The organism is Streptomyces sp. NPDC033136 (assembly GCF_055578235.1).
In genome coordinates, this window is sequence record NZ_JBVIPD010000009.1 from 185,637 (window position 1) to 243,307 (window position 57,671).

Consider the following 57,671-nt stretch of genomic DNA (forward strand, 5'->3'; position numbering starts at 1 on the left):
GGTCAACACGCTCAAGTTCAACGCCTACGAGAAGATCGAGACGGACCTGGCCGACAAGGCCGTGAGTGAAGCGTCCGACATCGCCGACGACGCCCAGCGCGACGCCTACATCACCGGTGCCGCCGTCGTCGTCGCCCTGCTTCTGGCCTTCATCCTGGCCGGTGCGGTCGCCCGCCAGATGAGCCGCTCGATGCGCCAGCTGCGCAACGCCGCCTTCGGCATCGCCGAGCAGCGCCTGCCGATGCTGGTCGACCAGCTCTCGCGCACCGACCCCGGACGCGTCGACACCCGCGTACAGGCGATCCCGATCACCACCACGGACGAGATCGGCGAGGTCGCCCGCGCCTTCGACCAGGTCCACCGCGAGGCCGTCCGGCTCGCCGCGGAGCAGGCCCTGCTGCGGGGCAACATCAACGCGATCTTCACCAACCTGTCACGTCGCAACCAGTCGCTGATCGAGGGCCAGCTGACCCTGATCACCGACCTGGAGAACAACGAGGCCGACCCGGACCAGCTGGAGAACCTCTTCCGCCTGGACCACCTGGCGACCCGTATGCGCCGCAACGGCGAGAACCTCCTCGTCCTCGCCGGCGAGGAGCCCGGCCGCCGCTGGGACCAGCCGGTCCCGCTGGTCGACGTGCTGCGCGCCGCCTCCTCCGAGGTGGAGCAGTACGAGCGCATCGAGCTGTCCGGCGTCCCGGAGGCCGAGATCCACGGCCGGGCCGTGACCGACCTCGTGCACCTGCTCGCCGAGCTGCTGGAGAACGCCACCACGTTCTCCTCCCCGCAGACCAAGGTCCGTGTGACCGCGACCCGTCTCCCCGACGGCCGCGTGATGATCGAGATCCACGACAAGGGCATCGGCCTGACCGCCGAGGACTTCGCGGACATCAACCACAAGCTGGCCAACCCGCCGACCGTGGACGCCGCGATCTCGCAGCGCATGGGCCTGTTCGTGGTCGGCCGGCTGTCCGACCGGCACGGCATCCGCGTCCAGCTGCGCCCTTCGGGCGAGCAGGCCGGTACGACCTCGCTGGTCATGCTGCCCGACGCGATCACCCACGGCGGTGGCGGCGAGCAGCACGTGGACCGTGACGAGTTCACCGTCTCGCAGATCATCCCCGAGCAGAACTTCGGTGGCGGCGGCGAGAACTTCGGCCAGCCCATGCGCACGGCGGCGGAACTCGGCTTCGACGACAGCCGCTACCCCGACGTCCCCGACGACATACGCGAGCTGGACCCCGTCGGCCGCTCCCTGATGCGCGAGGAGCGCCGGGCGGCCCTGGAGTCCCAGTCGCCCGAGCAGCCCGCCCTTCCCGGGCGGAGCAACCAGGAGCCCAACGGGGCGTCCGGGTACCAGGACGAGTACCACGGGCAGCAGGGCTACGACACCGGCCAGGCCTACGACACGGGCCGGACCGGCTACCCGGAGCAGCAGCCGTCCTCGTACGACCAGCAGGCGCCGTACGAGGACCAGCAGGCCTCGTACGAGGACCAGCAGGCCTCGTACCAGGAGCAGCAGGCCTCGTACGAGGACCAGCAGGCGTCGTACCAGGAGCAGCAGGCCTCGTACGAGGACCAGCAGGCCTCGTACCAGGAGCAGCGGCAGACGGCGTACGACGAGCCGCAGCGGTCCGCGTACGACGAGCAGTACTACGCGCCGAACGGCGGTCTGCCGCAGAACGACACCTTCTCGCCCAACGGGGGCTACCCGGAGCCCTCCTATGCGGAGCCGGCTCAGGAGGAGCCCTCGCCGGGCGCGGGCGGGCAGGGCGGCTTCGCCGCTTTCGAGCAGCGGCGCCACCAGGATGACTGGCCTCAGCAGGACGGTTACCAGAACGGCTACCCGAGCCAGTACCCTTCTCAGGCTGCGGAAACGGAATCTGCGCAGGCCGCTGACGCGGATGAGCAGGACCGCGTAGGCTTCGACCGTCCGGGTCCGGCCGCCTCCGCCGCCCACGCGCTGACCGACTCCGGGCTTCCCCGCCGTGGATCCACCGCGAGCGGCGCGAACGGCACAGGGGGCGCACGGCACGGGAGCCAGGAGCCGCCGGCTTCCACCTCGGAGAGCAATGGCGACGGCGACTGGCGCTCGGCCAACGACGAGCGGTGGCAGCAGGCCTCGCAGCTGCGGAAGCCCAAGGCGGGCGGGGTCACCTCCTCCGGCCTGCCGAGGCGGGTACCCAAGGCCAACCTGATCGAGGGTGCCGCCGAGAGCACCCACCAGGGAGGCCCACAGGTCTCCCGCGCCCCGGAGGACGTCCGGGGCAGGCTGAGCAACCTGCGTCGCGGCGTCCAGCGCGGACGCAACGCAGGCAGTGAAACGAACGGCCAGGGCTTCGGTCCTGACAGCACCTACAACCAGGAGCGTTAGTGTGAGCCCGATGAGCCAGGCGGCACAGAACCTGAACTGGTTGATCACCAACTTCGTGGACAACACCCCGGGGGTGTCCCACACGGTGGTGGTCTCCGCCGACGGACTCCTTCTGGCGATGTCCGAAGGCTTTCCCCGCGACCGCGCCGACCAACTCGCGGCCGTCGCCTCCGGTCTGACGTCTCTGACGGCAGGCGCCTCCCGGATCTTCGAGGGCGGCAGCGTGAACCAGACGGTCGTGGAGATGGAGCGGGGATTCCTGTTCATCATGTCCATCTCCGACGGCTCCTCGCTCGCGGTTCTGGCGCATCCGGAGGCGGACATCGGTCTCGTCGGGTACGAGATGGCGCTCCTGGTCGACCGAGCCGGTACGGTCCTGACACCGGACCTTCGTGCGGAGCTCCAGGGAAGCCTGCTCAACTAACGGACGGACGGTGCGGTTTGACGTCCCGGGGCCGTAAGGTCTTGGGACGCGGCTCCACAGCGATGGGTGCCCGGCACAGTCGGAGGAGGAGAAAGTGGCAACACCCCCAGGCGGTTCGCCTTCGGGCAACTGGTCGTACGGCCCTGCCCAGGGCCAGGGTGACGGCGGTCAGAACCCGAACCGTTACAACTTCCCCTCCACGCCCAGCCACCGGCAGCCGTACGCGCCGCAGGGCCCCGGCCCTTCGCCGTACGACCAGCCGCCGGCCCCGCGTATCCAGCCCGTGCAGCCGCAGCGCCGCACCCCCGAGCCGTCGCCCGCCGGGGCGTCGCACAATCCGTTGGTGCGTCCGTACGCCATGACCGGCGGCCGGACGCGCCCGCGCTACCAGCTCGCCATCGAGGCGCTGGTGCACACCACTGCGCAGCCGCACCAGATGCAGGGCCAGTTGCCCGAGCATCAGCGGATCTGCAACCTCTGCCGGGAGATCAAGTCGGTCGCCGAGATCTCGGCGCTCCTCACGATCCCTCTCGGCGTGGCCAGGATCCTCGTCGCCGACTTGGCGGAGGCGGGACTGGTCGCCATCCATCAGCCCGGCGGCGACGAGAGCGCCGGCGGCCAGCCAGACGTGACACTGCTCGAAAGGGTGCTCAGTGGACTTCGCAAGCTCTAGCGGAGGGCCTTCCCGCTCCACCACGTCCGCGAAGATCGTGGTGGCTGGCGGCTTCGGCGTGGGCAAGACCACGTTCGTCGGCGCCGTCTCGGAGATCAATCCGCTGCGCACGGAGGCCGTCATGACGTCTGCTTCGGCGGGCATCGACGACCTCACCCACACCGGGGACAAGACGACCACGACGGTCGCCATGGACTTCGGCCGTATCACCCTGGACCAGGACCTGATCCTGTACCTCTTCGGTACGCCGGGTCAGGACCGCTTCTGGTTCATGTGGGACGACCTGGTGCGCGGCGCCATCGGCGCGATCGTGCTGGTCGACACGAGGCGGCTCGCCGACTGCTTCCCCGCTGTCGACTACTTCGAGAACAGCGGCCTGCCGTTCGTCATCGCGCTGAACGGCTTCGACGGCCAGCAGCCGTACACGCCCGACGAGGTCCGGGAAGCACTGCAGATCGGCCCCGACACCCCGATCATCACGACCGACGCCCGCCACCGGGCCGACGCGAAGTCGGCGCTGATCACGCTGGTCGAGCATGCGCTGATGGCGCGGCTGCGTTAGTTCCCTCGCTGTGGGACAGCCCCCGGCGGCCTCTGGGCTGCCGGGGGCTGTCGCGTTGCCGGGTGCGGGTGGTGTGTGGCTTGTCACGCGGTTCCCCGCACTCCCCGGAACGAAGAAGGCCCCTCGATGAGGGGCCTTCTGTCGGGTTCCGGGGTCAGCGCCAGCTGTGCGGGGCGCGGAAGCCCGGCTCGCGCTCCAGGCGGCGCCAGCCCGCCTTGATGCGGCCGCGGTGGGCCGGGGTGGGGTCCGTGGGGCGGGCGGCGGCGCGGGCCAGGAGGAGCGCCGTGATGGCGGCGACTTCCTCGGGCTCGGCGTGGCCCTTCTCGACGCGGATGTCAGGGGTGTCCATGGGTGTCAGTCTCCGTGGCTTCGATGTCCGCCGGGTTACTGCGGCGGGTTGCCGTGTTTACGGGACGGCAGGTCGGCGTGCTTGGTCTGGAGCATCGCGAGGGACTTGATCAGCACCTCGCGGGTTTCCGCGGGGTCGATGACGTCGTCGACCAGGCCGCGTTCGGCCGCGTAGTAGGGGTGCATCAGCTCGGACTTGTACTCCTTGACCATGCGGGCCCGCATGGCCTCGGGGTCCTCGGCCTCGGCGATCTGGCGGCGGAAGATGACGTTGGCCGCCCCCTCCGCGCCCATGACGGCGATCTCGTTCGTCGGCCAGGCATAGGTGAGGTCGGCACCGATGGACTGGCTGTCCATGACGATGTACGCACCTCCGTAGGCCTTGCGCAGGATCAGCGAGATCCTCGGTACGGTCGCGTTGCAGTAGGCGTACAGGAGCTTCGCGCCGTGGCGGATGATGCCACCGTGCTCCTGGTCGACGCCCGGGAGGAAGCCGGGGACGTCCAGAAGGGTGATGATCGGGATGTTGAAGGCGTCGCACATCTGGACGAAGCGGGCCGCCTTCTCGGAGGCCTCGATGTCCAGCACGCCCGCCAGCGACTGGGGCTGGTTGGCCACGATGCCGACGACCTGGCCGTCCATCCGGCCCAGCGCGCAGATGATGTTGCGGGCCCAGCGCTCGTGGACCTCGAGGTACTCGCCGTCGTCGACGATCTCCTCGATGACCTTGGCCATGTCGTACGGCCGGTTGCCGTCCGCGGGGACCAGGTCCAGGAGGACGTCCGAACGGCGGTCGACCGCGTCCGCGGACTCCGTGCGGGGCGGGTTCTCGCGATTGTTCTGCGGCAGCAGCGACAGCAGGTAGCGGACCTCCGCGATGCAGGTCTCCTCGTCGTCGTAGGCGAAGTGCGCCACGCCCGAGGTCTCGGCGTGGACGTCCGCACCGCCCAGGCCGTTCTGGGTGATCTCCTCGCCGGTGACCGCCTTGACCACGTCCGGGCCGGTGATGAACATCTGCGAGGTCTCACGGACCATGAACACGAAGTCGGTGAGGGCGGGGCTGTAGGCCGCGCCGCCCGCGCACGGGCCGAGCATCACGCTGATCTGCGGGATGACGCCCGAGGCCCTGGTGTTGCGCTGGAAGATGCCGCCGTAGCCGGCGAGGGCCGAGACACCCTCCTGGATACGGGCGCCCGCGCCGTCGTTCAGCGAGACCAGGGGCGCTCCGGCCGCGATGGCCATGTCCATGATCTTGTGGATCTTCGTGGCGTGGGCCTCGCCCAGCGCGCCGCCGAAGACACGGAAGTCGTGGGCGTAGACGAAGACCGTGCGGCCCTCCACCGTGCCCCAGCCGGTGATCACACCGTCGGTGTACGGCTTCTTGGTCTCCAGCCCGAAGCCCGTGGCCCGGTGCCGGCGCAGCTGCTCGACCTCCCGGAAGGACTCCGGGTCGAGGAGGAGTTCGATGCGCTCACGCGCCGTCAGCTTGCCCTTGGCGTGCTGCGCCTTGGTCGCCTTCTCGCTCGGTCCGGCCACCGCCTGCGCACGGATCTCGTGCAGTTCGGCCACGCGTCCGCGCGCGTCGGTCGGCTCACCCGGCGCCTCATCCAAAACGGTCATGTAGTGACCTTACGAAGACAACCAAGGAAAGCGGGCCGTCGACTCCTCACAGTCTCCGGCGTGTTTTCCTGGTACCCCTGAACAGAACCGGGGCGGGGTGCAGCCTTTCCGACTGCTCAGAGGCCATGCGGCTTGTAGGGGTCGAACAAGGCTCAGCCGATCCTCACCTCACACCGATGGGTGAGGCAAGCCGTCCCCGGGGCGATCACGAGCCGGAGCCGAGTGCCGGTCGAGTGTGCCTCGGCCGTCTCGTCCGCGTGGACGATTCGGCCGGCCGGATGGTCCCAGACGATCTCCAGCGACCGGCCCGTGCGGGGCGGTTCGCTCACGCAGAGGGTAGCGGTACGCCCGCGCCGGACGATCAGCACGCTCGCGCCCGCGGAGGCGGTGAGCGGCCCGGCCGTGCCGGGCTGCCAGGTGTTCGCCGCCGTGAGGCCCAGGGAGGGCACCGCGACCGCCTGGCGGCGGACGTCGTTGGCGAGGACCGACAGCAGGCGTGGGTCGGCGGCGCGGCGCGCGACCGTGCGGCGGGACGCCCCGGGCAGGAGGACATAGCCGGCCCAGGGGGAGTCCGCCGCCGGGGCCATGGTGCCGCGCGTTCACGGGCGAGTGCGCCGGTCTCGGCGAGCCGGGAGGCGTAGCTCGGCGACCGGGTCGTACCCGGTGCCGAGGGCGATACCGAGCCACCGCCGGCGGAGCCCGTCGTACGGGTCGTCGGTGCCCCGTCCCGCGGGCGCCGCTCCCCCGGTCGCCGCCAGGGCCGCGGCCGCCAGCAGCAGGGCGCGGCGGTGCACGGCGGTACGGCCGGGGGCGGCACGGCACTGGGGAGTCATGCCCCTGCCCTACCACGGGGTGCCGGACACCTGAACGGCCGTTCCGGCCGGAGTGACCGGAGTGACCGGAACGGCGGAACGGAACAGCGGGCCCACTCAGCCGAAGCGGTTCAGCATGCGGCGGTACAGGGTCAGCCAGGCCGGCAGGTGTGCCTCATCGCGGTCCTCGCACACCGCCTCCCAGATGGCACTCGCCACGCAGCCGGGTGAGAGGAGGCCGGGGCGGGAGCGGTCATCGGGTCTGCCGCGGCGGGTGGAGGAGGGCCTGCCGACGGGGCCGGGGACGACGAAGGTCACGCCGACGCCGGTGCCGCGGAGTTCCTGGCGCAGGGCATCGGTGAAGGCGGCGAGGCCGGCCTTGGCGGCGGAGTACACCGCCTCCTCGCGTACGCCCACGCAGCCCGCGACCGCGCCGAGCAGCACCACCCGGCCCCGGCCGGCGGCGATCATGGTGGGCAGGACCTCGCGCACGAGGTGGAGCGTGGCGTTGAGGTTCAGGGTCACTACCCGGTCGATGTCGGTGTGCGGCATGGCGGCGAAGGGGCCCGCCCAGCCGATGCCGGCCCCGGCGACCAGGACGTCGATGCGGCCGGTCGTGTGCAGCGCGGACTGGGCCAGCAGGCGCGGACCGTCCGGGGCGGCGAGGTCGGCGGGCAGGACGACGGCCGACGTACCGGACACCTTCTGCTCCAGTCCGTGCCGGTCGCGCCCGCTGAGGAGCAGTTGCCAGCCGCCCATGGCGAAGCGCCGTGCCGTGGCCGCTCCGATGCCGGAGGAGGCCCCGGTGACCAGGGCCACACGCCGGTCCAGCCGCCGGGCCGGGCCGTACACGGCCACGCGGGCGGGGGCGGGGGACATGGAGCGGCGCGGGCCGGGGTCCGCCGGTGGGTCGTGGGCCGAGCCGGAGCCGGTGAGTGTCACGAGTCGGTCTCCCCTGCGCTGTGCGTCCGCCGTGGTCTCGTCTGTCTCCTTGCGGTCCCTTGCAACGGAACCTCGTCTTCCAGGACATCGCCACCGCACGTCGTCCCCTCGGGCCCGGCTCACCGGTGCGCCGGCCCCCGCCCCGTGGGCGAACCCCGGGCGGCGCCGTCGCGCACCGGAATCCGGCAGGACCACCCCTACGGGGCCGCCCGATACCGCCAGGCGGCGGTACGGGCTGTCCGCGGTGGATCCGATAGGCACGGGCCCGCCGCGCACGGCGGACGGCCTTCCGATGACCTCGCCGGACGCGCCGATCTGCGGTCTGCACGGCCGTGGTCATGACCGCCACCGCAGGGAAGGACCAGCTCAGAACCCTCCCCCGAAGTCCCCGCCACCGCCGAAGCCGCCACCGCCGAAGTCGCCTCCGCCGAAGCCACCGCCGAAGTCGCCGGTGTCGAAGTCCGCTCCGGAGACGTCGCCGCCCTCATAGCCTCCGAAGTCGCCGTAGCCGGAGCCGTAGTCGGCGCCGTAGGCGGGGCCGGCCATCATGCTGCCGAGCATGGTGCCCACGAGGAGGCCGGGCAGGAGGCCGCCGCCGAAGTAGCCGCCGGCCCAGGGGCCGTAGGCCGGGCCGGCCTCCCAGTACGGGCGGCGGCCGTCGGCGGTGTCGACCTCGCGGATCACCGGATCGCGGCCTTCGGCCAGGCGCGTCCGGTCGGCCGCGCAGACCGGGACCTCGCGCTCGGCACCGGCCGGGGGCGTCCAGCTCGCGTCGGCGACCGAGGGTCCGTGGCGCGGGTCGAAGAAGCAGGGCGGGCGGCGCTCCGGCAGCGCGCTGCCCTCGCGGCGGGCGGCGAGCCGGGCCAGGGAGAACCGGCCGTCCTCCACGGCCTGGGTGACGGCCCGGACGTCCTCCGGTTTCGTCGCGGCCGCCATGAGGGACTTCGCCCGCTCGTAGGCGTCCAGGGCGTGCTCGTAGTCGGTGCGCATCGCGTCGTCGGCACCGGGTTCCCCGGGGTGGAAGTCGAGGCGGTCGAGTTCCTCGCCGAAGGCGGTGATGTCCTCGTCGACCACCACCCGCAGCTTCTCCAGCGCGGCCCGCTGTTCCTCCTCGTGGCGGCGCCGGTTGCGGCGGGCCAGGGCGTAGGCGCCCCCGCCGCCGGCCGCGACCAGGACACCGATCGTGACCAGGCCGCCGACCGGCACGTCGCTGCCCGAGCCGCCGCTCCAGCTGCTCGGCGCCGAACCGCCCACGTTGCGCAGGGCGTCGTCGACGAAGTCGTTCAGCTGGGCCTTGGCGTCGCCCGCGCCCTCCACGGCCGTGACCAGGTTGGACACCGCCTGCCTGCTCATCACCGAGCTGTCGGCACGGGCGTCGAACTCGTCGCCGAGGCGGATGCCGTAAAGGCCGGTGACGCCGGTCTCGGTGCGCAGGTTCCGGAACAGGTCCTGGGTGGGGTAATCGTCCGGGAGGACCGCCACGAAGACGGGCTTGTCCGCGTCCCTGATCTTGTCGGCGAGCGCCTCCGCGTCCGAGGCGGCCAGCTGGTCCGAGGCGGCCGGATCGACGTAGACGGGACTCGCACGCAGTTCCTGGGCGACCTTCGTCAGGTCGGTGGCCGCGTGCGCGCCCGGCGCACCGGCCAGCAGCACCGCCAGTACGGCGGCGACCGGCACGATCAGCAGACGTACGACGGTACGCACCAGTGCGGCCTTCATATGTTCGAAGCTACCCGAATCGGGACAGAAACGGATATCGGGCGGAGCGGGGATTTTCCGGAGGCGGCTGCGCCTACGATGCCTCCTGACTCCTGACGTGGGCCGGCCGGGCCCGCCGGTCGCAGCAGAAGGGGCGGGAACAGGGCATGTTCGGACGACGCAGAGCCGCGGACATGACGGTGTCCGAACTCACCGAGCTGGACCGGTCGCGGACACGGGCCGATCTGCTGTGGGAGTTGTTCCGGCACGCCGAGGCGGAGGTGACGTCGGCGATCGGCTGGTATCTGGCGCGGCGCCGGGGGCCGTCGCTGTGGTCGCGTGCGCTGCGGGCGCTCGCCACACTGCTGGGGATCGTCGGCACGCTCACGCCGCTGGTGCACGCGGCCGCCCCCACGGCCGTGCAGCCCGAGTGGGGCTTCGTGTTCCTGGCCGGCGGGGCGGGCTGTGTGCTGTTCGACCGGATCTTCGGGTTCTCGGCGTCCTGGACCCGCTACATCCGTGCGGAACTGGCACTGCAGCAGCTCCTGAAGAAGGCGCAGTCCGACTGGGCGCAGGCGTTCCTGAGGACCACCGACTCTCCCAGCGACAAGGAGCAGGCCGCCCTGCTCGGCGTGATCGAGCGGCTGCGGACGGACGCCCAGCGGATCATCGAGGAGGAGGGTTCGGCGTGGGTCGGCTACCTGGCCGACGGCGTCGAGGAACTGACCCGCTCCACGTCCCAGGCCACCGGCCAGCGCCCCCACTCCGCGGGGCTCTTCCGCCTCGACCGGTCACCCGGCCGCGACCGGGGCGGGGAGGTGCCGGGACCGCGCTCCCGGGACACGGCGATGTGACCCGCGCCCCGGGAGGGCCGTCCGCTACTCGGCCGGCGTCACCCCGGCCCGCAGCAGCCCGTAGGTGTACGCGTCCTCCAGGGCCTGCCAGCTCGCCGCGATGACGTTGTCGGCGACGCCCACCGTCGACCACTCGCCCGTGCCGTCGGACGTGGAGATCAGCACACGGGTCGTCGAGTTGGTGCCGTGCTTGCCCTCCAGGATGCGGACCTTGTAGTCGACCAGGTCCAGCTTGGCGAGCTGCGGGTAGATCTTCTCCAGGCCCACGCGCAGGGCCTGGTCCAGCGCGTGGACCGGGCCGTTGCCCTCGGCCGTGGCGACGATGCGCTCGCCCTTGGCCCAGAGCTTGACCGTGGCCTCGTTGGCGTGGGACCCGTCGGGCCGGTCCTCGACGATGGCGCGCCAGGACTCGACCTCGAAGTAGCGCGGCGGCTTGCCCTGGACCTCGGTGCGCAGCAGGAGCTCGAAGCTCGCGTCGGCCGCCTCGTAGGTGTAACCCTTGAGCTCGCGCTCCTTCACGCGCTCGACCACCCGGCCGACCAGCTCCCGGTCGCCGCCGAGGTCGATGCCGAGTTCCTTGCCCTTGAGCTCGATGGAGGCGCGGCCGGCCATGTCGGAGACGAGCATCCGCATGGTGTTGCCGACCTGCTCGGGGTCGATGTGCTGGTACAGGTCCGGGTCAACCTTGATGGCCGAGGCGTGCAGGCCGGCCTTGTGGGCGAAGGCGGAGAGGCCGACGTAGGGCTGGTGGGTGGAGGGGGTGAGGTTGACGACCTCGGCGATGGCGTGCGAGATGCGGGTCATCTCGCGCAGGCGGCCGTCGGGGAGGACCTTCTTGCCGTACTTGAGCTCCAGGGCGGCGACGACCGGGAAGAGGTTGGCGTTGCCGACGCGCTCGCCGTAGCCGTTGGCCGTGCACTGCACGTGGGTGGCGCCGGCGTCGACGGCGGCCAGGGTGTTGGCGACCGCGCAGCCGGTGTCGTCCTGGGCGTGGATGCCGAGCCGGGCGCCGGTGTCGGCCAGGACCGTGGAGACGACCGCCTGGATCTGCGCCGGGAGCATGCCGCCGTTGGTATCGCACAGGACGACGACGTCCGCGCCGGCCTCGGACGCCGTACGGACGACGGCCTTGGCGTACTCCTTGTTCGCGCGGTAGCCGTCGAAGAAGTGCTCGCAGTCGACGAAGACGCGCCGGCCCTGCTCCTTCAGGAACGACACCGTGTCGCGCACCATCGCCAGGTTCTCGTCCAGGGTGGTGCGCAGGGCGAGCTCGACATGGCGGTCGTGCGACTTGGCGACCAGCGTGATCACCGGCGCGCCGGACTCCAGGAGCACCCTGACCTGCGGGTCCTCGGCGGCGGTGGTGCCGGCGCGGCGGGTGGAGCCGAATGCGACGAGCTGGGCGTGCCGGAAGCCGATCTCCTGCTGGGCGCGGGCGAAGAACTCGGTGTCCCGGGGGTTCGCGCCCGGCCAGCCGCCCTCGATGAAGCCCACGCCGAAGTCGTCCAGGTGCCGTGCGATGGCCAGCTTGTCCGCGACGGTGAGGTTGATGCCCTCTCGCTGGGCGCCGTCGCGCAGGGTGGTGTCGAAGACGTGGAAGGAATCGTCGAGCTCGCTGGTTTCGGTCATGGTCTCAAAGGCTCCTGAGGATGGGATCTCGGTCGTACCGGAATGACCGGCTCCACCGCCCTCACATACTCCCTCGCGCTCTCGCCTCCGGCTGTGGGTGGGCCAGAAATGCGAAAAACCTCTCGCGGGTGCGAGAGGTCTGCGCGCGGGTCGAGGACGACGGTGTCCGCCCGTACCTGGTCGTACGTGACGGTCACTGCGGACCGGCGCGCCTGCTGCCAATAATCATGGCGAACGAGAGCACGGGGGCAGTCTGGCACAACCCCCGCACTCCGCTCACGCGTGTCTCAGCATGCGGTCGGTCACCTCATGGGCGGACGTCGACGTGCGAGGTGCCTGTCGCGCGTGCCGCCGGGCACGAGGCCGGGCTCAGCCCAGGCGGTGCATCCAGCCGTGCTTGTCGTCGGCCGTACCCCGCTGGATGTCGAGCAGGGCCTGACGCAGCCGCAGCGTGACCTCGCCCGGCTCACCGCCGCTCTGCTTCCACTCCGCCCCGGCCCGCTTCACCGTGCCGACCGGCGTGATCACCGCGGCCGTACCGCAGGCGAACACCTCCGTGAGCGACCCGTTCTCCGAGTCCCGCTGCCACTGGTCGGCCGAGACCCGGCCCTCCTCGGCCTCGTACCCGAGGTCACGGGCGACGGCGAGCAGGGAGTCCCGCGTGACGCCCTCCAGGATCGACCCGGTCAGGGACGGTGTGACGATCTTGTCGCCGTACACGAAGTACAGGTTCATCCCGCCGAGTTCCTCGACCCACGTGTGCTCCACCGCGTCGAGGTAGCAGACCTGGTCACAGCCCTTCGTCGCGGCCTCGGCCTGCGCGAGCAGGGACGCCGCGTAGTTGCCGCCGGTCTTGGCGTCGCCCATACCGCCGGGGACGGCGCGGACGCGGTCCTCGGAGACCCAGATGGACACCGGCTTGACGCCGCCCGGGAAGTACGCCCCGGCCGGGGAGGCGATCACCAGGAACAGGTACTCGTTGGCCGGCTTCACGCCCAGGCCGACCTCGGTGGCGATCATGAACGGGCGCAGGTAGAGGGACTCCTCACCGCCGTGCGCCGGCACCCACGCCTTGTCCTGCCTCACCAGGACGTCGCACGCCTCGATGAACGTCTCGACCGGCAGCTCGGGCATCGCGAGCCGGCGGGCGGAGCGCTGGAACCGCTCGGCGTTCTTCTCGGGGCGGAAGGTGGCGACGGATCCGTCGGACTGCCGGTAGGCCTTCAGCCCCTCGAAGATCTCCTGCGCGTAGTGCAGGACCGTGGTGGCGGGGTCGAGGGGGATCGGCGCGTACGGCACGAGCTGGCCGTCGTGCCAGCCTCGGCCCTCCGTCCACTTGATCGTCACCATGTGGTCGGTGAAGTGGCGGCCGAACCCGGGGTTGGCCAGGATCGCCTCACGCTCGCTGACGGAGAGCGGGTTGGCGGAGGGCTTGAGCTCGATCGTGGGCGTCGTCATGGGTTGATGTCCTTCACCGGTTGTAGTGACGGGCCGCGCTCGGTACTGCTCTGATGGTGACCAGTGCTAGGACGTCCGAGCATTCCCTCGTTCCGCGGCCTCGCGTTCGATTATCGCCCGGAGGCGGCGGCAGAAGGAACGGGGTGAATGCGGCCCGGTGGTCGATGGTGGCACCCGGCGGGAACATGCGGAAGCCGCCGGGTGCGGTTGCGACCCGGCGGCTTGCGGAAAGCGGCGGGTCAGCCGGCTACGCGTACGGCGAGCGCGTCGCCGATCTCCGTGGTGGAGCGGGCGGGCTCGCCGGTGCGCTCCGACAGGTCGGCGGCGACCGCGTCGTCGATGCGGGCGGCCTCGGCCTCGTAGCCGAGATGGCGCAGGAGCAGGGCGACGGACAGCACGGTGGCGGTCGGGTCGGCCTTGCCCTGGCCGGCGATGTCCGGGGCCGAGCCGTGCACGGGCTCGAACATCGAGGGGAACTCCCCGGACGGGTTGATGTTCCCGCTCGCGGCCACGCCGATACCGCCGGAGACGGCCGCGGCGAGGTCGGTGACGATGTCGCCGAAGAGGTTGTCGGTGACGATGACGTCGAAGCGCTCGGGCTGGGTCACCAGGTAGATGGTGGCCGCGTCGACGTGCATGTACTCGGTGGTGACCTCGGGGAACTCCTCGGCCACCTTGTTGAAGATGTTCGTCCACAGGTGACCCGCGAAGGTCAGCACGTTGTTCTTGTGGATCAGCGCCAGCTTCTTGCGGGGGCGGGCCTGGGCGCGCGCGAAGGCGTCGCGGACCACGCGCTCGACACCGAAGGCCGTGTTCACGGAGACCTCGGTGGCGACCTCGTGCTCGGTGCCCTTGCGGATGGTGCCGCCGTTGCCGGTGTACGGGCCCTCGGTGCCCTCGCGGACCACCACGAAGTCGATTTCCGGCTCGCCGGCGAGCGGGGTGGCGACACCCGGCAGGAGCTTCGACGGGCGCAGGTTGACGTGGTGGTCGAAGGCGAAGCGGAGCTTGAGCAGGAAGCCGCGCTCCAGGACGCCGGACGGCACCGACGGGTCGCCGATCGCGCCGAGCAGGATGGCGTCGTGCCGCTTCAGGGCGTCGAGGTCGGCGTCGGTGAGGGTCTCACCGGTGGCGTGGTAGCGCCGGGCGCCGAAGTCGTACTCCTTGGTCTCCAGCTTCACATCCTGCGGAAGGACGGCGGAGAGGACCTTCAGGCCTTCGGCCACGACTTCCTGGCCGATGCCGTCACCGGGAATCACTGCGAGATTGATGCTGCGAGACATGCGGGCACCCTACTCCTCGTCCCATGGGATGACATGAGGCGTCCGTGATGCGGACACGCCGGAGGGCACCCGGTCGACGACGGCACCGGTCCGCCGGGCTCCGTTCACCCGTATGTGGTGCGGCCGTTGGCCTCCGGTGGGAAGTTCATTCGACATGGAGATCCCTCACTTCGGCATCCCGTCCGAACTCGCCCGCCGGATGAGCATGGCGGAACAGCACGAGTACCTGCGGATCCGGCTGTCACGGCGTCGCACGCTGGTGACGGCGGGCGCGGTGGCGAGCGGGCTGCTGACCGGCTGCGGCTCGGGCTCGGGGCGGGGGCAGGGTGGCGCCACGGCGACGAGGCACCCCTCGCCCAGTACGTCCAAGGCGCCCGGCTCCGTCATCACCCCCTTCGGCCGCCATCTCGCCTTCGGCGCCGACCCGAAGACTCAGATGCGGATCTCCTGGCAGGTGCCGCTCGCGGTGCGCGGGCCGTACGTCCGGGTGGGTCTGCGCCCCGACGACCTCGGCCGCAAGGTCGAGGCGGAGCTGCGCGACCTGCACACCCCGGAGCTGAAGGGCGTACGGGCGGCGGTCGAGCAGTACTACCTGCACGCGGCGCTGGACGGCCTGCGCCCGGACACGACGTACTACTACGGCGTCGGCCACGAGGGCTTCGACCCTGCGTCCCCGCGGCACCGCTCGACCATCACCTCGTCCGCACGGCACCCGCGAGCCCGCCCGGGCGGTTCGTGTTCACCGCGTTCGGCGACCAGGGCGTCGGCGAGGAGGCGGCCCTCAACGACCGTACGCTGCTGCGCCGCGAGCCCGCCTTCCATCTGCACGCCGGCGACATCTGCTACGCCGACCCGACCGGCAAGGGCAGGGAGTCGGACGTCTTCGACGCGAGTCAGTGGGACCGGTTCCTGAAGCAGACGGAGCCGGTGGCCAAGTCGGTGCCGTGGATGGTGACGACCGGCAACCACGACATGGAGGCCTGGTACTCCCCGGACGGCTACGGCGGCCAACTCGCCCGTTTCTCCCTGCCGGACAGCGGCTTCGACCCGCGGACGGCACCGGGCGTGTACGCCTTCACCTACGGCAACGTGGGTGTGGTCGCGCTGGACGCGAACGACGTGTCGTACGAGATCCCCGCCAACCTCGGCCATACGGAGGGGAAGCAGACGGCGTGGCTGGACAGGAAGCTCGGCGCGTTGCGGGCCGACACCTCGGTCGACTTCATCGTCGTCTTCTTCCACCACTGCGCGTACTCCACGTCCACGCACGCCTCCGACGGCGGGGTGCGCGCCGAGTGGCTGCCGCTGTTCGCCCGGCACGAGGTGGACCTGGTCATCAACGGGCACAACCACGTCTACGAGCGGACCGACGCCATCCGGAACAACGAGGTGGGCAGGCCGGTGCCGGTCGGCGGGACGACGGATCCGCGCCGGGACGGGATCGTGTACGTCACGGCGGGCGGCGGCGGCAAGGAGCTGTACGGCTTCCCGGACGGGGTGAAGGAGAGCTACGAGGGGAACACCGCCGACCACGAGCCGGTCACCACGTTCCGCTGGACCAGGTCCCGGGGCACGCGGGCGGAGTCGGTGCGGTGGTCGCGGGTGCGCTACCGCGGTTTCTCGTTCCTCTCGGTGGAGGCGTTGAGCGGTGCCGCGCCGAGGCTGAAGGTGTCGGCGCTGGCGTCGAGCGGTGAGCGGATCGACCACTTCGAGGTGCGGCGCGGGGCGTGAGACCCCGAGCCGCACCTCAGCGGGTGCGGCTCCCGGTCCTGCTGCGGCTCAGTGGCCGGTGGATCCGCCGTTGTCCCTGCGGTCGAGGGCGCGCTGGAGCGCGGCGGCGGCGTTCTTGCGGTCGGAATCGCTCGTACGGGAGAGGTGGCGGACTCGGCGGCGGACGGTCGTCTCGGCCATGGGACATCGGCTCCTTCGACAGCACGGAGTGCAAAGGGAGGGTTATCGAGACGCCGGAAGGGGCGGGGAGCGGTGCCGCAGGGGTTGCCTGCACGGGGCCCGGCTCACGACCGCCATTCGCTTGGTCGAGCGAGACGTTCGGCTCCTACAAAACTAAGGGAGGCCGGAGCGTCTGTCTCCACAATTACTCGGACTTCCTACTATCTGAGACGGTGGCCAGGTCACACCGCGCTGGCCTGCGGTGATACGCGGAGGGCCGGGTCGTACGACCCGGCCCTCCGGTTGCCCTGGGATCTCAGCCCATGTGCGGGTACGTGTAGTCGGTCGGCGGGACCAGCGTCTCCTTGATGGCGCGGGTCAGGGTCCAGCGCATCAGGTTCTGCGGGGCGCCGGCCTTGTCGTTGGTGCCGGAGGCACGGCCGCCGCCGAAGGGCTGCTGGCCGACTACGGCGCCGGTCGACTTGTCGTTGATGTAGAAGTTGCCGGCCGCGTAGCGGAGCTTGTCGGCCGTGTAGGCCGCCGCCGCGCGGTCGTTCGCGATGACCGAGCCGGTCAGGGCGTAGTCGGAGACGGACTCCATCTGCGTCAGCATCTCGTCGTAGCGGTCGTCCTCGTAGACGTGCACGGCGATGACCGGGCCGAAGTACTCGGTGCGGAACACCTCGTTCTCCGGGTCGGTGCACTCGATGACGGTCGGGCGGACGAACCAGCCCTCGGAGTCGTCGTAGGTGCCGCCCGCGACGATCGTGCAGGCGGGGTCCTCCTTGGCGCGGTCGATGGCGGCCTTGTTCTTGGCGAAGGCACGCTCGTCGATGACGGCGCCGATGAAGTTCGACAGGTCGGTGACGTCGCCCATCTTGATGCCGTCGACCTCGGCGGCGAGCTCCTCCTTGAAGCCGGAGTTCCAGATCGAGGCGGGGATGTACGCCCGGGACGTGGCGCTGCACTTCTGGCCCTGGTACTCGAAGGCACCCCGGGTGAACGCCGTCTTCAGGATCGCCGGGTCGGCCGACGGGTGGGCGACGAGGAAGTCCTTGCCGCCGGTCTCGCCGACCAGACGCGGGTAGGTGCGGTACTTCTCGATGTTCGCGCCGACCGTCTTCCACAGGTACTGGAAGGTGGGGGTCGAGCCGGTGAAGTGGATGCCCGCGAGGTCGCGGTGCTCCAGGGCGACCTTGGAGACCTCGATGCCGTCCCCGGTGACGAGGTTGATGACGCCCTTGGGCAGGCCGGCCTCCTCCAGCAGCCGCATGAGCAGCACGGCGGCGTGGGTCTGCGTCGGGGACGGCTTCCAGACCACGACGTTGCCCATCAGGGCCGGGGCCGTCGGCAGGTTGCCCGCGATGGCGGTGAAGTTGAAGGGCGTGATCGCGTAGACGAAGCCCTCCAGCGGGCGGTGGTCCAGACGGTTCCACACACCCGGGGAGTTGGCCGGCGGCTGCTCGGCCAGGAGGTTGCGGGCGTAGGAGACGTTGAACCGCCAGAAGTCGATCAGCTCGCAGGGCGTGTCGATCTCGGCCTGCTGGGCGGTCTTGGACTGGCCGAGCATGGTGGAGGCGGCGAGCGTCTCGCGCCAGGGGCCGGACAGCAGCTCGGCGGCGCGCAGGATGATCGCCGCACGGTCGTCGAAGGACATCGCGCGCCAGGCGGGCGCGGCGGCCAGGGCCGCGTCGATGGCGTCCTGGGCGTCCGCTTGCGTGGCGTTGCGGTAGGTGCCGAGCACGGCCCGGTGGTTGTGCGGCTGGACGACCTGGAAGGCCTCGCCGCCGCCCATCCGCTTCTCGCCACCGATGGTGCAGGGCAGGTCGACGGGGTTGTCGGCCAGCTCCTTCAGCCGGGCCTCCAGCCGGGCCCGCTCGGGCGAGCCGGGGGCGTAGCCGTGCACCGGCTCGTTGACGGGGGTGGGGACCTGGGTCACAGCGTCCATGTTTTCCGTAACTCCTTACTGAGCGGCGTTTCGGTCTCAGCCCTTGACGAGCCTCAGTTCTTGGTGAGCTCTCAAGCCCCTAAGCCCTTTGTGGGCTATCAAGCCCTTGGTGAGCTATCAGGTCTTGGTGAGCATCGAGCGGGCGAAGAAGCGCAGGTTGGCCGGCTTCTCCGCGAGACGGCGCATGAAGTAGCCGTACCAGTCGGTGCCGTACGCGGTGTACACGCGCATCCGGTGGCCCTCGGCGGCCAGCCGCAGGTGCTCATCGCTGCGGATGCCGTAGAGCATCTGGAACTCGTACTCGTCGAGCTTTCGCCCGGCCTGGTGGGCGAGTTCCTGGCTGATGGCGATCAGCCGGGGGTCGTGGGACCCGATCATCGGGTACCCCTCACCCTCCATCAACGCCCGGAGGATCCGAACGTATGCCCGGTCGACCTCGCGCTTGTGCTGGTACGCGACAGAGGCCGGCTCCTTGTAGGCGCCCTTGACCAGGCGGACCCGGCTGCCGTTCGCGGCGAGGCGGCGGGCGTCGGCCTCGGTGCGGAAGAGGTAGGCCTGGATGACGCAGCCGGTCTGCGGGAAGTCCTTCCGCAACTGCTCGTGGATGGCGAACATCGAGTCCAGGGTGGTGTGGTCCTCCGCGTCGAGGGTGACCGTGGTGCCGATCTCGGCTGCGGCCTCGACGACCGGGCGGACGTTTTTCAGGGCCAGCTCGTGGCCGTCCTCAAGCGCCTGCCCGAACATCGACAGCTTCACCGACATCTCGGCGCGGGTGCCCAGCTCCAGCGGTTTGAGGCGGTCGATCAGCTCCAGGTAGGCGTCCCGGGCGGCGGCGGCCTGCGCCGGTCCGGTGATGTCCTCGCCGACGACGTCCATCGTCAGCTCCAGCCCTCGGGCGGCGAGGTCCCGTACGACGGGGACGATGTCGTCGACGTCCTCGCCCGGGATGAAGCGGTCGACGACCTGCTTGGTCACCGGGGCCGCCGAGATCAGGCGTCGCATCCGGTCGCTGCGTGACGCGGCGAGAATCACGGGACCCAGCACGGGGCACCTCCAGAGCACAAGCAACATGAGGGCCGGACCCCTCGCGGACGACGCGTCGGGTACGGCACGGAGAACCACCGTGAAACCTAAGGATCCCTCCGATCGTCGGCCATCGACAGCTGTCACGCATCCGTGCCGCAGATCTCAGACAGATGTATGAAGGATCCTTCGGGGTGCGGGACAATGGCCGGATGACGTCGGAACACAGGGACGACTACGAGGAGCTGGTCGACGAGATCTCGGAGCTGCTCGGCGCGCCCGCGACGCTGGAGAACCGCGACTTCGAGCTGATCGCCTTCGGGGCGTACGACAGCGAGGGCGACCTCGATCCGTCGGCCCTGGACCCCGTGCGCACCCGCTCGATCCTCACCCGCCGCTCGACGGCGGCGGTCCGGGCGTGGTTCGAGGGCTTCGGCATCACGCGTGCGACGGGCCCGGTCCGGATCCCGCCGACCCCGGAGGCCGGTGTCTACCGGGGCCGGATCTGCCTCCCCGTCCGCCACCGGGGCGTGGTCCACGGCTACGTCTGGCTCCTGGACGACGATCCCGGCCCGGGCGAGGGCCGGCTCTCCGCCGCCATGCGGGTCACGGCCCGCATCGGCGCCCTGCTCGCGGACGAGGCCCAGCACGGCGCCGACCTCAGCCGTGAACTGAGGGCGGTCCTCACCGCCGAGCGCGGCTGGCAGAGCGACATGGCCATCGCCGAACTCCGCACGGCCCTCGGCCCCCGCGCCGACGGCCCGCACACCGTGGTGTGTGTCGCGCCCTGGCCGTCGGCCGACCCCGACGACGCCCCGTCGGTCCGCGGAATGCCGGGCGCGACAGCCCTGTGCACGCTGCCGTGGGGGGCCACGGACCAGTGCGTGGCCGTCCTCCTGCGCCTGCGCTCCCCGGAGGTGCTGACCCCGGCGACCACGGCGGCGGGACGGTTGCTGGAGCGGGTGCGCGGGAGGAGCGGTCAGCCTTCCACCACCGGTGCGAGCCCGTCGAAGGGTCCCACCCCACCCGGGCCGGCGCCGAAGGGTCCCGCCTCGCCCGGGCCGGTGGAGAGCGCCCCCCACAAGGCGTCCGCCGGTGTCGCCACCCCCCGCTCCGGCCTCGCCGAGCTGGGCACCTCCTGGTGGGAGGCCTCGGCGGCGGCCCGCGCGGCACTGGCGGAGCCCCGGCTGGGGCCGGTCGCCGAGTGGCGGGCGATCGGGCCGTTCCGGCTGCTGACCGCGCTGCCCCCGGAGGTCGCCCACGACCCCGTCGCTCGCACGCTCCTCACCCCCGTCCACCAGGAACTCGCCCGTACCGCCGAGGTCTACCTCGACTGCGCCGGGCAGGCCGCCCGGACCGCCGCCGAGCTGGGCATCCACCGCCAGACCCTGTACTACCGCCTCTCCCGGATCGAGAAGCTCACCGGCCTGGACCTGGACGACGGCGAGGAACGTCTGCTCCTGCACATGGCGTTGAAGGGGGCCCGGCTCGCACGGGGTCAGGCCTCCGGGCCGTCCGGGTGAGTCCGTCGCCCGAGCGGCCGGTTTCAGGACGAACCCAAGGACCTCCACGAAGTGGCGGCATACGGAGGGCGGACCGGCTCGCACCGGGCCCCGGAACAGACGGCCACCCCGCGGTACTTCACCGCTCTGTACCTGCAAGCGGCGCCGGGAGACCACGCCACCCGCCACTGCTTCGGCATCGCGGAGACGGCGCGCCCGTACGCGGCGGCCAGCACGGCCCAGGCGGGCGCCGTCACCACCGCCTGGGACGCCAAGCTCCACTACGGCACCTGGCGGCCCGCCACCGCCATCCGTGAGGCGCGGACACCGACGGCAACCCGGCGACCCGGGTGGACCGGCACTGGAGTCCGCTGCTCGTCTCCCCGGCGCACTCCGACTACCTCAGCGGCCAAGCCGCCATGGGCGGTGCGCTGATGCGCATGCTGACCGGGCTCGTCGGGACTTCCCGCGTCGACCTGCACATCCGGTCGGCCAACACGGGCAGGTCCCGTCACTACCGCTTCGCCCACGAGTACCGGGACCGTCATCTACGACCGGGACGTCACCGACGCCCGGCTCTGGGGCGGGATCCACACCCGCACGGCCGACGATGTGGGCAAGCCACCGGTCGCCAACTCGCCGCCCGGGCACTGCCGAAGGGCTTCCGCCCGGTCCCCTGACAGCCTGCCGCGGGCAGTCGGGCGAACACCGGGCGCTTCTGAAAACGATTGTCATCATGCTACGGTCGTGGCGCGTTCAACCATTGACCTGCCTTGACTGAGGTGCCCCCGTGCCCGTCCCCGTTCGTCTCGCCCCCCTCGCTGCCCTCACCGCGGCCTCCGTCCTGCTCACCGGCTGCTTCTCCGGTGGGCAGTCGGCCACGGACGACTCCGGAGCGGGGGATGAGCGCATACGCGTCGCGATGATGCAGCCACCCCGCTCGGGGCTGTCCCCGCTGTCGGACGACGCCTTCAAGCTGTCGCGCTGGTCGACGGCGGAGACTCTGGTGAAACTGGACGCGGACGGTGACGCCAAGCCGGCGCTGGCCACCGAGTGGGGCCAGTCCGGCCGGAGCTGGACCTTCACCCTGCGCGACGGCGTCACCTTCCACGACGGGACGAAGCTCACCGCCGAAGCCGTCGTCAACTCCCTCACCAAGGCCGCCGCGGCCTCCCCCAAGCCCCGCATCCTCGACGGAGTGGACCTGACCGCGAAGGCGGAGGGTGACAAGGTCACCGTCACCACCGCCACCGAGGACCCTCTGGTCCCGCAGCGGCTGAGCTCACCGCAGCTGTCGATCCTGGCCGCCAAGGCCTACCAGGGGAAGTCCGTCAATCCCGTCGGCGCGGGCACCGGTCCCTTCGAGCTGACGAAGGTCAGCGGCACCTCCTCCGCCGCACTCGACCGCTACGACGGCTACTGGGGGAAGAAGGCCAAGGCCCCCGGCATCGACGTCCGGTTCGTGCCGGACGGCACCGCCCGTGCCGCCGCCCTGCGCAGCGGCGAGGCCGACATCGTCGAGTCGGTTCCGGTGTCGCAGGCGGCGGTGCTGGACCAGGACCTGATCACCGAGGTGCCCATGCCACGCACCAACACCCTGTACCTCAACACCGAGAAGGGCCCCTTCAGGGACGCCGCGCTGCGGGCGGCGGCCCGTGAGGCGATCGACGCCGAGTCGATCGTGAAGGGTGTGTACGAGGGACGCGCCGACGTCGCCGAGGGGCTGCTCGGCCCCGCCCTGCCGTGGGCGGCCGAGCTGCGCGAGCCGGCGCAGCGCGCCAAGGCCGGCGCTCCGGCCGGCAAGACGATCACCATCGGCACCTTCACCGACCGCGCCGAGCTGCCCGAGGTGGCCGCCGCGCTGCAACAGCAGTTGCAGAAGGCCGGGTTCAAGGTGAAGCTCGACGTCCGCGAGTACGCCAACATCGAGGCCGACGCGCTGGCGGGCGAGTTCGACGCGTTCATCCTCTCCCGCGCCACCGTCCTCGACTCCGGCGACCCGGCCGCCTACCTCTACAGCGACTTCGCCTCCGACGGCTCCTTCAACATCTCCCAGCTCGCGGACCCGGCTGTGGACAAGGCCCTGAAGAAGGCCGGTGAGACCAGGGCGGGTGACGCGCGCCGCGCCGCTGTCATCGCCGCCGAGGCCGCCGTGCTCGGCACCGACGCGGCCGTGCCCATGCTGCACGAGCGCGTGATCCAGGGCGACGCCGCCGACGTGGCCGGTGCCGCCCACGACCCGCGCGAGCGGGAACTGGTCACGGCGGACACCTACGTCAAGTGAAGGCCCGTACAGGGCGGTTGCCCGGCGCCGCCGCACTGACCCGACTACTCTGCCTGATCGCCGTCCTGGCCGCTGTCGGCCTGCTGCCCTGGCTCTCCCGCAGGGACCCGGCACTGGCCGTGCTGCGGGCCCGCTCCGCCGAGCAGAACCCGACCGAGGAAGCTCTGGACTCCGTACGACGGGACCTCGGTCTGGACGCCGGTCCCCTGTCCCTGCTGGGTGACTGGGCCTCGAACCTGCTGCGCGGCGACCTCGGCACCTCCTGGGTGTCGGGCGCCGAGGTCCTGCCCTCGGTGGTCTCCGGGTTCCAGGTGTCACTGGCGCTGATGGGCGCCTCGCTCAGCGTGGCGCTGCTGCTGGCGTGCACGCTGGTCGCACCGGTGCTGGTGCGGGGCCGGGCCTCGGCCGGGGCGTGGGCCGCGATGCTGGCCGCCGTACCCGAGTTCCTGCTGGCCACGGTCGTACTGCTGGTGTTCGGGGTGTGGCTGGGATGGCTGCCGACGTCGGGCTGGGTGGGGCCGGAGAACATGGTCCTGCCCGCCGTCGCCCTCGGCGTCCCCGGGGGCGGGCTGCTCGGCCGTCTGGTCGCGGACGCGCTGCCCGCCGTGCTCGACGAGCGGTGGGTGGAGCTGTGGCGGGGTGCGGGGGTGAGCCGGCCGAGCATCTCCGCGGCCGCGCTGCGCCGCGTCCTGCCGCCGTTGGTCCCGCAGTTCGGAATGGTCGCCGTGGGGCTCACCGGGGGCGCGGTCGCCGTGGAGACGGTCTTCGCCGTGCCGGGCATCGGTCGTACCGCGCTCGGCGCGGCCAAGTCACAGGACCTGCCGCTGCTCCAGGGCTCGGTGCTCGCGCTGCTCGCGCTCGGCCTGGTCACGGGCGCGCTGGCAGCGCTCGCACGACGGCGGCTGCTGGGCCCGGCCCTGCGTGACGCCTCGTTGGCGCTGCCCCCGGCCCGGCCGGTGCGCGCACATCCCGCGATCCCGTCGACGCTGTTCGCCGTCCTCGCCGTGGCCATCGGCTGGGGTCTGCTGCGCGACCCGTACGCCGTGAACACCACGGTCCGGCTGGCCGCGCCCTCCTGGGCGCACCCGCTCGGCACCGACGGCCTCGGCCGTGACGTCCTCGCGCGCCTCGGCCACGGCGCCGCCTCCACGGTCGGCACGGCGACCGCCGTCTGCCTGCTGAGCCTGCTGGTCGCGCTCGCGCTGGGCTTCCTGCCGCGGGTCGCGGAGGGCGCCGCGGACATCGCCAACGCCCTGCCCCCGGTGATCGTCGGCATCCTCGTCGCGGCGGCCGTCGGCCCCGGCACCGGCGGCGCTGCCCTCGCGGTCGCGCTGATCTCCTGGCCGGCCCTGTCCGCGCACGCGGCGGCGCTGGTGCAGGAGGTCCGCGCGTCGGCGTTCCTGACCGCCCAACGGGCCATCGGGGCAAGCCCGTTCTGGATCCTCACCCGGCACGTCCTGCCGTCGGTGGCCGCCCCCGTCGCCCGCCATGCCCTGCTGCGCCTGCCGGGCATCGCCCTGGCCCTGGCCTCGCTGGGCTTCCTGGGCCTGGGCGCCCAGCCGCCCGCCCCCGAGTGGGGCCTGCTGCTGGAGGAGTCCCGGGCCTATGTGGAACGCGCCCCCTGGGCCGCCCTCGCCCCGGCGGTGGCACTGGCCCTGCTGGCGGGACTCGCGGTGTCGGGCGCGGCACTCACACAGGGCCGGAGGGTGCGGCGCGTCGCCCCGGCTCCGGTCCGGAAGGAGACCCCCGTTGGAGTCTGAACCACTGCTGTCGGTACGCGAGCTGCGGATCGCCTTCGACGGGATCGAGGCCGTGCGCGGCCTGTCCTTCGACGTCCGCCCGCGTGAAGTGCTGGCGATCGTGGGCGAGTCGGGAGCGGGCAAGTCCCTCACGGCCCGCGCGCTCCTCGGCATGCTGCCGCGCGGCACGACGACGAGCGGGACGATCCTGCCGGACTTCTCGGCCCACCGGGGCCGCCGCATCTCCCTCGTCCCGCAGGACGCCCTGTCGGCCCTGTCCCCCGTGCACCGGGTGGGCGACCAACTCGCCTCCGCGGTACGGTCGGTGGCCGGCGTCTCCGGCAAGGAGGCCCGGGCCCGGGCGGTCGCGGCCCTGGACCGCGTCGGCATCCCCGACGCGGCACGCAAGGCACGGGCGTATCCGCACGAGTACTCCGGCGGGATGCGGCAGCGCGCGGTGATCGCCATGGCCACCATCAACGAACCGGACGTCGTGGTCGCGGACGAACCCACCACCGCCCTCGACGAGGAGCGCCGCGACCAGGTGCTGCGGCTGCTCGCCGAGCAGCGGGAGGCGGTCGGCGCAGCGCTCGTCCTGGTCACACACGACATGGACGCCGTACACGGGCACGCCGACCGGGTGCTGGTCATGTACGCCGGGCGCGTCACCGAACTCGGCCCGGCGGACGAGGTACTGGCCCGCCCCCGGGCCCCCTACACGGCAGGCCTGCTGGCATCGCTCCCGCAGCACACGCCCCCCGGCCGTCGTCTGCCCGCCCTGCGCGGCACCCCGCCCGCCCCCGGCACGCTCCCGCCGGGCTGCGCCTTCGCCCCGCGCTGCCCGCTCGCGGCGGACACCTGCCACACGGCGGAACCGGAGGCCCGGCAGGTGGACGGACGGCTGGTGGCCTGCCACCGCTGGGAGGCACTCCCCCACCCGGCCACCGAGTTGTTCCAGGAGGAACGGCAGCCCGCATGAGTGATCTTCTGCTCGACGTCCGTGACATGGTCGTCCGCTACGGCCGCGTCACCGCCGTGGACGGCGTCTCGTTCTCCCTGGCCGCCGGCGAGACCCTCGCCCTGAACGGCCCCTCCGGCTGCGGAAAGTCCTCCACAGCCCTGGCCGTGCTCCAGCTGCGCCGCCCGGACGGGGGCGAAGTCCGCTTCGAGGGCCGGGAGCTGACCACCCTGCCGGAACGCGAGCTGCGCCCGCTGCGCCCCCGTATGCAGCCCGTCTTCCAGGACCCTTACGGCTCGCTGAGCCCCCGCCACCGCATCCGCGACGCCATCGCCGAACCCCTCAAGGTCCAGGGCCGCTGGGACCCTGCGGACGGCCCGGCCCGCGTCGCCGAACTCCTCGACCGCGTCGGCCTCGACCCCGCGTACGGCGACCGCCACCCGCACGAACTCTCCGGCGGCCAGTGCCAACGCGCCGGCATCGCCCGCGCCCTGGCCTCCGGACCCCGCCTGCTGGTCCTCGACGAGCCGGTGTCCTCCCTCGACCCGTCGGTACGGGCCGGCGTGCTGAACCTGCTCGCCGACCTCCAGGACGAGCTGGGCCTCGGCTACCTGTTCATCTGCCACGACCGGGCGGTGGTGGGGCACTTCGCGGACCGGGTCGTCGAGATGCGCGAAGGACGCGTCAGCTCTCCTTGACGCCCTCGCTCACCTGACGGAGCCCCGCCGCCAGCTGAGCGGCCTCGGGCGCGCTCTTCGGATCGAAGGTCCACTGCGCCACAAGCCCCATCATCAGGGTCAGGTAGAAGGAGCCGACGGTGTCCACCTGCTCCTCGGGGACGTCGTCCTCACTGCCGCCGTGGAACAGCGTCACGATGCCGCGCGCACCCTCCCGCTGGGCCCGCGCGAGATGCTCCCGCACCTCCGGAAGCTGGTCCCCCATGGCCACGATCTCCATACTGAGCCGCCACAGCGAGCCGGGCTCCCGCATGGTCCCGATGATGTTCGCCCACACCTCGGCGAACCGTTCGAGCGACCCCGGCTCCCCCCGCAGCTCACCGCCGCCCTCGAAGGCGCCGGACATCCCCTCCACCATCTCGACGTACGCCTGCGCGAGCAGCGCGTCCTTCGAGTTCCGCGTCCGCGGCTTCGGGCCCGCCGTCGCGTTGAACCTGCTCTCCCTGTTCGCGATGATGGGCTCGGCGTTCTTCGCCACCCAGTACATCCAGTCGGTGCTCGGCAAGAGCGCGCTGGAGGCCTCGCTGTGGTCGCTGCTCCCGTCGGTGCCGATCGGCGTGGCGGCCCCGATGGCGGCCCGACTGGCCCACAGGGGCCTGTCCCGCACCGCGGTCGTCACGGCGGGCTTCGTGATCGCCGCGAACGGTTGCGTCCTGCTGGCCCTGGCCGGACCGGATTCGATGGGGCTCGTGCTGACCGCGTCCGGTGTCCTGGCCTTCGGCATCGTGATGGTGACGACCCAGGTCATGGACCTGGCCATGGGTGCGGCCCCGGTGGAACGGGCAGCCACGGCCTCCTCCCTGATGGAGACCGGCGCGGAGTTCGGCGGCGCCCTGGGCATGGCGGTCCTGGGTTCGATCGGTACGGCCGTCTACCGCCACGAGATCCCCGCTTCCGCCCCGGTCCCCGCCCACGAGACGCTGGGCGGCGCACTGTCCGTAGCCGGGCAGCTGCCGGGACGCGCGGGGGACGCCCTGGCGACGACGGCCCGGGAGGTCTTCACCAGCGGAATGCAGGCGGCAGCGGTGGCGGGTGCGGTGCTGCTGCTGGGCGCGGCCGTACTGGCGGCGATCACGCTGCGCCGGGTGACCGGCCCCCAGGGGCCGCGCACGCAAAACGCCGGACGAGCTGATCGACTCAGCCCGTCCGGCGTGTGAGGACGATCCCGTTCAGGGCGAACGGGGGTCCGGGGGCGTCAGGCCAGGTTCACGGAGCGAGCCGAGGTCGCCCCGATCTCCGCCGCGACCTCGGCCAGCACACCGGTGCTGACCGTGTCGTCCACGGTCAGCACCGCCAGCGCCTCGCCACCGGCCGCCGCCCGCGACACCTGCATGCCGGCGATGTTGAGGCCCGCCTCGCCGAGGATGCGGCCCACCGTGCCGACGATGCCCGGACGGTCCTCGTACTTCAGCACGATCATGTGGTCGGCGAGCGCGAGGTCGACGTCGTAGTCCCCGACGGCGACGAGCTTCTGAAGGTGCTTGGGGCCGGCCAGCGTGCCGGAGACCGAGACCTCCTCGCCGTCGGCGAGGGTGCCGCGCACGGTGACGACGTTGCGGTGCTCGGTCGCCTCGGAGCTGGTGGTCAGGCGCACCTCGACGCCGCGCTCCTGCGCGAACAGCGGGGCGTTGACGTACGACACCGTCTCGTCGACGACGTCCTCGAAGACACCCTTGAGGGCGCTGAGCTCCAGCACCTTCACGTCGTGCTGGGTGATCTCGCCGTACACCTCGACGTCGAGGCGGACCGCGACCTCACCGGCGAGCGCGGTGAAGATGCGGCCGAGGCGCTCGGCGAGCGGCAGGCCCGGCTTGACGTCCTCGGCGATGACGCCGCCCTGCACGTTCACCGCGTCCGGCACGAGCTCACCGGCGAGGGCGAGGCGCACCGAGCGGGCGACGGCGATACCGGCCTTCTCCTGCGCCTCGTCGGTGGAGGCACCGAGGTGCGGGGTGGCGACGACCTGGTCGAACTCGAAGAGCGGGGAGTCCGTGCAGGGCTCCTTCGCGTACACGTCGAGACCGGCACCGGCGACCCGGCCCTCCTTGAGGGCGGAGTACAGCGCCTCCTCGTCGACGATCCCGCCACGCGCGGCGTTGACGATGCGCACGCTCGGCTTGACCTTGCGCAGCGCCTCGTCGCCGATCAGGCCGAGGGTCTCGGGGGTCTTGGGGAGGTGCACGGTGATGAAGTCGGAGACCTCGAGCAGCTCGTCCAGCGACAGCACCTTCACGCCCATCTGCGCGGCGCGCGCGGGCTGCACGTAGGGGTCGTAGGCGACGACCTTCATGCCGAAGGCGGACATGCGCTGCGCGACGAGCGCGCCGATGCGGCCGAGGCCGACGACACCGAGGGTCTTCTCGGCCAGCTCGACGCCGGTGTACTTGCTGCGCTTCCACTCGCCGTTCTTCAGCGCGGCGTTCGCCTGCGGGATGTTGCGGGCGGTGGCGACGAGCAGACCACAGGCCAGCTCGGCGGCGGTCACGATGTTCGAGGTGGGGGCGTTGACGACCATCACGCCGGCCTTGGTGGCGGCGGAGACGTCCACGTTGTCCAGGCCGACGCCGGCTCGGGCGACGACCTTCAGCTTGTTCGCGGCGGCGATCGCCTCGGCGTCGACCTTGGTCGCCGAGCGGACCAGGATCGCGTCCACGTCGGCGATGGCCGGGAGCAGCTCGGCCCGGTCCGCGCCATTGCAGTGCCGGATCTCGAAGTCCGGGCCCAGCGCGTCGACGGTGGCGGGCGACAGCTCTTCAGCGATGAGTACCACGGGTTTGTGACTGGGGTACGAGCTCACGTGAGTCCTCACAAGTCCAGTGCTGCGGACGGCCGTCCCGACGGCCGCAGGCGGTGGAGGGGGGCTAGCCGCGTGGAAGACGCACGACGCTGTGGGCCTGACGCGTTATGTGTGCAGCAGTCTAGTGGCGCCGAGGGCGTCGTCTTACGCCGCTGCGGAAGGATCACCCGTCCGTGGCCGGACGGGATGGACAACGCCGTACCTCCGACGTTACCCCGGGGCGGCCGAAGGGGCCGGTGCAGCTCGCTCCGGCCCCCTGGCCGTGAGGCTCACGCCTCCTCGTCGACCCAGCTCATGAGCTTGCGGAGCTCCTTGCCGGTGGTCTCCAGCAGGTGCTCGGAGTCCTGGGTCTTGTACTCGTTGTACTTCTTCAGACCGCCGTGGTACTCGTCCATCCACGCCTGGGCGAAGGTGCCGTCCTGGATCTCGGCGAGGACCTTCTTCATCTCGGCCTTGGTGGCGTCCGTGATGATGCGCGGGCCGGTGACGTAGTCGCCCCACTCGGCGGTCTCGGAGATCGACCAGCGCATCTTCTCCAGGCCGCCCTCGTACATGAGGTCGACGATCAGCTTCAGCTCGTGCAGGCACTCGAAGTAGGCGATCTCCGGCTGGTAGCCGGCCTCGGTCAGCGTCTCGAAGCCCGCCTTGACCAGGGCCGCGGTGCCACCGCAGAGGACGGCCTGCTCACCGAACAGGTCGGTCTCGGTCTCCTCGGTGAAGGTCGTCTTGATGACGCCGGCGCGGGTGCCGCCGATGCCCTTGGCGTACGACAGGGCCAGCGCGAAGGCGTTGCCCGTGGCGTCCTGCTCGACGGCGGCGATGCAGGGAACGCCGCGGCCCTCCTCGTACTGGCGGCGGACGAGGTGGCCCGGGCCCTTCGGGGCGACCATGCAGACGTCGACGCCGGCCGGGGGCTTGATGAAGCCGTAGCGGATGTTCAGGCCGTGGCCGAAGAACAGGGCGTCGCCGTCGTTCAGGTTCGGGGCGATGTGCTCCTCGTAGACCTGGGCCTGGATCGGGTCCGGGACGAGGATCATGATGACGTCGGCCTCGGCGGCGGCCTCCGACGGGGTCACCACGCGCAGGCCCTGCTCCTCGGCCTTCGCCTTGGACTTGGAGCCCTCGTGCAGACCGACGCGGACGTCGACACCCGAGTCACGGAGCGACAGCGCGTGGGCGTGGCCCTGGCTGCCGTACCCGATGACCGCGACCTTGCGGCCCTGGATGATGGACAGGTCGGCGTCGGCGTCGTAGAACAGCTCGGCCACTTTGGGTTCTCTCCTCGGGAGTGCAGGTGTTGCGTCCCACCGTATGACGGGGGGCGGAAGGGAAGTCTGAGGGTCTCGGAATACGGGCGGTCGGCGCGCCGCCGGCCGCCCGCTCTCCGTCTTACGCCGACCGGTCCAGGGCGCGCAGCGACCGGTCCGTGATGGAGCGGGCACCGCGGCCGATCGCGATCGTGCCGGACTGGACGAGCTCCTTGATGCCGTACGGCTCCAGCATCTTGAGCATCGCCGACAGCTTCTCGCCGGATCCGGTGGCCTCGATGGTGACGGCCTCCGGGGAGACGTCGACGGTCTTGGCGCGGAACAGCTGGACGATCTCGACGATCTGGGAGCGCGTCTCGTTGTCGGCGCGCACCTTCACCAGGACGAGTTCGCGCTGCACGGCCTGCGACGGCTCCAGCTCGACGATCTTCAGCACGTTGACGAGTTTGTTGAGCTGCTTGGTGACCTGCTCCAGCGGCAGGTCCTCCACGCCCACGACGATGGTGATGCGGGAGATGTCGGGGTGCTCGGTGACACCGACGGCGAGCGAGTCGATGTTGAACCCGCGGCGGGAGAACAGGGCGGCGATCCGGGCCAGGATGCCGGGGGTGTTCTCCACCAGGACGGAGAGCGTGTGCTTGGACATGATCTGCTTCCTCTGCTTGAAAGTCCTGGGTGGCTCTCAGTCGTCTTCGTTGTCGCCGAAGTCGGGGCGGACGTCCCGGGCGGCCATGATCTCGTCGTTGGAGGTGCCGGCGGCGACCATCGGCCAGACCATCGCGTCCTCGTGGACGATGAAGTCCACGACGACGGGGCGGTCGTTGATGGCGTTCGCCTCCGCGATGACCTTGTCGAGGTCGGCCGGGTCCTCGCAGCGGATGGCGTAGCAGCCCATGGCCTCCGACAGCTTGACGAAATCGGGGACGCGGGTGCCGCGGGCCTGCGGGTTGACGTCGTCCGGGCCGGAGTGCAGGACGGTGTTGGAGTACCGCTGGTTGTAGAAGAGGGTCTGCCACTGGCGGACCATCCCGAGGGCGCCGTTGTTGATGACGGCGACCTTGATCGGGATGTTGTTCAGGGCGCAGGTGGCGAGCTCCTGGTTGGTCATCTGGAAGCAACCGTCGCCGTCGATCGCCCAGACCGCCTTGTCCGGCGCGCCGGCCTTGGCGCCCATGGCGGCCGGGACGGCGTAGCCCATGGTTCCGGCGCCACCGGAGTTCAGCCAGGTGCCCGGCTTGTCGTACTCGATGTAGTGCGCGGCCCACATCTGGTGCTGGCCGACGCCCGCCGTGAAGATCGTGCCCTCGGGGGCGAGCTGTCCGATGCGCTCGATGACCTGCTGCGGGGAGAGCGAGCCGTCGCCGGGCTGGTCGTAGCCGAGCGGGTAGGTCTCGCGCCAGCGGTTCAGGTCGTTCCACCACATGCCGTAGTCGCCCTGGTGGCCCTCGCTGTGCTCCTTCTGCACGGCCTGGACCAGGTCGGCGATGACCTCGCGGGCGTCACCGACGATCGGCACGTCGGCGGCGCGGTTCTTGCCGATCTCGGCCGGGTCGATGTCCGCGTGGACGATCTTGGCGAAGGGCGCGAAGCTGTCCAGCTTGCCGGTGACGCGGTCGTCGAAGCGGGCGCCGAGGGCGACGATCAGATCGGCCTTCTGCAGGGCTGTGACGGCGGCCACCGAGCCGTGCATGCCGGGCATGCCCAGGTGCTGCGGGTGGTTGTCGGGGAACGCGCCGAGCGCCATCAGGGTGGTGGTGACGGGCGCGCCGGTGAGTTCGGCGAGGACCTTCAGCTCGGCGGTCGCTCCGGCCTTGAGCACGCCGCCGCCGACGTACAGCACGGGCCGGCGGGCCTGGGTGATCAGCTTGGCGGCCTCGCGGATCTGCTTGGCGTGCGGCTTGGTCACCGGGCGGTAGCCGGGCAGGTCCATGGCGGGCGGCCAGGAGAAGGTGGTCTTCGCCTGGAGGGCGTCCTTGGCGATGTCGACCAGGACCGGGCCGGGGCGGCCGGTGGAGGCGATGTGGAACGCCTGCGCGATCACCCGCGGGATGTCATCGGCCCGCGTGACGAGGAAGTTGTGTTTGGTGATCGGCATGGTGATGCCGACGATGTCCGCCTCCTGGAAGGCGTCCGTGCCGATCGCCTTGGACGCCACCTGGCCGGTGATCGCGACCAGCGGCACCGAGTCCATGTGCGCGTCGGCGATCGGCGTGACGAGGTTGGTCGCGCCGGGGCCCGAGGTCGCCATGCAGACGCCGACCTTGCCGGTGGCCAGCGCGTACCCCTCGGCCGCGTGACCGGCGCCCTGCTCGTGGCGCACCAGCACGTGGCGCACGCGGGTGGAGTCCATCAGCGGGTCGTACGCCGGAAGGATGCAACCACCGGGAATGCCGAATACCGTGTCGGCGCCGACCTCCTCGAGAGAGCGGATGAGGGACTGCGCGCCCGTCACGTGCTCGGGGGCGGAGTGCTGTCCTCCGGATCGGGGCCGGGGCTGCGGGTGATGGGCCCCGGTGGCCTGCTCGGTCATCGGCAATCTCTTCTCGGATGCTGAGGGTTTTTGCGAAGGTTTGTGCGGTGCTGTTCTGCCGCACGGCAGGTGCCTGTGCAATAAAAAACCCCTCGTGCCATAAGGCAAGCGAGGGGAGCGCGCCGGGTGGGATCGCTGAGCGGTCGAGGCTCAACGTCAGCCGACGCGCTTTCCAAGTACGAGAATTCGGGTGCGCATGGCACAGACCCTCCCCCGGCACGCACTCACTGTCAAGTGGGTGGGACGGGAGTCTCATCATGTGAGCGGAGAGTCGTGCCACCTCCTATGACGGCGGACACACCCGAGCTGTAGATCCGCGGGCCGCCGCCCGCGAACGCCGGTTCGGCCGGTCCGCTCGGCACCGGATAGTGGCCGGCGGCGAGCGCCCGGCGCAGCCGGTACGCGTCGAGCGGCCCGGAGAACGCCATGCCCTGCCCGTGCGTGCAGCCCATCGCGCGCAGGGCGGCGACCTGCTCCGGCAGGTCCACCCCTTCGGCCACGGACGTCAGCCCGAGGTCACCCGCGATGCGCAGCAGCCCACCGGTGATCTTGTGCAGGCGCGCGGACTCGACGACGCCGTCGACCAGATCCCGGTCGAGCTTGAGGATGTCGACGGGGAGCCGCCTGAGGGCTGTGATCGCCGCGTAGCCGCTGCCGAAGCCGTCGAGCGCGATCCGTACGCCGACCCGCCGCAGGGCGCCCAGGCGCCGCTCCAGCTCGTCCAGGGAGACCCTGGGGTCGGTGTCGGACAGCTCGATGATCAGCGCCCCGGACGGCAGCCCGTGCCGCGTGAGCAGCGCCTCGATCGAGCCGAGCGGCATGGACCGGTCCAGCAGCCGGCGGGCGCTCATCCGGACGACGACCGGTACGGTCAGCCCGGCCGCGTGCCGCTCGGCGGCCTGCTCGACGGCCTCCTCGATCATCCAGCGGCCCAGTTCGGCGGTCTTGTCACTGTCCTCGGCCACGCGCAGGAATTCCGCGGGGGTGAAGAGCACCCCCTGGGAGGAACGCCAGCGCGCCTGTGCGGACACCGATGCGATCCGGCCGTCCTCCAGGGACACCACCGGCTGGTGCAGCAGGGCGAACTCGCCGTCGTGCAGGGCGGCCCGCAGGCGCGTGGCCAGCTCCGCCTTGCGGACGACGTCCTGCTGCATCTGCGGCTTGTACAGCTCGACGCGGCCCTTGCCGCCGGCCTTGGCCCGGTACATCGCCAGGTCGGCGTTGCGCAGCAGCTCGCCCGCGCCGAGGCCCGCTTCCGCGAAGGCCACGCCGATGGAGGCGTTGACCCGGACATCGTTGCCGTCGATGAGGTAGGGCTGGGACAACGTCACCCTGAGGCGGTCGGCGAGTTCCAGGATGTGCCGCTCCCGGGCGTCCCGGTCGCGGGTGTTGTCCCCGGCGATCAGGGCCGCGAACTCGTCCCCGCCGAGCCGGGCGGCGGTGTCGCCCTGCCGGACGGAGTCCTGGAGCCTGCGGGCGGCCTGGACGAGCAGTTCGTCCCCGGCCTGGTGCCCGATCGTGTCGTTGACGGCCTTGAAGCCGTCGAGGTCGATGAACAGCACGGCCGTGTTCCGCAGGGCCAGGCCCCGGTCGGATGCGCGGCGGCCCGACAGGGCGTGCTGGACGCGCTGGGTGAACAGGGCCCGGTTGGGCAGGTCCGTGAGCGGGTCGTGCTCGGCGTTGTGCTGCAACTGGGCCTGCAGGCGCACCCGCTCGGTCACGTCCCTGCTGTTGAAGATGAGGCCGCCGTGGTGGCGGTTGACGGTGGACTCGACGTTCAGCCAGCCTCCCTCACCCGAGCGGAAGCGGCACTCGATGCGCGTAGTGCGTTCCTCGACCGGGTCGGCGGCGAGGAAACGCCGCACCTCGTGCACGACGCAGCCCAGGTCCTCCGGGTGGATGAGGCCGGCCAGTTCCGTCCCCACCAGCTCCTCCGCCGGGCGGCCGTACACACCGGCGGCGGCCGGGGAGACGTACCTCAGGACGCCGCTGGGTGCGGCGATCATGATGACGTCGCTGGAGCCCTGCACCAGGGAGCGGAAGTGGTTCTCCTTCTGGGCCAGCTCCTGGGTGAGGGTGATGTTGTCGAGCAGCATGATGCCCTGGCGCACGACGAGCGCGAGCACGACGGTGCCCCCGGTCAGCAGGACCACGCGGTCGACGCTGCGGCCGTTGAGGACGTTGTAGAGGATCCCCAGGGTGCACACGGCCGCCGCGAGATACGGCGTGAGGGCGGCGAGGGAGCCGGCGATGGGCCGGGCGGCCGTGTACCTGCTGAGCTCGCCTCCGGGCAGGGGCGGCGGGTGGTTCGGTCCGCTGCGCTGCCCGGGCACGTGCTCGTGCACCACGCGCGTGTGCCCGCTCGCGCCGTGCCGGTCGGGGTGGTGGTCGGTGTCCGGCGTGCGGGGCCCGGCCCACGGGGCGTAGGCCAGCAGCAGCGAGCCGGCGAACCAGCCCGCGTCGAGCAGCTGGCCGGACCGGTAGTCGTGGTGCATCAGCGGCGAGGTGAACAGGGCGTCGCACATCACGGTCAGTGCGAGCGCGCCGATGGCGGTGTTGACCGCGGAGCGGTTCACCGCTGACCGCCGGAAGTGCAGCGCGAGCACCATGCTGACCAGCGCGATGTCGAGCAGCGGGTACGCCAGCGACAGCGCGGTGTGCGCCACGCTCGGCCCCTCGGACTTCGCTGCCTGGGCGAGGGCGAGGCTCCAGGCCAGGGTCAGCAGCGAGCCGCCGATGAGCCAGGCGTCGAGCCCCAGGCAGACCCAGCCGGCCTTGGTCACGGGCCGCTTGGCGAGCACGAGCAGCCCGACGATCGCGGGCGGCGCGAAGCACAGGAAGAACAAGTCGGCGTAGCTGGGACTGGGCACGGGCATTCCCAGGACCACCTCGTACCACCCCCAGACCAGGTTGCCCAGGGACGCCATGGCCGAGGAGAGGCCGAACAGCAGCCAGGCGGGCCGGAAGCGGGTGCCGCGACTGCGGGCATGGATGCAGCACGAGAGGGCGGCGGTGGCGGCCGCGGCGCTCAGCCCGAAGTCGCCCATGATCAGGGCCAGTTCACTCGACCCCCAGCCGATCGCGGCACCGATGGCGTATCCCGCGCAGACCAGGGCGAGGGTGAGCTGGAGGGCCAGGGCCGGCCGGTGGCCGGCGACCGGCGTGCGGGTCAGCAGCGCGCCCGGGGACCGAGGCTGTGCCCGCAGCGCTCCGTCCAGCGTGGGGGTCGGGGGCGCGGTCACCGGGCCCTCCCGGCCCTGGCCGCTCCCGGGTCCCGCGGGCGCCGGCGGACCGGCTGGGCATGCCTCCAGCGACTGCCGGGCCTGCTGCGGTGATGACTGTGGTCGGTGTGGTGGTCCCTGTGGTGGGTGCGGTGGCCGCCGTGATCGGCGTACCGGCCGCGTCTGCTCGCGGCCGTCCGCCAGGGTCGCCGTCCACGGCCCCGCCCCGTCGGATCGCTCGTCCATAGGCCGTACATCGCCTGTCGCCCCCCTCACAGTCCTGACATGTCCGTCCCCGGCGCCAACTGTCCCCGGCGCAGCCCCTGTCGGGACGATACACCAGTCTCGTCACTCAGGGACATAGGTTCTCTACGCTCCGTGACGATCAATAGATGTATGAGTACCCACCGCGCCCGAAGGGTTGCGGACGGTACTCAAAGCTCGGTCAGCCGGTTGGTGCACCCGTCGTAAGGATCACGTTGCGGAGCGGCTCCCGGTTCACATAACGGCGCAACTGGTCCACCAGGAGCCGCTTGGCGCGCGGGAGGAACGCGGAGGTGGGACCGCCGACGTGCGGGCTGATGAGTACCCCCGGCGCACGCCACAAGGGGTGTTCGCGCGGGAGGGGCTCGGGATCGGTGACGTCGAGGGCGGCGGTGATGCGGCCGCCCTCCAGTTCGGCGAGCAGGGCCTTGGTGTCGACGACGGGCCCGCGAGCCACGTTGACCAGGAGCGCGCCGTCCTTCATCCGGGACAGGAAGTCGGCTCCTGCCAGGCCACGGGTGGTTTCGGAGAGCGGGGTGGACAGGACGACGACGTCCGCTTCCGGGAGCAGCGCGGGGAGTTCGGTGAGCGGATGCACCGGCCCGCGCGCCGTGGTGCGCTCGGAGCGCGCGACGCGCGCCACCCGCGCCGGCTCGAACGGAACGAGCCGGTCCTCGATGGCCGCGCCGATCGATCCGTATCCGACGATGAGGACGTTCCTGTCGGCGAGCGCGGGCCGGAAACCGCCGAGCCACTCCCCCCGGTCCTGGGCGCGGACGAAGGCGGGGATCCCGCGCAGCGAGGCCAGGATCAGCGCGAGGGTGAGCTCCGCGGTGCTGGCCTCGTGCACCCCCCGCGCGTTGCACAGCCGCACACCCGGGCGCAGGTGCCCGAGCCCCGGCTCCACGTGGTCGATTCCCGCGGAAAGGGTCTGCACGACCTGGACGCGGCTCATCTCCGGCAGGGGCCGCACGCACAGCGGACTGGGCTTCATGTAGGGGACGACGTAGAAGGCGCAGTCGGCCGGGTCCGCCGGGAAGTCCTCCGCGCCGTTCCAGAAGCGGTAGTCCGGGCCCACGGGCAGACCCTCGATCTCGTCCGGCGGGATGGGCAGCCACACGTCAGCAGTCATGCTCTGGAGGCTATGTCAGGAGCGCGCCACGGCAGAGGTTAGGTTGGGGTGGCCGGAACAGGGAGGGTCACGACCAGGTGGAGCGCAGGACGATCGGCGCGGCGGCGCTCGCGGTGGGGGCCGTCGGACTCGGGTGCATGCCGATGAGCTGGGCCTACAACGCGTCGCGGCAGCGCGGCGACGAATCGCTCAGGGCCGTGCACCGGGCGCTCGATCTGGGCGCGTCCCTGCTGGACACGGCCGACATGTACGGCCCCTTCACCAACGAGCTGCTGGTGGGGCGGGCGTTGAAGGAGCGGCGGTCCGACGCGTTCGTGTCGACGAAGGTCGGTCTGCTCGTGGGCGACCAGCACATCGTGGCCAACGGCCGCCCCGGGTACGTGAAGCGGGCCTGCGACGCGTCGCTCAGGCGGCTGCAGACGGACGTCATCGACCTCTACCAGCTGCACCGGGCCGACCCCGAGGTGCCCGTCGAGGAGACCTGGGGCGCGATGGCGGAGCTCGTCCAGGCGGGGAAGGTACGGGCGCTGGGCCTGTGCGCTGTGGGGGCGCGGGCCGGCCGCCGGTCGGGGGCCCGGCTGCACGACGCGACGGTCCGGCAATTGGAGCGGGTCCAGCAGGTCTTCCCGGTGAGCGCGGTGCAGGCGGAGCTGTCGGTGTGGTCGCCGGAGGCGCTGGAGACCCTGCTGCCGTGGTGCGAGACGCGGGGCGTCGGCTTCCTCGCCGCCATGCCGCTGGGCAACGGCTTCCTGACCGGCAGGCTGCGGCCCGGCGCCGGCTTCGAGGCGGACGACCTGCGCGCCCGGCACCCCCGCTTCACGGCCGAGATGATGGCCGCGAACCAGCCGATCGTCGCGGGCCTGCGCCGCGTGGCCCGCCGCCATGGCTCGGACGTCACCCCCGCCCAGGTCGCCCTCGCCTGGGTCCTCGCCCAGGGCCCGCACGTGGTCCCTGTCCCGGGCACGAAGCAGGAGCGCTGGGTCACCGAGAACACGGCCGCGGCGATGCTGCGTCTGACACCCGGCGATCTGGAAGAGGTGGCGGGCCTTCCGCCGGCGCAGGGGTCGTGGGACTGAGCCGGTGACGACCCCGGGGCGCGGTTCGGGCAAACCCCACGTTTTTCGATCGACGTTCCGTGATCGGGAACCTGAGGGGCGCGGGCGGAGTATGACAGGGGAGAAGACCCGCCCCGTCGAAGGGACCGAGATCGTGCGACGTCGAGCCGCGACGGCCGTGTCGGCCGCCACCGCGCTTCTGCTGACGGCCGGCTGCTCCTCCGACGGCGGAGGATCGTCCGGCACCGACGAGAGCGCCTCCCCCGGCCGTACGGCCCCGGGATCGTCCGCGCCGCCCCGGCAGGGCGCCGAGGAGCCCCCGCCCGCCAAGGGCTCCGTGAAGGTGGTGCGCACCGTCGCCGAAGGTCTGGACTCCCCCTGGGGTCTGGCTCCCCTGCCCGACGGCGACCTGCTCGTCTCCTCGCGGGACGAGGGGACGATCGTCCGGGTCGACGAGAAGACCGGCAAGAAGACCGAGGTGGGCGAGGTACCGGGGGTGTCCGCGGCCGGCGAGGGCGGCCTCCTCGGCATCACCCTGTCCCCCGACTACGCCTCGGACCGCATGGTCTACGCGTACTTCACCTCCGCCGGCGACAACCGTGTCGTCCGCATGATCTACGACGAGCAGAAGCCCTCCGGCGAGCAGCTCGGCGCGCCCGACACGGTCTTCCGGGGCATCCCCAAGGGCTTCGTCCACAACGGCGGCCGGATCGCGTTCGGCCCCGACAAGATGCTGTACGTCGGCACCGGCGAGAGCGGTGACACCGGTCTGTCCCAGGACAAGGACTCCGTGGGCGGCAAGATCCTGCGCCTGACCCCGGAAGGCGAGCCGGCACCGGGCAACCCGTTCCCGGACTCGCCGGTGTACTCCTACGGCCACCGCAATGTGCAGGGTCTGGCCTGGGACGGTGAGCAGCGGCTGTTCGCCTCGGAGTTCGGGCAGGACACCTGGGACGAGCTGAACGCGATCAAGCCGGGTGACAACTACGGCTGGCCCGAGGCCGAGGGCGCGACCGACGACTCGGAGTTCCACAACCCGGTCGACCAGTGGACGCCGGCGGAGGCCTCCCCGAGCGGCATCGCCTACGCCGAGGGCTCGGTCTGGATGGCGGGCCTGCGCGGCAAGCGGCTGTGGCGCATCCCGCTGAACGGCACGGAGGCCTCGGCGGAACCGCAGGCGTTCCTCGAGGAGGAGTACGGCCGGCTGCGCACGGTGGTCCCGGCGGGCGGCGGCCGGCTGTACCTCGTGACCAGCAACACGGACGGCCGGGGCAGCCCGAAGGACGGGGACGACCGGATTCTGGAGGTGCGGGTCACGTGATGCCGGTAGTGCGGGTCACGTAGGCCGCGCGGCATCCCGGTCGCCGGGGCCCTCCGGCTCGTCCGGCGGGCGGACGACGACCTTCCCGGAAGCCAGGTCTATCGGGCCGCGGCCAAGATCGCCGTCCCCGACGTCCTCCCGGGTCAGTTCCAGCCGGTTCTGCTCGTCGCGGGTGTGCTTGCGGCCGGGTGAGAACAGTTCCTCGAACGCGTTGAACAACGGAGCCTCCCTCAGCCGCGGGAACGGCGACCTCTCATTCAGCGTATGCCTCAGCCCGCCCGGCCGGGCATGACCGTTTCGGCCGGGTACAGCCCCAGCCGGTGCGCCACCGCCGCCGCCTCGCCCCGCCCGGAGACGCCGAGCTTGGCCAGGATGTTGGAGACGTGGACGCTCGCGGTCTTCGGGGAGATGAACAGCTCCTGCGCGATCCGGCGGTTGGTGTGGCCGACGGCGACCAGGCGCAGCACGTCCCGTTCCCGGCTGGTGAGCCCCAGGGCGTCGGCGGGGTCGGCCGGGGCGGTGGCCGGTTCCGGGGCGGGCCCGAGCGGGAGGCGGGCCCGCTGGGCGAGGGCGCCGACGGCGTCGGCGAGCGGCCGGGCCCCGAGGTGGCGGGCGACGGCCCCGGCGAGGCGGAGCAGTTCCGTGACGCGGTCGCGGTCGTCGCCGCCGTCGTCACCGCCGGCCGTCAGCAGGGACTCGGCCAGACGGTAGCGGACGCGGGCGAGGTCGTAGGGGCGGTCCAGGCACTCGAAGGCGGTGACCACGCGCGACCAGGTGTCCGGTGCGCTCCGGCCCTCGGCGCGGTGGAGTTCGGCGCGGACCCACTGCTCGTGGGCGAGCCAGACCGGTGCGTTCGTGGTGAGGCGCTTGACGGTCCCGAGGATGCTCTCCAGAACCCCGTCACGGCCGCCCCGGGCGGCGGGCAGTTCGCGGGCGTCGGCCTCGGCGACGGCCGCTCGGAGCAGCAGCGGCCAGGCGTAGCGCTGGGTGCCGGGCGGGAAGCCGGACTTCAGGGCGCGGGCCAGTTCGGCGCGGGCGTCGGCGAGGCGGCCCTCGGCGACGGCGACGGCGATGGTGAGGCCGGAGATCGGCAGGTCGTGCTGCGGCATGGGGTCGTGCGGGCCGTAGGAGGCGCGGGCCTCCGCGAGGTGGCGGGCGGCCTCGGGCACCCGGCCCCCGCGGGCCAGTGCGAGGAACGCCAGGCTGGTGGCGCCGGCCCCGTACGGCGCGGCCGTCCGCCCGTGCCGCTGGGCGTTGACGGCCGCCTCGGCGGCCTCGTCCCAGCGGCCCAGGGAGATGAGCGACTCGGCGAGGTTGCCCCAGACCCAGCCCTCGGACTCCGTGAGTCCCATCCGGCCGGTGAGCCGCAGGCCCTCGCGCAGGATGCCCACGGCCTCCTCGGAGCGCCCGATGCCTTCCAGGGTGGAGGGCAGGTTCACATGGCTGCGGCCCACGACCGCCGGGCTCCGGGCCACCGCTTCGTCCCTGACCTCGTACATGTGGGCCAGCCCGGCCTCGATCTGCCCTGCCTCGACCATCAACCCGCCGAGGGTGAGCCGGGCGTTGGACTCGATGTCGCCGGCGCCCACCATGCGCGCGTACTCGACGGCCCGCTCGGCGGCCGTCAGGGCTTCCGGGCCCGGCGCGCGGAGCATCGACCAGTGGGCGACCGTGGCCAGCACCTCGGCGTGCACCTCGGAGGGCGGCCGGCCGCGGACCAGCTCCTGCGCGGTGGCGATCTCCTGCCAGCCGTCGCCCCGGGCTAGCCGCTGCACCAGACGGGAGCGCTGGATCCAGAACCAGGCGGTGCGCAGGGGATCGTCCTCCTGGTCCAGCAGGCGCAGAGCCCGCTTGGTGATCTTCAGGGCGCGTTCGCGCTCCCCGCACAGCCGTCCGGCCACGGCCGCCTCGGCGAGCAGGTCGAGGTGGCGCAGCGCGGTGGTGGCCGGGTCGCAGCCGCAGGGAGGGTACACCTCGGCGTAGTCGACGGGGCGCAGGGTCCGGCGTACGGCGTCGGGGGCGGCGTCCCACAGCTCCATCGCCCTCTCCAGCAGCCGCAGTTGCTCGGCGTAGGCGTGCCGGCGGCGGGCCTCGACGGAGGCGTCGAGGACGGCGGGCAGGGCCTTGGCCGGGTCGTGGGCGTGGTACCAGTAGCTGGCCAGGCGGGTCGCGCGCTGGTCGGCGGGGACGAGGGCCGGGTCGCTCTCCAGGGCCTCGGCGTAGCGGCGGTTGAGACGGGAGCGCTCACCGGGGAGCAGGTCGTCGCTGACGGCCTCGCGGACCAGGGAGTGCCGGAAGCGGTAGCCGTCGCCGCCGGGCGCGGGGGTGAGGATGCTGGCGTTGACGGCGGCCCGCAGCGCCTCGATCAGATCGTCCTCGGCGAGCCGGGCGACGGCCGCGAGCAGCCGGTACTCGACGGTGGAACCGCCCTCGGCGACGATCCGGGCGACCTGCTGAGCGGCCTCCGGCAGCCCTTCCACGCGGACGAGCAGCAGATCGCGCAGGGAGTCGGTCAGCCCCGTCCGGCATCCCTCATGGCCGGCGACGGCGAGTTCCTCCACGAAGAAGGCGTTGCCGTCGGAGCGTTCGAAGATCGCGTCGACCTGGTCCGGCTCGGGTTCGTGGGCGAGGATCCCGGCGATCTGACGGCAGACCTCGTCGCGGCTGAAGCGGGCGAGTTCGAGGCGGCGGATCGTGCGGAGGCGGTCGAGTTCGGCGAGCAGGGGCCGCATCGGGTGACGGCGGTGGATGTCGTCCGAACGGTAGGTGGCGAGGATGAGGAGGCGGCCGGTGCGCAGGGTGCGGAAGAGGTAGGAGAGCAGATGGCGGGTGGAGGCGTCGGCCCAGTGCAGGTCCTCCAGGGCGAGGACGACGGTGCGCTCGGCGGTGACGCGCTCCAGCAGGCGGGCGGTGAGCTCGAAGAGGCGGGCCATGCCGTCCTCGTCGTGCCGGCCGGTGCCCGACTCGCCCAGCTCGGGCAGCAGCCGGGCCAGCTCCTCCTCCTGTCCGGCTGCCGCGGCGGCCAGTTCACCGGGGAGTTCACGGCGCAGGGTGCGCAGGGCGGTGGAGAAGGGCGCGAAGGGCAGTCCGTCGGCGCCGATCTCCACACAGCCGCCGAGTGCGACCACCGCCCCCCGGCGGTGGGCCGCGGCGGTGAACTCCTCGACCAGGCGGGTCTTGCCCACTCCCGCCTCGCCGCCGATGAGCAGCGCCTGCGGCTCTCCCCTGCAGGAGCGGTCGAGGGCGTCGTTCAGCGTGCCCAACTCCTCGGCACGGCCGACGAACACGGGGCTGACGGACCTGGTCTCCACGGGCCCGAGCATCGCATGGGTGTCCGACAGCGCGGCACCGGTTTTCCCACGGACGGCCGGATCACCGGCTGTCCGTACGGGGGCGACGGCCGGATTACCGGCGGTCATTGCCGTACGGACCGACAGATCACCGGCCTTCGTTCCCGTACGGACCGACACGGCGCCGACGGTCGTTCCCGTACGGACCGCCATGGCGCCGGCCGGGTCCGCCCCGCTGTTCACGCCGGCCGGGCGGACCGGAGACGACGGAAGCGGTGGCTATGGCTTTCGTGCTCGGCGGAGTCCTGGGGCGTTTCGTGGCGGGCGGTGCGACGGCCCCGGGCGGCCTGGCGGACCAGGCGCTCGTGGTCGGCCCGGCGGATGAGGTCGGCGGTGCGCAGTTGCTGGAGCTCGTACTGGATCATGGCGTGTCCTTGGTGAGAGGCCGGTCGCGGAGGGTTTCCTCCGCGGTGACTTCACTCTCGCCTCCCAGACGGGGCGGCCGCATCGGGAGAGTTCCGCATCTTCGGCGGCGGGAGGGGCCTTAGGACACGGCCGAGGGGCCCCAGGGCGTCCGTAAGGTGCTTACGGACGCCCTAAGACCCCTCAGGACCTGCGGTGACTCAGCTCGCCGACGGCAGGCCGACCAGGATGTCGGTGTACTTGAGCACGGCCAGGAGCAGGCCGATGACGCCGAGCGCGACACCCGCCCAGGCGACCGACTTGATCCAAGGGGCCTGAACGCGGCCGGGCGTGCCGAACGCGGGCCGGGCGAGCGTCACGACGCCCACGACCAGGGCGGTCAGCGCGAACAGGCCGCCCCACAGGGCGGTGGTCTGCCAGGCGTCGCCGTAGACCGCCTGGATCTGCTGGGCCACGTTCGCGTTCTGCGCGGTCTCCAGCTGACCGATGAGGTTCTGGCGCGCGGCGGCCACCGTCCCCATCCAGCTGCCGGTGAGCGAGACGACGCCCAGCGCGGCCGAGACCACGGCGGCGGCGCCCTGGCCGACGCCGGAAGAGCCGTCCTCCTTCGTCTCCGCCGTCTCCGCGTCCTCGGCCGGGGTCACCTCGTCGTTCGACCCGGTGGTCTCCACCGCCTCCTCGTCGGTCGTGGCCTTGGTGGCCTCGGTCTCGTCCACTGCGTTCGTCGCCATGCCTCGCACCGTAGGGTCGCTGTCTGAGAAGTCTCTTAATGATCGTCGTGAGCGGCACGCGCGCGTGCGGCGCGCCACTCGGGCGCCAGCAGCGACCAGACTTCGAGATCGTGCCGTACGCCACGATAGGGGTGGGCCTCGCGCCGCACACCGTCGCGGGTCATGCCGAGCCGTCGCGCCACGTTGAGGCTGGGCTGGTTGCCGGAGGCGGCGACCCATTCGACGCGGTGGATGCCGCGCTGCTCGACCGCCCAGTCGATCAGCACGCGCATCGCGCGTGTGACGAGGCCACGGCCGGTGGCGGCGGGCTCCAGCCAGCAGCCGACCTCGCAGGTGCCGGCCGCCGCGTCGAAGTTCAGGAACAGCACCCCGCCCACGAGCCTGCCCTCCAGCCACAGGCCGTGCAGCGACCCGGTGTCGGCGGCGCGCATGTCGGCGTAGAGCTGGAGCTTCGCGCGGGCCGAGACCAGGTCCGTCTCGGTCGTACCGAACGGGATGTACTGCCCGACGAACTCCCGCCCTCGCTCCAGGTGCGCCAGGAACTCCCCGGCGTGCCAGGGTTCCAAAGGCCTCAGCTCGGCGTCGTCACCCAGGGATATCGCGTACATCCCGCTGCCGCTCCTCCTCCGCCAGGACGTCCGCCACCTCGGCGTCCGTCGCGGCGGCCAGCCTTTCATGGGCGGCACGGCTCTCGGGCGGTTCGATGCTGATGCGCGGCATGCGCCGGTCGAGCCAGCGGGGCAGCCACCAGTTGGCGCCGCCGAGCAGGTGCATCAGGGCGGGGACGAGGAGCGTGCGCAGGACGAAGGCGTCCAGGGCGACGGCGGCGGCCAGGGCGATGCCGAACATGGCGATCACCCGGTCGCCGCTGAGCACGAAGGCCAGGAAGACGGAGATCATGATGACCGCCGCCGAGTTGATCACCCGGCTGGTCTCCGCCAGGCCGACGCGTACGGCCCGCCGGTTGTCGCCGGTCTCGAGCCACTCCTCGTACATCCGGCTGACCAGGAAGACCTGGTAGTCCATGGAGAGACCGAAGAGCACAGACACCATGATCACGGGCAGGAAGGGCTCTATGGGCCCCGCGCTGCCGAGGCCGAGCAGTTCGCTGCCCCAGCCCCACTGGAAGATCGCGACGACCACCCCGAAGGCGGAGGCCACGGCGGCGACGTTCATCGCGGCGGCCTTCAGCGGGATGCCGATCGACCGGAAGGCGAGCAGGAGCAGCAGACAGCCCAGGCCGATCACGACCCCGACGAAGACGGGCAACTTGGAGACGATGACGTCGGCGAAGTCGTCGTAGCCGGCGGTCACACCGCCCACCTGCACGTCGAGGGAGGTCCCCGATTCGGCACCGGGCAGCACCTCGTCGCGCAGCCGGTCGACGAGGTCGCTGGTCCGCTTCGACTGCGGGGAGGACTCCGGTACGACGGTGAGGTACGCGGTGTGACCGCCGGAGTCGAACGTCACCGGGGTCACCGAGGCGACGCCGTCGGTGGCGCGGAGCGTGCCGTCGAGTCTGTCCAGGGCGAGCTTGTCGTCGGTGCCGGCGACCTTGGTGACGAGGGTGAGCGGGCCGTTCACGCCGGGGCCGAAGCCGTCGGCGAGCAGGTCGTAGGCCTGGCGGGTGGTGGCCGTCCCGGGGTTGTTTCCCTGGTCGGAGGTGCCCAGGCGCAGGGAGAGGGTGGGCAGCGCGAGGACCGCCATGACGACCAGCGCGACCGCGCCGAGCATCTTGGGGTGGCGTTCCACGAAGGCCGACCAGCGGGCGGCGAAGCCGGTGGGCAGCTCGGGCTCGGGCCCGTGCTCCGCCAGGCGGCGCCGCTCGCGGCGGCCGAGCGCCCGCTTGCCGATGAGGGACAGCAGGGCGGGCAGCAGCGTCACGGACGCGGCGACGGTGAGGACCACGGTCAGGCTGGCCGCTATGGCGACGCCGTTGAGGAAGCCGAGCTGGAGGATCAGCATGCCCAGCAGGGCGATGCAAACGGTGGCACCCGCGAAGACGACCGCGCGTCCCGTGGTCGCTACGGCGTTCGTGGCCGCCTCGGTGACGGACAGGCCGCCTTTCAGCCCGCGCCGGTGCCGGGTGACGATGAACAGCGCGTAGTCGATGCCGACGCCGAGCCCGATCAGCATGCCCAGCATGGGCGCGAAGTCGGCGACGGTCATGGCGTGCCCGAGCAGCACGATGCCGGCGTAGGCGGTGCCGACGCCGACCAGGGCGGTGGCGATGGGCAGCAGGGAGGCGGCGAGCGAGCCGAAGGCGAGGAACAGCACGACCGCGGCGACGGCCACGCCGACGATCTCGGCGAGGTGCCCGCCGGAGGACTCGGTGAGTGCCACGGCGCTGCCGCCCAGCTCCACCTCGAGCCCGCCGGTCTCGGCGGCCTTCGCGGTGTCGACGACGGCCCTGGCCTCGCTCTCGCTGATGTCCTGGGCCTGGTCGTCGAAGGTGACCGTGGCGTACGCCGTACGGCCGTCCGCGCTGATGCGGCCCGTGCCCGGGCCGTCGTAGGGGCCGGTGACCGAGGCCACGCCGGGCAGGTCCCCGATCCGGTCCAGCGTGTGCGTCATGGTCTGTTCGACGTCGGTGGCGCGGACGCTGCCGGACGTGGTGTGCCAGACGACGGTGTCGCTGTCGCCGCCGAGCTGCGGGAAGCCCTCGTGCAGCAGCTCGGTGGCGCGGCCCGACTCGGTGCCGGGGATCTGGTAGTCGTTCGAGTAGGTGGTGCCGGCGACGGCGGCGCCCGCGGCCGTCCCCGCGAAGGCGAGGAGCCACAGCAGTACGGTGACCAGACGGCGCTGGACGCACCAGCGTGCGAGGGCTGCCACGGATCGTGCTCCCGGGGTGCTTTGTGTGGATCTTTGGCCGGGAGCAGTCGTACAGGAACTGAACAGCCCGCAAAGAACGCATGAGCAATGCGATGCCACTCTTACAGGCACACGAGATCATTTGTCGTTTTCGTGGGCTTGTTCACAGCGGCCCGGTATCAGTCGGACTGGTCCCCCACCGCCATCGCCATCACCCCTGCGATCAGCAGCCACAGCGCCCGGCGGGTGCGGCCCCGGGAGCCCAGGACGGTGGCGGCCGCGCAGACGGCGGCTCCGCCGGCGTAGGCCGCCGGGACGAGCGCGGGTGCGGAGCGGGTGAGGCGGAGCAGTGCCGCTGCCAGGCCCGCCAGGGTCAGTACGGCACCGGCACCCGTCGCCGTCCAGCGGGCCCGGCGGGCGTCCGCCGCCGGATCGCCGGCGCCGTCGAGATCATCGGCGCCGTCGAGATCGCCGACGTCGTCCTGCTCGGCGGTCGCCTCCGAGTCCGCTATCTCTGCGTCGGTGCCGGAATCAGCGCGTCCACTCATGGCCGAGACGGTAGCGCGTCGGGCGGGGAAAACCGGGTGCGGGGCGGAGGGGCCGGCTGTTAGCGTCCGCTGGTCCGAGGAACGCCCGCGGCGTCCCGCCGCCCGGCCGAAGCAGGTGCATTGTTTGACGGTCCGACCGAGCTCCGACGCATCCCCGTTCTTCCTCAAGGACTCAAGGAGCCCGTTCCGCGATGTCGGACATCACTTCCCGGACCTCGAACGACCCCCTCACTGACCGTGTGAGCCACCCCGGCTACCCGCGCAGCAACGGCTACGACGCCCGCTGGACCATCGAGAACCAGATGGGCCCGCACGCGCTGTGGCTGCTGGAGTGGCTGGCCCCCGCCCTGGGGCTCGACACCCTGAGCCCCGGCTCCCGCGTGCTCGACCTGGGCTGCGGCCGCGCCATGACGTCGGTCTTCCTCGCCAGGGAGTACGACCTCCAGGTCACGGCCGCCGACCTGTGGATCAAACCCGGCGAGAACGCCGGACGCATCGCGGAGGCGGGCGTCGCCGACCGCGTCCTGCCCTTGCTCGCCGAGGCGCACGACCTGCCGTTCGGCGAGAACAGCTTCGACGCGATCGTCTCCGTCGACGCCTACCAGTACTTCGGCACGAACGACCTGTACCTGCCCGAGCTGACGCGGCTGCTGAAGCCCGGCGGGCGGATCGGCGTCGTCGTACCGGCGCTGCGCGAGGAGATCGACGGCGTCGAGCCGCCGGAGCACCTCAAGCCGTACTGGGAGCCCGGATTCTGGTGCTTCCACACGGCGGCCTGGTGGCGGCGCCACTGGACCCGCGGCGGAGTGGAGGTCGAGACCGCGGACTGGCTGGAGGACGGCTGGCGCGACTGGCTGCGGTGGAGCGAGGTCGTGGCCGAGGAGCACACGGACGAGTTCCACATCCGGATGGCCGGGCGGTCGGCCGAGATGCTGCGTCTCGACCAGGGCTCCACGCTGGGCTTCGTCCGGGTCGTGGGACGCCGCCCGTAAGCGGCTGAGGGGGGATGCGCCGGGTTCGGCGCATCCCCCCCATCTCGGGTCTGCGGGCTCAGCCCTCGCCGACGCCCAGCTTCTGAAGGATCAGCTCCTTGACGCGGGCCGCGTCGGCCTGGCCCCGGGTCGCCTTCATGACCGCGCCGACCAGGGCGCCGGCCGCGGCCACCTTGCCGCCGCGGATCTTGTCCGCGATGGCCGGGTTGCCGGCGATGGCCTCCTCGACGGCGGTGGTGAGGGCGCCCTCGTCGGAGACGACCTTCAGACCGCGCCGGTCGACGACCTCGTCCGGGGTGCCTTCGCCCGCGAGGACGCCCTCGATGACCTGCCGGGCCAGCTTGTCGTTCAGGTCGCCCTTGGCCACCAGCTCGGTCACCCGGGCGACCTGCGCCGGGGTGATCGCCAGCTCGTCCAGTGCCTTGCCCGACTCGTTGGCGCTGCGGGCCAGCTCGCCCATCCACCACTTGCGGGCGGAGGCCGCGTCGGCCCCGGCCTCGATGGTGGCGACGATCGGCTCCAGCGCACCGGCGTTGAGGATCGCCTGCATGTCGGTGGCCGAGACCCCCCACTCCTCACGGAGCCGGTTGCGGCGGACCAGCGGCAGCTCCGGCAGTCCGGCCCGGATCTCCTCGACCCACTCGCGCGACGGCGCCACCGGGACGAGGTCGGGCTCGGGGAAGTACCGGTAGTCCTCGGCCTCCTCCTTGACCCGGCCCGAGGTCGTGGAGCCCGTGTCCTCGTGGAAGTGCCGGGTCTCCTGGACGATCGTGCCGCCGGACGACAGCACGGCCGCGTGCCGCTGGATCTCGAAGCGGGCCGCGCGCTCCACGGACCTGAGCGAGTTCACGTTCTTCGTCTCGGAGCGGGTGCCGAACTTCTCGGTGCCGTTCGGGCGCAGCGACAGGTTCACGTCGCAGCGCATCTGGCCCATCTCCATCCGGGCCTCGGAGACGCCGAGCGCCTTGATGAGCTCGCGCAGCTCACGGACGTAGGCCCGGGCGACCTCGGGGGCACGCTCGCCCGCGCCCTCGATCGGCTTGGTGACGATCTCGATGAGCGGGATGCCGGCACGGTTGTAGTCGAGCAGGGAGTGCGAGGCGCCGTGGATACGGCCCGTCGCGCCACCGACGTGCGTCGACTTGCCGGTGTCCTCCTCCATGTGGGCGCGCTCGATCTCCACGCGGAAGGTCTCGCCGTCCTCCAACTGGACGTCGAGGTAGCCGTTGAAGGCGATCGGCTCGTCGTACTGGGAGGTCTGGAAGTTCTTCGGCATGTCCGGATAGAAGTAGTTCTTCCGGGCGAAGCGGCACCACTCGGCGATCTCGCAGTTCAGCGCGAGGCCGATCTTGATGGCGGACTCCACGCCGGTCGCGTTGACGACCGGCAGCGCGCCGGGCAGGCCGAGGCAGACCGGGCAGGTCTGCGCGTTGGCGTCCTGGCCGAGGGCGGTCGAGCAGCCGCAGAACATCTTGGTCTTGGTGCCGAGTTCGACATGGACCTCGAGGCCCATGACGGGGTCGTACGACGCGAGTGCGTCCTCGTACGACACCAGGTCGGTCGTGGTGGTCACGGTGAACTTCCCTCTCAGCCCAACAGGACGTCTTCGTCGCCCAGCTGCTTCAGCTCGCGGTAGAGAATGGCCAGGTTGGTGACGACCGCCGCTCCGGTCACGACGGCGTCGAGCAGCCGCAGCGTGTCGTTGTCTCCGCGGGCCTTCTTGATCTGCTTGTAGACCCCGACGGCGCCGAACGCCGACGTGGCCATCGAGATGTACAGGCCGGACTTGGACTTCTTGAAGCCCTTGGCCTTGGACAGTGCGCTCACAGCGACGGAGCCTCCTCGATCAGCGGGTGGCCCCACTTTTCCACGAAGGCGGCCTCGACGGCGGCACCCACCTTGTACAGGCGGTCGTCCTTCATGACGGGGGCGATGATCTGCAGGCCGACCGGGAGGTTGTCCTCCGGGGCGAGACCGCACGGCAGCGACATGGCCGCGTTGCCCGCCAGGTTGGTCGGGATGGTGCACAGGTCGGCGAGGTACATCGCCATCGGGTCGTCGGCGCGCTCGCCGATCGCGAAGGCGGTGGTCGGGGTCGTCGGGGAGACGATCACGTCGACCTGCTCGAACGCCGTGTCGAAGTCCTGCTTGATCAGCGTGCGGACCTTCTGGGCGCTGCCGTAGTAGGCGTCGTAGTAGCCGCTCGACAGGGCGTACGTGCCGAGCATGATGCGGCGCTTGACCTCGGGGCCGAAGCCGGCCTCGCGGGTGAGCGAGGTGACCTCCTCGGCGGAGTGCGTGCCGTCGTCGCCGGTCCGCAGGCCGTAGCGCAGGCCGTCGAAGCGGGCGAGGTTGGAGGAGCACTCGCTCGGCGCGATCAGGTAGTACGCCGACAGCGCCAGGTCGAAGGACGGGCAGTCCAGCTCGACGATCTCGGCACCCAGCTCCTTGAGGAGCGCGACCGACTCGTCGAACCGCTGGATGACGCCGGCCTGGTAGCCCTCGCCGCGGAACTGCTTGACGACGCCGACGCGCATGCCCTCGACCGAGCCGTTGCGGGCGGCGTCGACGACCGGCGGGACCGGGGCGTCGATGGAGGTGGAGTCGAGCGGGTCGTGCCCGGCGATCACCTCGTGCAGCAGGGCCGCGTCCAGGACCGTGCGGGCGCAGGGGCCGCCCTGGTCGAGGGAGGAGGAGAAGGCGACCATGCCGTACCGGGACACCCCGCCGTACGTCGGCTTCACGCCGACCGTGCCGGTGACGGCCGCGGGCTGGCGGATGGAGCCGCCGGTGTCGGTGCCGATGGCGAGCGGCGCCTGGAAGGAGGCGAGCGCCGCGGAGGAACCGCCGCCGGAGCCGCCGGGGATCTTGGTGAGGTCCCAGGGGTTGCCGGTCGGGCCGTAGGCGCTGTTCTCGGTGGAGGACCCCATGGCGAACTCGTCCATGTTGGTCTTGCCGAGGATGACCACGTCGGCGGCCTTCAGCCGCTGGGTGACCGTCGCGTCGTACGGCGGGATCCAGCCTTCGAGGATCTTCGAACCGACGGTGGTGGGCATGCCCTCGGTGGTGAAGATGTCCTTCAGCGCGAGGGGCACACCGGCCAGGGGCCCGAGCTTCTCCCCCTTGGCGCGCTTCTCGTCGACGGCACGGGCCTGGGCGAGGGCGCCCTCGCGGTCGACGTGCAGGAAGGCGTGCACCTTCTCGTCGACGGCCTCGATGCGGGCGAGGTGGGCCTCGGTGACCTCGACGGCCGACAGCTCGCCGGAGGCGATCTTCGCGGCGGTCTCGGCGGCGGTGAGCTTGATGATGTCCGTCATGAGTTCTTAGTCCTCCCCCAGGATCTGCGGCACCTTGAAACGCTGCTGCTCCTGGGCCGGGGCGCCGGAGAGCGCCTGCTCGGGGGTGAGCGACGGACGGACCTCGTCCGCCCGCATGACGTTCGTCAGCGGGAGGGGGTGCGAGGTCGGCGGTACGTCTTGGTCGGCGACCTCGCTGACGCGGGCGACCGCGCCGATGATGTCGTCCAGCTGTCCCGCGAAGTGGTCGAGCTCTTCGGGCTTCAGCTCCAGACGCGCCAGCCGGGCGAGGTGGGCGACCTCCTCGCGCGTGATGCCAGGCATGCAGCGATCCTCTGGGTGAGTGTCGTGTGGTTGGGAGCAATCCTATGGGGCGGGCAGGTGTGCCCGTGAAACAGCTTCACCGGCCCCGGCGGCCCGGCACCGCCGGAGTGGTTCAAACGGAGAGCGAGCCGATCCAAAAAGCGAGCCGGTCCGGTCGTGGCTCCAAGGGGTCCTTTCACCATGAGCGTCCGATCAGGTCGCGTGGACTGGTGCCGGGCAACGCGGCGAGGCGCGGTGCCAGACCACGCGACCCGGGCGGGCATAGTGAAAGGACCCCTAAGCGATGCGGCCCGAGTCGTCCGCCGTCGCCGCCGGGAGGGCCGCCCGGGGGCGCTGCCAGCCCCGGGAGCCGCGGGCCCGGAGCCAGGCCGTGGTCTCGTCGGGCGGCATCGCGGCGGCGACCAGCCAGCCCTGGACGGCGTCGCAGCCCAGGTCGCGCAGGCGCTCCCAGGTCTCGTCGTCCTCGACGCCCTCGGCGACGACGAGCAGGCCGAGGGAGTGCGCGAGGTCGACCGTGCAACGCACGATCTCGGCGTCCTCGGTGTCGACCGCGAGCCGGGCCACGAAGGAGCGGTCGATCTTCAGTTCGCTGACGGGGAGCCGGCGCAGGTGCACGAGGGAGGAGTAGCCCGTGCCGAAGTCGTCCAGGGACATCTTCACGCCGTGCCCGGTCAGCGCGTTGAGGGTGTCGGCGGCGCGTCCGGGGTCCTCGAGGAGGACGTGTTCCGTTATCTCCAGTTGGAGCGCTCCCGCGGGGACGCCGTGCCGGGCCAGCCGGGCGGCGACGGAGCCGGCGAAGCCGGGGGTGTGCACATCTCGCGGGGAGACGTTCACCGCGACCGGCACGAACAGGCCCTGCGCGCGCCACCGGGCGACCTGGCCGAGCGCGGTCTCCAGGACGTACTCGGTGAGGTGGGGCATCAGGCCCGAGGACTCGGCGATCGCTATGAACTCGTCCGGCGGCACCTTGCCCCGCTCGGGGTGCACCCAGCGGACCAGGGCCTCCAGGCCCGCGACCTGTCCGTCGAAGCGGACCTTGGGCTGGTAGTGCAGATGCACCTCGTGCGCGTCCAGGGCGCGGCGCAGGTCGCCCAGCAGACCGAGCCGGTCGGGGGTGTTGGAGTCGCGCTTTGACTCGTAGACCTCAACGCCCGTGCGGTCCCGCTTCGCCTGGTACATCGCCACGTCCGCCCGGCGCAGCAGCCCCTCGGCGTCCAGGGCGTGGTCGGGGAAGACGGCCACTCCGGCGCTGGCCTCCAGGACGAGGGTGAGGCCGTCGAGGTCGAGCGGGGAGCTGAGTGCGGCGACCAGGTTGCGGGCGACCCGGGTCGCGGAGGTCGTGGAGTCGGCCACTGGAAGTAAGACGGCGAACTCGTCCCCGCCGAGCCGGGCGGCCTCCGCGCCGCGTGGCAGCGCCACCCGCAGCCGGTCGGCGATCTGCAGCAGCAGCCGGTCACCGGCGAGGTGGCCGAGCGTGTCGTTGACCGACCGGAAACGGTCGAGGTCGATCAGCATCAGGGCGGCGCGGGCGTCGATCCGCTCCGCGTCGTCCAGCGCGGCCCAGATCCGCTCCAGCAGCCACTGCCGGTTGGGCAGCCCGGTCAGCGGGTCGCGCAGCTGCTCCTCCGCCCGGGCCCGGGCTATCCACAGGGTCGAGTCCAGGGCGATCAGGGGGATGGAGAACAGCGGCAGCAGGATCGGCTTGGCCACGGCGACCACGCAGACCAGCGGCGCGATGCCGAGCAGCGCGATCGCGACCAGGCCTTGTCTGACCAGGGCGGTGCGGGCGACGGTGGGCAGACCGGGGCGCGGGGCGTGCAGGTACCAGAGCAGGACGCGGGTGACCGCCAGGTACGCGGCGGCGACCAGGGCCACCTCGGGCGCGGTGGCGAGCGTCCAGGCGCCGGGCTCCGCCGGGGACTCGACGGACGGCACCGTTCCGAAGACGCCCAGCACCAGGGCGCCGGCGCCGATGCCGAGGAGGTCGACCGCCCCGTGCAGGACCCCTTGGCGCCAGCGGTTGCGGCGGGCTATGCCGACCAGCACGACGACCGTGAGGCTGACCATGCCGGCCGGGACCCAGCCGTAGAGCAGCAGCACGGCGAGGGTCAGGGCGGCGCCCGAGCCGGTGCCGCCCCACCAGCGGGACCGGCCCAGCATGACGAGGTGGCCGACGATGATGCCGGTCAGCACGGCCAGCGCCCAGCCGGCCGTGCCCGACGGGAAGAGCGCGTGGCCGTCGGTGAACGCGCGGTAGAAGCCGGCGCCCAGGACGAACCCGGCCGCCGCGACGACCGCCGCGGGCAGCACGGGCCAGGACTGGTGCCGTTCGGAGTCCCGGTCCGGATCCGCTCCGGCCAGTGCGGTGGGGTGCTCGGCGGCCTGCTGCGCGCCGCGGCCGTCCGTCGCGGCGCGCCCCCCGCCGGCACGCCCGTCCGCGGTGTACTGTCCGACGACGCGCGCCTCCGCGCCCGGACGCCCCGCCCCACGGACTGCACGCCATGCGACCGCCATGCGGCGCAGGCGCAGCCGTGAGCCCGGCACGGCGCTCTCGGTCGGTTCCATTCCCGTCCCTCTCACAGCCGGCGGTGCCCTCGCCCCGCGGCCCGGTGCCCGACAACCCTTGGGCGGCCCGCGCTGGATAACCCTTCCCCGTACCCCTGCCCGAGCACGAGGATGCCCCGACCGCAGCTGGGCACGGCAGGCGCACATCTCAACAGTAGGCCGCAGAAGGCTTCCACGGGCGGCGGTCGCCGACGGTTGCCCGAATGCGCCCCGGCCACCCGTATGCATCTGGTATGCGCCGAACGGGTGGCCTTCAACCGCTACTCCTCGGCCGAAAGGGCGACTTCGGCCGCCGCTTCCGGTCCCTGCTCCAGCAGGACGCCGAAACCCTCCTCGTTCAGGACGGGAACCTTCAGCTGCATCGCCTTGTCGTACTTCGATCCGGGGCTGTCCCCCACGACGACGAACGACGTCTTCTTCGAAACCGAGCCGGTCACCTTGGCCCCGCGGGTCTGCAGCGCCTCCTTGGCGCCGTCCCGCGTGAGGTGTTCGAGGGTGCCGGTGACGACCACCGTGAGCCCTTCGAGGGGGCGCGGCCCCTCGTCCTCGCCGGTGCTCTCCGCCTCCATGCGGACGCCGGCGGCCTTCCACTTACGGATGATTTCGCGGTGCCAGTCCTCGGCGAACCACTGCTTGAGGGAGGCGGCGATGGTGGGGCCGACGCCCTCGGTGACCGCCAGCTCCTCCTCGGTGGCCTGGTCGATCCGCTCGATCGAGCGGAACTCGCGGGCCAGCGCCTCGGCCGCGACGGGGCCGACGTGACGGATCGACAGGCTGGTGAGGACCCGGGCGAGGGGGCGCTCCTTGGCCGCCGCGATGTTCTCCAGCATGGCGAGCGCATTCTTGCGGGGGTTGCCCTCCTGGTTGGCGAAGATCGTGGCGACCTTCTCCTCGCCGGTCTTCGGGTCGCGCTTGGGCAGACCGCTGTCCGGGTCGAGGACGTACGCCTTGATGGGCAGCAACTGCTCGATGGTGAGGTCGAACAGGTCGCCCTCGTCCACCAGCGGCGGGGTCTTCGGCTCCAGCGGGGCGGTGAGGGCGGCCGCGGCGACATAGCCGAAGTGCTCGATGTCCAGCGCCTTGCGGCCCGCGAGGTAGAAGAGGCGCTCGCGCAACTGGGCCGGGCAGGTGCGGGCGTTCGGGCAGCGCAGGTCGACGTCGCCCTCCTTCATCGGCCGCAGCGCCGTACCGCACTCGGGGCACTCGGCCGGCATCACGAACTCGCGCTCGCTGCCGTCGCGCAGGTCGGCGACGGGGCCGAGGATCTCCGGGATGACGTCACCGGCCTTGCGCAGCACCACCGTGTCACCGATGAGGACACCCTTGGCCTTGACCACGTCCTGGTTGTGCAGCGTGGCGAACTCGACCTCGGAGCCCGCGACCGTGACCGGCTCGACCTGGGCGTACGGCGTGACCCGGCCGGTACGGCCCACGCCCACACGGATGTTGACGAGCTTGGTGTTGACCTCCTCCGGCGCGTACTTGTACGCGATCGCCCAGCGCGGCGCGCGCGAGGTGGAGCCGAGGCGGCCCTGGAGGGGGATCTCGTCGAGCTTGACGACCACGCCGTCGATCTCGTGCTCCACGGAGTGGCGGTTCTCGCCGAAGTGGGCGATGAACTCCCGGATCCCGTCGAGGCCTTCGACCACCCGGTTGTGGCCGGACGTGGGCAGGCCCCAGGTCTTCAGCAGGTCGTAGGCCTCGGAGAGGCGGGTCAGGCCGGTGAAGCCCTCCAGCGCGCCGATGCCGTGGACGACCATGTGCAGGGGGCGGGTGGCGGTGACGCGCGGGTCCTTCTGGCGCAGCGAACCGGCCGCCGCGTTGCGCGGGTTGGCGAAGGGCTTGTCCCCGGCTTCTACGAGGCGGGCGTTGAGCTCCTGGAACTTCTCCATCGGGAAGTAGACCTCGCCGCGGATCTCCACGAGGTCGGGGACGTCGTCGCCCTTGAGGCGGTCGGGGATCTCCGCGATCGTCCGGACGTTGGGCGTGATGTCCTCGCCCGTGCGGCCGTCGCCGCGGGTCGCCGCGCGGGTGAGCCGGCCGTGCTCGTAGGTGAGGTTCACCGCGAGGCCGTCGACCTTCAGCTCGCACAGGAAGTGGTAGTCCTGCTCGCCCAGTTCCCTGGCGATGCGCTCCGTCCAGGCGGCCATCTCCTCGTCGTTGAACGTGTTGTCGAGGGAGAGCATCCGCTGGCGGTGCTCGACCGCCGTGAACTCCGTCTCGTACGACCCGGACACCTTCTGGGTCGGGGAGTCCGGGGTGCGCAGCTCCGGGTGCTCCTCCTCCAGCGCCTCCAGGGAACGCAGCAGCTCGTCGAACTCCGCGTCGCTGACGACGGGAGCGTC

General features: G+C 71.7%; 44 protein-coding genes and 4 pseudogenes (2 of these 48 cut by a window edge). 16 read left to right on the forward strand and 32 right to left on the reverse strand.

Annotated features, from left to right (window positions below; genetic code table 11):
• The 4 genes from ACZ5TL_RS19290 to ACZ5TL_RS19305 form a co-directional block, all read left to right on the forward strand.
• Positions 1-2,374: the 3' portion of a nitrate- and nitrite sensing domain-containing protein gene (locus tag ACZ5TL_RS19290; RefSeq protein ID WP_468591108.1), read on the forward strand. It extends 1,043 nt beyond the left edge of the window; only the last 2,374 of its 3,417 coding nucleotides appear in the window; its start codon lies beyond the left edge, outside the window; its stop codon occupies positions 2,372-2,374.
• A gap of 10 nt (positions 2,375-2,384) precedes the next feature.
• Positions 2,385-2,798 (forward strand): roadblock/LC7 domain-containing protein, encoded by a 414-nt coding sequence (locus ACZ5TL_RS19295; protein ID WP_033321188.1) that lies wholly within the window; start codon positions 2,385-2,387, stop codon positions 2,796-2,798.
• A 94-nt stretch (positions 2,799-2,892) separates the two neighbouring features.
• Complete coding sequence (locus ACZ5TL_RS19300) at positions 2,893-3,471, forward strand: DUF742 domain-containing protein (RefSeq protein ID WP_468591109.1); 579 nt, start codon at positions 2,893-2,895, stop codon at positions 3,469-3,471.
• Complete coding sequence (locus ACZ5TL_RS19305; RefSeq protein WP_014675207.1) at positions 3,452-4,033, forward strand: GTP-binding protein; 582 nt, start codon at positions 3,452-3,454, stop codon at positions 4,031-4,033. Before ACZ5TL_RS19300 ends, ACZ5TL_RS19305 begins: the two co-directional genes overlap by 20 nt.
• Before the next feature lie 154 nt (positions 4,034-4,187).
• Here the strand turns inward: ACZ5TL_RS19305 and ACZ5TL_RS19310 are convergent, their stop codons facing one another.
• The 6 genes and pseudogenes from ACZ5TL_RS19310 to ACZ5TL_RS19335 form a co-directional block, all read right to left on the reverse strand.
• Positions 4,188-4,382 carry an acyl-CoA carboxylase epsilon subunit gene (locus tag ACZ5TL_RS19310; protein ID WP_468591110.1) on the reverse strand — a complete coding sequence of 65 codons (195 nt, stop codon included), beginning with the start codon at positions 4,380-4,382 and terminating at the stop codon, positions 4,188-4,190.
• Positions 4,383-4,417: 35 nt separating this feature from the next.
• Positions 4,418-6,001, reverse strand: coding sequence for an acyl-CoA carboxylase subunit beta (locus tag ACZ5TL_RS19315; protein ID WP_468591111.1), 1,584 nt, complete (start codon positions 5,999-6,001; stop codon positions 4,418-4,420).
• Positions 6,002-6,153: 152 nt separating this feature from the next.
• Positions 6,154-6,555: pseudogene (locus ACZ5TL_RS19320) on the reverse strand (polysaccharide lyase beta-sandwich domain-containing protein); the annotation flags it as partial.
• Positions 6,556-6,600: 45 nt separating this feature from the next.
• A complete protein-coding gene (locus ACZ5TL_RS19325) occupies positions 6,601-6,834 on the reverse strand; it encodes a hypothetical protein (RefSeq protein WP_468591112.1) in 234 nt (77 codons plus the stop codon).
• Between the two features lie 96 nt (positions 6,835-6,930).
• Positions 6,931-7,755 carry an SDR family NAD(P)-dependent oxidoreductase gene (locus tag ACZ5TL_RS19330; protein WP_468591114.1) on the reverse strand — a complete coding sequence of 275 codons (825 nt, stop codon included), beginning with the start codon at positions 7,753-7,755 and terminating at the stop codon, positions 6,931-6,933.
• Positions 7,756-8,121: 366 nt separating this feature from the next.
• On the reverse strand, positions 8,122-9,474 hold the full coding sequence (locus ACZ5TL_RS19335; protein WP_468591116.1) for a hypothetical protein: 1,353 nt from the start codon (positions 9,472-9,474) through the stop codon (positions 8,122-8,124).
• A gap of 146 nt (positions 9,475-9,620) precedes the next feature.
• Between ACZ5TL_RS19335 and ACZ5TL_RS19340 the strand changes: the two genes are divergently transcribed.
• Positions 9,621-10,307 (forward strand): SLATT domain-containing protein, encoded by a 687-nt coding sequence (locus ACZ5TL_RS19340; protein WP_468591117.1) that lies wholly within the window; start codon positions 9,621-9,623, stop codon positions 10,305-10,307.
• Positions 10,308-10,331: 24 nt separating this feature from the next.
• Here ACZ5TL_RS19340 and cimA read toward each other — a convergent pair whose 3' ends face one another.
• The 3 genes from cimA to ACZ5TL_RS19355 form a co-directional block, all read right to left on the reverse strand.
• Complete coding sequence (gene cimA / locus ACZ5TL_RS19345) at positions 10,332-11,936, reverse strand: citramalate synthase (protein WP_468591118.1); 1,605 nt, start codon at positions 11,934-11,936, stop codon at positions 10,332-10,334.
• Between the two features lie 369 nt (positions 11,937-12,305).
• Positions 12,306-13,394, reverse strand: a complete 1,089-nt coding sequence (locus ACZ5TL_RS19350) for a branched-chain amino acid aminotransferase (protein WP_468591119.1) — start codon at positions 13,392-13,394, stop codon at positions 12,306-12,308.
• Positions 13,395-13,633: 239 nt separating this feature from the next.
• Entirely contained in the window at positions 13,634-14,677 is a 1,044-nt protein-coding gene (locus ACZ5TL_RS19355; RefSeq protein ID WP_468591121.1) for a 3-isopropylmalate dehydrogenase, read from the reverse strand.
• Between the two features lie 154 nt (positions 14,678-14,831).
• On the opposite strand from ACZ5TL_RS19355, the pseudogene ACZ5TL_RS19360 reads away from it, so the two are divergent.
• Positions 14,832-16,408: pseudogene (locus tag ACZ5TL_RS19360) on the forward strand (purple acid phosphatase family protein).
• Between the two features lie 48 nt (positions 16,409-16,456).
• Here the strand turns inward: ACZ5TL_RS19360 and ACZ5TL_RS19365 are convergent.
• The 3 genes from ACZ5TL_RS19365 to ACZ5TL_RS19375 form a co-directional block, all read right to left on the reverse strand.
• Positions 16,457-16,588, reverse strand: a complete 132-nt coding sequence (locus ACZ5TL_RS19365) for a hypothetical protein (protein ID WP_302185845.1) — start codon at positions 16,586-16,588, stop codon at positions 16,457-16,459.
• Positions 16,589-16,883: 295 nt separating this feature from the next.
• Positions 16,884-18,515 carry an L-glutamate gamma-semialdehyde dehydrogenase gene (gene pruA / locus ACZ5TL_RS19370; RefSeq protein ID WP_468591122.1) on the reverse strand — a complete coding sequence of 544 codons (1,632 nt, stop codon included), beginning with the start codon at positions 18,513-18,515 and terminating at the stop codon, positions 16,884-16,886.
• 117 nt (positions 18,516-18,632) lie between these two features.
• On the reverse strand, positions 18,633-19,559 hold the full coding sequence (locus ACZ5TL_RS19375; RefSeq protein ID WP_468591123.1) for a proline dehydrogenase family protein: 927 nt from the start codon (positions 19,557-19,559) through the stop codon (positions 18,633-18,635).
• Between the two features lie 191 nt (positions 19,560-19,750).
• Here ACZ5TL_RS19375 and ACZ5TL_RS19380 point away from each other — a divergent pair, with 191 nt between their 5' ends.
• The 6 genes from ACZ5TL_RS19380 to ACZ5TL_RS19405 all read left to right on the forward strand — a co-directional run bounded on the left by ACZ5TL_RS19380 (position 19,751) and on the right by ACZ5TL_RS19405 (position 26,719).
• The gene (locus ACZ5TL_RS19380; protein ID WP_468591125.1) at positions 19,751-21,061 is read left to right on the forward strand and encodes a PucR family transcriptional regulator; all 1,311 of its coding nucleotides are present in this window, start codon (positions 19,751-19,753) and stop codon (positions 21,059-21,061) included.
• Positions 21,062-21,112: 51 nt separating this feature from the next.
• Positions 21,113-21,475, forward strand: coding sequence for a phosphatase PAP2 family protein (locus ACZ5TL_RS19385; protein WP_468591126.1), 363 nt, complete (start codon positions 21,113-21,115; stop codon positions 21,473-21,475).
• Positions 21,476-21,830: 355 nt separating this feature from the next.
• The gene (locus tag ACZ5TL_RS19390) at positions 21,831-23,324 is read left to right on the forward strand and encodes an ABC transporter substrate-binding protein (protein WP_468591128.1); all 1,494 of its coding nucleotides are present in this window, start codon (positions 21,831-21,833) and stop codon (positions 23,322-23,324) included.
• Positions 23,321-25,084, forward strand: coding sequence for an ABC transporter permease subunit (locus ACZ5TL_RS19395; RefSeq protein ID WP_468591129.1), 1,764 nt, complete (start codon positions 23,321-23,323; stop codon positions 25,082-25,084). Before ACZ5TL_RS19390 ends, ACZ5TL_RS19395 begins: the two co-directional genes overlap by 4 nt.
• Positions 25,074-26,042: an ABC transporter ATP-binding protein gene (locus ACZ5TL_RS19400; RefSeq protein WP_468591130.1), complete on the forward strand. Its 969-nt coding sequence runs from the start codon at positions 25,074-25,076 to the stop codon at positions 26,040-26,042. The genes ACZ5TL_RS19395 and ACZ5TL_RS19400 overlap by 11 nt, the downstream gene beginning before the upstream one ends.
• A complete protein-coding gene (locus ACZ5TL_RS19405; RefSeq protein ID WP_468591131.1) occupies positions 26,039-26,719 on the forward strand; it encodes an ATP-binding cassette domain-containing protein in 681 nt (226 codons plus the stop codon). The genes ACZ5TL_RS19400 and ACZ5TL_RS19405 overlap by 4 nt, the downstream gene beginning before the upstream one ends.
• Here the strand turns inward: ACZ5TL_RS19405 and ACZ5TL_RS19410 are convergent.
• Positions 26,706-27,152 (reverse strand): annotated as a pseudogene (locus ACZ5TL_RS19410) (TetR/AcrR family transcriptional regulator); the annotation flags it as partial. The gene ACZ5TL_RS19405 and the pseudogene ACZ5TL_RS19410 overlap by 14 nt on opposite strands.
• A 1-nt stretch (position 27,153) precedes the next feature.
• Between ACZ5TL_RS19410 and ACZ5TL_RS19415 the strand changes: the two are divergent.
• Positions 27,154-27,915: pseudogene (locus ACZ5TL_RS19415) on the forward strand (MFS transporter); the annotation flags it as partial.
• Between the two features lie 38 nt (positions 27,916-27,953).
• Here the strand turns inward: ACZ5TL_RS19415 and serA are convergent.
• From serA to ACZ5TL_RS19445, 6 genes are all read right to left on the reverse strand, one after another.
• Positions 27,954-29,555, reverse strand: coding sequence for a phosphoglycerate dehydrogenase (serA, locus tag ACZ5TL_RS19420; RefSeq protein WP_468591133.1), 1,602 nt, complete (start codon positions 29,553-29,555; stop codon positions 27,954-27,956).
• Positions 29,556-29,824: 269 nt separating this feature from the next.
• Positions 29,825-30,823: a ketol-acid reductoisomerase gene (gene ilvC, locus ACZ5TL_RS19425; RefSeq protein WP_020271499.1), complete on the reverse strand. Its 999-nt coding sequence runs from the start codon at positions 30,821-30,823 to the stop codon at positions 29,825-29,827.
• 121 nt (positions 30,824-30,944) lie between these two features.
• Complete coding sequence (ilvN, locus tag ACZ5TL_RS19430) at positions 30,945-31,469, reverse strand: acetolactate synthase small subunit (protein WP_010048631.1); 525 nt, start codon at positions 31,467-31,469, stop codon at positions 30,945-30,947.
• 36 nt (positions 31,470-31,505) lie between these two features.
• Positions 31,506-33,353 (reverse strand): acetolactate synthase large subunit, encoded by a 1,848-nt coding sequence (locus ACZ5TL_RS19435; protein WP_468591135.1) that lies wholly within the window; start codon positions 33,351-33,353, stop codon positions 31,506-31,508.
• Between the two features lie 230 nt (positions 33,354-33,583).
• Positions 33,584-36,595: a putative bifunctional diguanylate cyclase/phosphodiesterase gene (locus ACZ5TL_RS19440; protein WP_468591137.1), complete on the reverse strand. Its 3,012-nt coding sequence runs from the start codon at positions 36,593-36,595 to the stop codon at positions 33,584-33,586.
• Between the two features lie 424 nt (positions 36,596-37,019).
• Entirely contained in the window at positions 37,020-37,970 is a 951-nt protein-coding gene (locus tag ACZ5TL_RS19445; protein WP_468591139.1) for a 2-hydroxyacid dehydrogenase, read from the reverse strand.
• A gap of 77 nt (positions 37,971-38,047) precedes the next feature.
• On the opposite strand from ACZ5TL_RS19445, the gene ACZ5TL_RS19450 reads away from it, so the two are divergent.
• Together ACZ5TL_RS19450 and ACZ5TL_RS19455 are read left to right on the forward strand one after the other, a co-directional pair.
• Positions 38,048-39,046, forward strand: coding sequence for an aldo/keto reductase (locus tag ACZ5TL_RS19450; protein WP_468591141.1), 999 nt, complete (start codon positions 38,048-38,050; stop codon positions 39,044-39,046).
• 91 nt (positions 39,047-39,137) lie between these two features.
• Positions 39,138-40,346, forward strand: coding sequence for a PQQ-dependent sugar dehydrogenase (locus ACZ5TL_RS19455; RefSeq protein WP_468591143.1), 1,209 nt, complete (start codon positions 39,138-39,140; stop codon positions 40,344-40,346).
• 15 nt (positions 40,347-40,361) lie between these two features.
• Here the strand turns inward: ACZ5TL_RS19455 and ACZ5TL_RS19460 are convergent, their stop codons facing one another.
• The 7 genes from ACZ5TL_RS19460 to ACZ5TL_RS19490 all read right to left on the reverse strand — a co-directional run bounded on the left by ACZ5TL_RS19460 (position 40,362) and on the right by ACZ5TL_RS19490 (position 48,149).
• Positions 40,362-40,565 (reverse strand): DUF6191 domain-containing protein, encoded by a 204-nt coding sequence (locus ACZ5TL_RS19460; protein ID WP_468591145.1) that lies wholly within the window; start codon positions 40,563-40,565, stop codon positions 40,362-40,364.
• A 50-nt stretch (positions 40,566-40,615) separates the two neighbouring features.
• Entirely contained in the window at positions 40,616-43,765 is a 3,150-nt protein-coding gene (locus tag ACZ5TL_RS19465) for a helix-turn-helix transcriptional regulator (protein ID WP_468591238.1), read from the reverse strand.
• A gap of 110 nt (positions 43,766-43,875) precedes the next feature.
• The gene (locus ACZ5TL_RS19470; protein WP_468591147.1) at positions 43,876-44,061 is read right to left on the reverse strand and encodes a hypothetical protein; all 186 of its coding nucleotides are present in this window, start codon (positions 44,059-44,061) and stop codon (positions 43,876-43,878) included.
• Between the two features lie 198 nt (positions 44,062-44,259).
• Positions 44,260-44,790 (reverse strand): hypothetical protein, encoded by a 531-nt coding sequence (locus tag ACZ5TL_RS19475; RefSeq protein WP_468591149.1) that lies wholly within the window; start codon positions 44,788-44,790, stop codon positions 44,260-44,262.
• A 35-nt stretch (positions 44,791-44,825) separates the two neighbouring features.
• Entirely contained in the window at positions 44,826-45,398 is a 573-nt protein-coding gene (locus tag ACZ5TL_RS19480) for a GNAT family N-acetyltransferase (RefSeq protein WP_468591150.1), read from the reverse strand.
• The gene (locus ACZ5TL_RS19485) at positions 45,376-47,622 is read right to left on the reverse strand and encodes an MMPL family transporter (RefSeq protein WP_468591151.1); all 2,247 of its coding nucleotides are present in this window, start codon (positions 47,620-47,622) and stop codon (positions 45,376-45,378) included. The genes ACZ5TL_RS19480 and ACZ5TL_RS19485 overlap by 23 nt, the downstream gene beginning before the upstream one ends.
• Positions 47,623-47,780: 158 nt before the next feature.
• On the reverse strand, positions 47,781-48,149 hold the full coding sequence (locus ACZ5TL_RS19490) for a hypothetical protein (RefSeq protein ID WP_468591152.1): 369 nt from the start codon (positions 48,147-48,149) through the stop codon (positions 47,781-47,783).
• A gap of 191 nt (positions 48,150-48,340) precedes the next feature.
• Between ACZ5TL_RS19490 and ACZ5TL_RS19495 the strand changes: the two genes are divergently transcribed.
• Entirely contained in the window at positions 48,341-49,141 is an 801-nt protein-coding gene (locus tag ACZ5TL_RS19495) for a methyltransferase domain-containing protein (RefSeq protein WP_468591154.1), read from the forward strand.
• 58 nt (positions 49,142-49,199) lie between these two features.
• Here the strand turns inward: ACZ5TL_RS19495 and gatB are convergent, their stop codons facing one another.
• From gatB to ligA, 6 genes are all read right to left on the reverse strand, one after another.
• On the reverse strand, positions 49,200-50,714 hold the full coding sequence (gene gatB / locus ACZ5TL_RS19500; protein ID WP_468591155.1) for an Asp-tRNA(Asn)/Glu-tRNA(Gln) amidotransferase subunit GatB: 1,515 nt from the start codon (positions 50,712-50,714) through the stop codon (positions 49,200-49,202).
• 14 nt (positions 50,715-50,728) lie between these two features.
• Positions 50,729-50,968 carry a hypothetical protein gene (locus ACZ5TL_RS19505; protein ID WP_384166824.1) on the reverse strand — a complete coding sequence of 80 codons (240 nt, stop codon included), beginning with the start codon at positions 50,966-50,968 and terminating at the stop codon, positions 50,729-50,731.
• The gene (gene gatA, locus ACZ5TL_RS19510) at positions 50,965-52,458 is read right to left on the reverse strand and encodes an Asp-tRNA(Asn)/Glu-tRNA(Gln) amidotransferase subunit GatA (RefSeq protein ID WP_468591157.1); all 1,494 of its coding nucleotides are present in this window, start codon (positions 52,456-52,458) and stop codon (positions 50,965-50,967) included. The genes ACZ5TL_RS19505 and gatA overlap by 4 nt, the downstream gene beginning before the upstream one ends.
• A gap of 6 nt (positions 52,459-52,464) precedes the next feature.
• Positions 52,465-52,761 (reverse strand): Asp-tRNA(Asn)/Glu-tRNA(Gln) amidotransferase subunit GatC, encoded by a 297-nt coding sequence (gatC, locus tag ACZ5TL_RS19515; protein ID WP_018531282.1) that lies wholly within the window; start codon positions 52,759-52,761, stop codon positions 52,465-52,467.
• Positions 52,762-53,037: 276 nt separating this feature from the next.
• Positions 53,038-55,326, reverse strand: a complete 2,289-nt coding sequence (locus ACZ5TL_RS19520) for a putative bifunctional diguanylate cyclase/phosphodiesterase (protein ID WP_468591159.1) — start codon at positions 55,324-55,326, stop codon at positions 53,038-53,040.
• A 260-nt stretch (positions 55,327-55,586) separates the two neighbouring features.
• Positions 55,587-57,671, reverse strand: the 3' portion of a protein-coding gene (ligA, locus tag ACZ5TL_RS19525) for an NAD-dependent DNA ligase LigA (protein ID WP_468591161.1). Its footprint extends 111 nt past the window's final position; the window shows 2,085 of its 2,196 coding nt (coding positions 112-2,196); its start codon lies beyond the right edge, outside the window — the gene reads right to left on this strand; the stop codon is at positions 55,587-55,589.

Coding starts and splice junctions, on each gene's coding strand:
- ACZ5TL_RS19295 (WP_033321188.1), top strand. CDS start 2,385: ATGAGCCAGGCGGCACAGAACCTGAACTGGTTGATCACCAACTTCGTG.
- ACZ5TL_RS19310 (WP_468591110.1), bottom strand. CDS start 4,382: ATGGACACCCCTGACATCCGCGTCGAGAAGGGCCACGCCGAGCCCGAG.
- ACZ5TL_RS19315 (WP_468591111.1), bottom strand. CDS start 6,001: ATGACCGTTTTGGATGAGGCGCCGGGTGAGCCGACCGACGCGCGCGGA.
- ACZ5TL_RS19325 (WP_468591112.1), bottom strand. CDS start 6,834: ATGACTCCCCAGTGCCGTGCCGCCCCCGGCCGTACCGCCGTGCACCGC.
- ACZ5TL_RS19335 (WP_468591116.1), bottom strand. CDS start 9,474: ATGAAGGCCGCACTGGTGCGTACCGTCGTACGTCTGCTGATCGTGCCG.
- ACZ5TL_RS19340 (WP_468591117.1), top strand. CDS start 9,621: ATGTTCGGACGACGCAGAGCCGCGGACATGACGGTGTCCGAACTCACC.
- cimA (WP_468591118.1), bottom strand. CDS start 11,936: ATGACCGAAACCAGCGAGCTCGACGATTCCTTCCACGTCTTCGACACC.
- ACZ5TL_RS19350 (WP_468591119.1), bottom strand. CDS start 13,394: ATGACGACGCCCACGATCGAGCTCAAGCCCTCCGCCAACCCGCTCTCC.
- ACZ5TL_RS19355 (WP_468591121.1), bottom strand. CDS start 14,677: ATGTCTCGCAGCATCAATCTCGCAGTGATTCCCGGTGACGGCATCGGC.
- ACZ5TL_RS19365 (WP_302185845.1), bottom strand. CDS start 16,588: ATGGCCGAGACGACCGTCCGCCGCCGAGTCCGCCACCTCTCCCGTACG.
- pruA (WP_468591122.1), bottom strand. CDS start 18,515: ATGGACGCTGTGACCCAGGTCCCCACCCCCGTCAACGAGCCGGTGCAC.
- ACZ5TL_RS19380 (WP_468591125.1), top strand. CDS start 19,751: ATGACGTCGGAACACAGGGACGACTACGAGGAGCTGGTCGACGAGATC.
- ACZ5TL_RS19405 (WP_468591131.1), top strand. CDS start 26,039: ATGAGTGATCTTCTGCTCGACGTCCGTGACATGGTCGTCCGCTACGGC.
- ilvN (WP_010048631.1), bottom strand. CDS start 31,469: ATGTCCAAGCACACGCTCTCCGTCCTGGTGGAGAACACCCCCGGCATC.
- ACZ5TL_RS19435 (WP_468591135.1), bottom strand. CDS start 33,353: ATGACCGAGCAGGCCACCGGGGCCCATCACCCGCAGCCCCGGCCCCGA.
- ACZ5TL_RS19445 (WP_468591139.1), bottom strand. CDS start 37,970: ATGACTGCTGACGTGTGGCTGCCCATCCCGCCGGACGAGATCGAGGGT.
- ACZ5TL_RS19455 (WP_468591143.1), top strand. CDS start 39,138: ATGACAGGGGAGAAGACCCGCCCCGTCGAAGGGACCGAGATCGTGCGA.
- ACZ5TL_RS19465 (WP_468591238.1), bottom strand. CDS start 43,765: ATGACCGCCGGTAATCCGGCCGTCGCCCCCGTACGGACAGCCGGTGAT.
- ACZ5TL_RS19470 (WP_468591147.1), bottom strand. CDS start 44,061: ATGATCCAGTACGAGCTCCAGCAACTGCGCACCGCCGACCTCATCCGC.
- ACZ5TL_RS19475 (WP_468591149.1), bottom strand. CDS start 44,790: ATGGCGACGAACGCAGTGGACGAGACCGAGGCCACCAAGGCCACGACC.
- ACZ5TL_RS19480 (WP_468591150.1), bottom strand. CDS start 45,398: ATGTACGCGATATCCCTGGGTGACGACGCCGAGCTGAGGCCTTTGGAA.
- ACZ5TL_RS19490 (WP_468591152.1), bottom strand. CDS start 48,149: ATGAGTGGACGCGCTGATTCCGGCACCGACGCAGAGATAGCGGACTCG.
- ACZ5TL_RS19495 (WP_468591154.1), top strand. CDS start 48,341: ATGTCGGACATCACTTCCCGGACCTCGAACGACCCCCTCACTGACCGT.
- gatA (WP_468591157.1), bottom strand. CDS start 52,458: ATGACGGACATCATCAAGCTCACCGCCGCCGAGACCGCCGCGAAGATC.
- gatC (WP_018531282.1), bottom strand. CDS start 52,761: ATGCCTGGCATCACGCGCGAGGAGGTCGCCCACCTCGCCCGGCTGGCG.
- ACZ5TL_RS19520 (WP_468591159.1), bottom strand. CDS start 55,326: ATGGAACCGACCGAGAGCGCCGTGCCGGGCTCACGGCTGCGCCTGCGC.